The organism is Tabrizicola sp. (genome assembly GCF_041919135.1).
In the GTDB taxonomy this organism is placed as follows: Bacteria; Pseudomonadota; Alphaproteobacteria; order Rhodobacterales; family Rhodobacteraceae; genus Tabrizicola.
Genome location: NZ_JAYRUJ010000009.1, coordinates 108,385 through 157,817, shown reverse-complemented (window position 1 = coordinate 157,817; position 49,433 = coordinate 108,385). Strand labels below are relative to the sequence as shown.

Genomic DNA, 49,433 nt, shown 5'->3' with positions numbered 1-49,433 from the left:
AGTTGTAGTTGAACATGGCCGCCCCGGAGAGGATGCAGGAAGGCGTGATGCGGGGGCTGCCCCCGCATCACGTCACGTCCGTATCAACGGTAGACGCCGTCGATCGTCAGCTTGGCCGGCTCGCCCTCGCCGACCCATTTCTTGTACAGCTCGGCATAACGGCCGGTGCGGACCTGCTGGTTGATGAACAGGTTCATGTAGTTGATCAGGCCGTATTCCTCGCGCAGGGTGATCAGCGCGACATAGTCGGGCACCATCGGGGCCTTGTCGACGATCTTGATGCCGGGGAAGTTGCCCGATTTCACGTTGGCCTCGGCCACCTCGACGGTGGAGACGGTGGCGTCGAGCTGGCCCTGGCTGAGGGCGAGGAAGACGTCGGCCTGGTTCTGGTAGGGCCGGAACTCGCCCTCGCCCCATTCCTTGACCTTGCCTTCCAGCCAGATCGCCTCGTAGGTGCCGGCGGTGGCGCCTACGACCTTGCCCTTCATGCCCTCCCAGTTCGCCATCTCGACGCCCTCGCTGGCGACGACGGCGTTCTCGAAGGCGTAGTAGGGGATGGTGAAGCCCACGGTCTTGGCCCGCTCCAGCGTGTCGGAGGTCGAGGCCACGGCCACGTCGACCGAACCGGACATCAGGGCCGGGATCCGCTCGGGGAAGGTGGTCTCCACGACTTCGGCGGTCACGCCAAGGGCGGCGGCCAGGTCGTTGCAGTAATCGACGTCAAAGCCGATCGGGTTGTTGTCGGCATCGCGCGAGCCCATCGGCGGGAAGTCCAGCACGACCGCGCAGCGCAGCGTTCCGGCGGCGATGATATCGTCCAGCTTGTCCGCCTGTGCGGGCAAGGCCAGCGCGGCGGCCGCCAAGAGACCAGTCGTGAAGAGTGCCGGTTTCATGTTCTTCCTCCCATGGGTGACGTTCTGATTCCAGTTGTTGCAACAATCGGGTCGCGACGCAAACAAATCAATCACAAAATACAGGCAATATACAAGACTTATTCAAGATTCGGGTGGCCGGCCCCCGGATCGGGCCGAAGGGGCTGGACCTCGTCGCCGATTTGCATTCTTGCTGTATGCACATGGTCGGCCGCATGCCAGACACATGCCAGACACATGCCAGACAGGAGGCAGCGCCATGACACTCTCCGTCGCAACCCTTCAGGCCCGCGTCGAGGCCATCTTCCGCCGGGCCGGACTGAACCAGGTTCAGGCCGCGGCGCTGTCGCGGGTGATCGTCGCGGGCGAGCGCGACGCCTGCACCTCGCACGGGATCTATCGCATCGAGGGCGTCCTGCGGACGGTCAAGGCCGGCAAGGTCAAGGCGGATGCGCTGCCGGTGCTGGACCGGGGCGAGGGGGCCATCGTGCGGGTGGACGCGGGCGGCGGCTTCTCGAACCCGGCCTTCGAGCTTGGCCTGCCGGCGCTGGCCGAGCGGGCGCGCGAACTGGGGCTTGCGGCGCTGGTGGTGAACGATTGCACGCATTTCGCCGCCCTCTGGCCCGAGGTCGAGGCGATCACGGAACAGGGCCTGGCCGCGCTGGTCATGTGCCCGAGCTATGCCACGGTGGCCCCGGCGGGGGGCACGCGGCCGCTGCTGGGGACGAACCCGCTGGCCTTCGGCTGGCCCCGGCCGGGACGCGATCCCTATGTCTTCGACTTTGCCACCTCGGTGGCGGCGCGCGGCGAGATCGAACTGCACCGGCGGGCGGGCAAGCCCCTGCCCGAGGGCTGGGCCATCGACGCCGAGGGGGAGCCGACCACCGATCCGGTGGCGGCGCTTGGCGGGGCGATGCTGACCTTCGGCGGGCACAAGGGCTCGGCGATCAGCACGATGGTCGAGCTTCTGGCGGGGGTGATGATCGGCGACCTGACCAGTCCCGAGGCGCTGGAGGCGCTGGGGACCACGGCCCTTGCCCCCCGGCATGGCGAGCTGATCCTGGCGCTGTCGCCGGAGAAATTCGCCGCAGGCCGTCCGGGAGACCCCTTCGCGCGGGCCGAGGGGCTGTTGCAGGCGATCACGGGACAGGGCGCGCGCCTGCCCTCGGCGCGGCGCTATGCCGCACGGGCGAAGTCGGTGGCCGAAGGCATCGCGCTGACGGCGGCGGAGGTCGAACTGCTGGACCGGCTGCTGGAGCTGGGCCTGGACGGGGTGGCCTGACGGCGGAGGGAAAGGCCCTCCGGGGCGGTGCAATGTGGCAGGCTTGCCTTTCAGCGGCAGGGGCGTATATACGTTCATGTATCCATGAGGCCGCGTCATGTTTGAAACCAAGATCCGGAAAGTCGGCAATTCCGCCGTGATGACCCTGACGACCGAAATGCTCGCCCTCCTCGACGTGAGGGAAGGGGACACGCTCTTTGTCTTGCGCGGCGACGACGGCAGTCTGAAGATCACGCCGCACGATCCGGCGGTTGCGGCCGCGCTGGCCGCGGCGGAGATCGTGATGGACGAGAACCGCGACCTGCTTCAGGCGCTGGCATGAGGGAACCCGTCTGGGTTCCGCTTGCCGCCGTCCTTGCCATCCATGATCGGCAGATCGCCCGGCATGGCGGGGCGTCCGGCCTGCGCGACCAGGCCCTTCTGGAGATGGGCTGCGCCCGCGCGATGAACCTTGCCGCCTATGCCGACCCGGGGCTTGCGGGGATCGCCGCGGCCTATGCCTTCGGCATCGCCAAGGCGCATGCCTTCGTGGACGGCAACAAGCGCACGGCTTTCGTGACGGCGCTGACGTTTCTGCGGCTGAATGGCTACTCGTTCCGCCCCGATGCCATCGAAGGCGTCAGGATGATGGAGAACCTGGCGACCGGGGATGTCAGCGAGGCAGACTTTGCCGGCTGGCTGGCGGCCGGCATGAGCGCGATCTGATTTCCGCGAAGCGGAGATCGGGGCCCCGCCGGATCGCCAGCGGGGCCTTTCGCCAGAGGCTCAGACCTTGCAGGCCTGGACGGCGCCGGGCAGCTTGCTCCATTCCGCATACCAGGTCTTGAACTGCGCCAGTTGCGCCTCGGCCCAGCCGCGCTGGCTGGGGGTCAGGGCATCCGTCGGGTTCAGGTGCAGCGCGTATTCGGCATCGCCCTGCAGGACCATCATGTGCTTGTAGTAAAGCACGAGGTCGCCGCCCTCGTCCCAGGTGGACAGGACCTCCAGCGCCTCGCCCAGCTCCTGCGCGCGCTGGCGGGCATCGACGTCGCCCGCCGCGGCCGCCTTGGCCAGCGCCACGAAATGCAGGATCTCCTTCGGGATCACGTTGCCGATCCCGGTGATCGTGCCGGTCGCCCCGCATTTGACATAGCCGTGGTAGACGCCGGTATCGACGCCGGCCATCAGGATCACGTCGTCATCGGCGCTGGTGATATGCTCGGCCGCATAGCTCATCGCCTTGGCGCCGCCGAATTCCTTGAAGCCGAGGAGGTTCGGATGCTCGGCCCGCAGCGCGAAGAACAGGTCGGCGCGGGTCTCGAAGCCGTAGTGCGGGCTGTTGTAGATCACCGCCGGAAGCTCGGGCGCGGCCGCGAGCAGGGCCTTGAAATGGTTGCGCTGCGCCACGGGCGAGGAGCCGCGCGACAACACGCGGGGGATCAGCATCAGCCCGGCCGCGCCGACCTTCTGGGCATGGGCGGCATGGGCCACGGCGGTGGCCGAGTTCACCGCGCCCGTGCCCACGATCACCGGGACGCCGGCCTTGACCAGGCGCTCCACGCCCTCCATCCGCTGGGCGTCGGTCAGGAGGGGCCAGTCCCCCATCGAGCCGCAATAGACCACGCCGGTCATGCCGGCGGCCATCAGCTCCTGCCCCTTGCGCACCAGCGCGTCGAAATCGGGGGTGCGGTCCGCCTTGCAGGGCGTCATCAGCGCGGGGATCACGCCCCGGAAAATCGCCGTATCCATATCGGAACTCCTTGTCATGCGCGTTGGCCATGCGTCGGCCGGGGCCGAATCTCTCCGCCATGATAGCTTTTGCATTTTTCTTGTCGACAAGAATCCGCGCTAGAGCGGAACCTTCTGGCGTTCGTCGCGGGCGAAGAGCTTCTGGATCTGGCGCACGATCTGATCGGCATGGGCGCTGGCGATCTTGTCGCAAAGCGCCACGTCCCGCGCGGCGATGGCGGCGATCATCGCCTCGTGCTCGTCGACATATTCCCGGGGCAGCCGGTCGTCGAAGGACTGGTAATAAAGCCGCAGGATCCGCCGCCCCTCGTTCAACAGCCGCAGAGTGAGGGTGGTGAAATAGGGATTGCGCCCCGCCTCGGCGATGGCGGCGTGAAGCTCGCGGTTGATGGCGATCATCGCCAGCGCGTCCTGCGCGGCGACGGCGGCGGCATAGTCGGCCTGGTGGGCGCGGATCGTCACGAGGTCTTCGGGCCGGTGATACTGGGCCGCGAGACGGGTGGTGACGCGATACATCAGCGTGATCGCGTCATAGAAGGTGTGCAGGTTCAGCACGTCGATGGTCGCCACCATGGCCGAGCGGTTGGGCAGCGTCTCGACCAGCCCCTCTCCCGCCAGGCGGACCAGCGCCTCGCGGATCGGGGTGCGCGACATGCCGAAACGCTCGGCCAGCTGGACCTCGTCGATATGGGTGCCGGGCGCGAGCTTCAGGTCCAGGATCTCGTCGCGCAGCATCTCGTAGACGACTTTCACCCCCGAGCCGCGCTTGCGCTCGGGCAGGCCGCCCTCACCACCGTCAGTCGTCATGCGAACACCCAAGGCCCGGAAACATTTTGTCGACGCAGAAAATACAACTTTGCCGGGTGGGTGGCAACCGCCGCCCCGCAGGCGGCGGACAGGTCTTGCGGCGGGCTAGAGCAGCTCTGCCGCGAGCGTGATCTTGATGGCGGCCAGTGCGCGCGAGACGGGGCAGGCGTCCTTTGCCTTCTCGGCCAGTTCCTTGAAGCGCCCCTCGGCGATGCCGGGCACCTTTGCCCGGAGCGTGAGGGCGCTGCCGGTGATCCCGGTGCCGGGCACCAGCTCGACCTCGGCCTTGACCTCAAGGTTCTCGGCCGGCGTGCCGTTCTCGGCCAGGAAATGTGCAAGCTGCATCGCAAAGCAGCCGGAATGCGCCGCGGCGATCAGTTCTTCCGGGTTCGTTCCGGACTGGCCAGCCTCGTCCACGAAGCGGCCCTTGTGGGTATAGGGCTGCTTGCGGAAAACGCCGCTCAGCATGTCGAGCGTACCTTGTCCGTCGACCAGCGAGCCCTGCCAAAGGGCGGTTGCCGAACGCTTCATGTGATGCTCCTTCGCAGTTGATGATGCTGTCCCGTGGGATGATGTAGCCCGGCGCCCTGCTGTCCGGCGCCTGATCGACCAGAGGCACGGCGGGCCGCTGATGCCGGGATCATCGCGCATCGGGGCGGTGGTTTCCAGTAACATGTGGCGGGCGCGGCGGCGGAGGGCAGCCTTCGGCCGTTCACATCCGTCCGGCAGGCCAAGATCAGCCTTGACATCCGGGGGCGCCAGTGGTCGATATAGGATGTATGATATATCAAACCAACGGGGACGGGCCGATGGTCACGATCAACTGCGACATGGGCGAAGCCTTTGGCATCTACCGCTTCGGCGATGACACGGCCTGCATGCCCTTTGTCACCCATGCGAACGTCGCCTGCGGGTTCCATGCCTCGGACCCGAACGTGATGTGGAGCACGGTCCGCGCGGCGAAGGCGGCGGGGATCAGGGTCGGCTCGCATCCCGGCCTGCCGGATCGCGAGGGTTTCGGCCGGCGGCCGATGCGGATGTCGCGGGCGGAAGTGGCCGCGCTGACCATCTACCAGACCGGCGCGCTGGCCGGTTTCCTGAAGGCCGAGGGGATGGACCTGTCCCATATCAAGCCGCATGGCGCGCTGTTCGGCATGGCCCAGAACGACCCGGAGGTCGCCGAAGGAATCGCGGATGCGGCCGAGATCTTCGGCGTTCCGGTCATCGCATTCTCGGATTGCTGCATGTCCGAGGTCTTTGCCCGGCGCGGCATTCCGTTCAGCTGCGAGTTCTATGTCGATCTGGACTATGGCGACGATGGCCGCCAGGTCATCTCGCGCGAGCATCCGCCGATCGCGGCCGAGGCGGTGGCCGAGAAGGTCCGCCGCGCGGTCGAGGAGGGCGTGACCCGCGCGATGAGCGGCAAGGATGTCCGCGTGGTGGCCGAGTCGATCTGCGTCCATTCCGATACGCCCAACGCCATCGTCGTCGCCCGCGCCGTGCATGAAGAACTGGGCCGGCGCGGCCTTCTGCCCTTGGGCTGACGATGTTCCGCGCGATCGGGGGCCATGCATTGCAGGAGGATCTGGCTGGGGCGCTTGTCCCGGCCTTTCGCGCGATTGGCGCCTCGATCGGGCCGGATGGCCGGCATGTGGTCTATTCGACCGGCAACCGGGTGGCGACCGCCGCCTCGGGCAGCGAGATCGCGCGGCGGGTCTGCTCGGACCATTTCGCGGCGCGGCTGCTGAAGGAGACGCTGCTCGAGGCCGAGCGCGACCTGGGCGACGGGACGGCGCGGCTTGCGGTGATGGCCGGGGCGGCGCTGGCGGCGGCGCGGCGCGGGATCGCGGCGGGCGCGGTGCCGGAACGGGTGATCGCGGCGCTGCTGGCGCTGCGCCCCGCGCTGGACGAGGCCTTTGCCGCCGAGCGCGCCGAGGCGGTCGATCCGGTCGCGGTCGCGCTGGCCGCCGGGGCCGAGGCAGAGCTGGCGCGGCGGCTGGCCGAGGCCTGCGCCGCAGTGGGAACGGCGGGCCTGGTCGAGGTGGCGGAAGGCCAGGAGCCGGGGCTGAGGCTGGACATCCGGCAGGGCTTCGGCTTCGACGCCAGGCCGGTGGGCGGCGCCGGGCTGGATGCGATGGGGCCGGTCCATCTGATCGTCGCCAACGAGGTGATCCGGGATTTCCGCAGCCTTGCCCCGGTGATCGAGGGCTTTGCCCGCAGCGACAAGTCGCTGGTGATCGCCGCGCGCGGGCTGGAGGATCAGGCGCTGCATCTGATCGAGCGCAACCGGCAGGCCGGGGTGCTGAAGGTCGCGGCGCTGCTGCCGCGCGATGCGGGGCCGCGCGCGGCCGAGATCCTGGAGGACCTGGCCATCGCGACCGGCGCGGTGCTGGTCTCGGATCACGCGGGGGTCTCGCTTGACGCGCTGAGGCCCGCGATGCTGGGCCGGGCGGAAAGCTACCGGCGCGAGGGATCGCTGGTCACCCTGACCGGGGTCGCGGGCGAGCCGGAGCGGATCGCCCCCCGGCTGCGGGTGATCGAGGCCGAGATTGCCGCCAAACGCTATCTGCCGCTGGACCGGGAACATGCCCGGCAGCGCCATGCCCGGCTGTCCGGGCACTGGGCGGAACTGCGGATCGGCGCGCGCGGCGGGGCGGGCGATGCGGTGGCCCAGGCCCGGCGGGCGCTGGCCTCGATGCGCTCGGCCCGCGATGGCGGCGTGATCGACGGCGGCGGGCGCGGGCTGGACCGGATCGCGGCCCGGCTGGAGGCCCGATCCGCCGGAACGGGACCGGACGCCACGGCGCGGGCGATGCTTCTGGCCGCCCTGCGCGCGCCGGGGATCTGCCTGCGGCGGAACTCTGGCGCGGCCGAACCCGTCAGGACCGCCCCGGTCACCGATCCGGCCGGGCTGTCCCGCAGCCTTCTGGATGTCGCGCTTTCGCTGGCCGGCCGTCTTGCCGGTCTTGAAGGCGCGGTCATCCGCCACTGAGACACCGACAGAAAGAAGCGAAAGCCCGATGAAAGACAGCAGCAGGGAGCCGATGCTCGAGGTGGAGGATGTCGTGCACCGCTACGGCATGGTGACGGCGCTTTCGCATGTCTCGCTTTCGGCGGGACGCGGCGAGTTCCTGACCATCCTCGGCTCCAGCGGCTCGGGCAAGACGACGATGCTGCGGGTGATCTCGGGGCTGGAGATGCCGACCTCGGTCAAGGTGCTGCGCATCGGCGGGGCCGATGTGGCGAACCTGCCGGCGGCCAAGCGCAACTGCACGACCGTGTTCCAGAACTATGCGCTGTTCCCGCATATGAGCGTGGTGGAAAACGTGGCCTACGGGCTGCGCATCCGCAAGGTGAACGCGACGGACGCCCTGCGCGAGGCGCGCCGCGCGCTGGCGATGGTGCAACTCGAGGCGAAGGCCGACCGCCGGATCAGCCAGCTTTCGGGCGGCGAGAAGCAGCGCGTGGCGCTGGCCCGCGCGGTCGTGACCCAGCCGGCGATCCTGCTCTTGGACGAACCCCTGGGCGCGCTGGACGAAAAGCTGCGCCAGGACATGCAGATCGAGCTGATGGAGCTGCAACGCTCGCTGGGGATGACCTTCGTCTACATCACCCACAGCCAGGAAGAGGCCCTGACGATGAGCGACCGCGTGGTGCTGATGAGCCACGGCCGCATCGTGCAGAGCGGCGGGCCGCTGGATCTGTTCGACCGCCCGGAAAGCCGTTTCGCGGCCGAGTTCATGGGCTATGAGAACATCCTTCCCGCCCGCCTGATCGGCCGCGAGGGGACGACGGGGATCGTGGAGTTCCCCGGCGGCGCGCGCACCAGGGGCGTGGTCACGGTGGAGGGGCTGAAGGCGGGCGATGCCGTCTGCGTGGCCCTGCGCGCCGAGCGGATCGCCCCGGCGGCGGAAGGCGCGACCGACGCGCTGAAGGCCCAGGTCACGAACCGGGTCTACCGGGGCAAGTACATCGACATCGCGCTGGCGACCGATGCGGGGCCGCTGCGCCTGCGCAGCTGGCACGGCTCGCATGTCGAAAGCGAGGATATCCGGCGGATTGGCTGGAACACGAACGACGCGGTGATCTTCGCCGCCGAGTAGGAACCGGGACGCAACACGGAACCAACAGGAGAGAAGCAATGAAGGACAAATTCTCGACCTACAGCCAGGCGCAGCTGACCCGGCGCAGCCTGATGCAGGGAATGAGCGCCATCGCGGGCCTTGCCGCCCTTGGCGCGGCGGGGCGGGCGGCGGCGCAGGACATGCCGCTGGTCAAGGCCTATGGCGTGCCGACCGCGGCGCTGAAGGACTGGGCGCCCATGGAGAAATCCATCGGCGTCCGCTGCGAGCTGAGCGGCGCCAGCAACGACGTCGGCGTCTTCATGCGCGACGTCATGGGCGCGAACATGGGCGACAGCGTCGACCTGTTCATCTTCGAGTCGGGCACCGAGGACATCCTGGGGCCGCAGGGTCTCTATGCCCCGCTGGACGAGAAGCACCCCGAGCTGACCCTGTGGGAGCGGACCTCGGACGACTGGAAACGCTCGGCCGTGGTGCAGGACACCGAGGGCAACCAGTGGGGCGTTCCGGTCATCGGCAACGCCGACAGCTTCGGCTACTTCCCCGAGAAGCTGGGCCTTGCGCCCGACAGCGAGGAAGAGCTGTCCTGGTCGCTGATGTTCGAGGACGAGGCCACCCGCGGCCGCGTGGCCTATGGCAATGCCTATACCTATTCGATGGGTCCGGCGGCGCTGTATCTGCAGGCCAAGGGCGCGGCGCAGATCGGCAATGTCGCCGACATGACGCCGGAAGAGGCGAAGGTCGTCGCCGACTTCCTGATCGAGCGCAAGAAGGCGGGCCAGTTCCGCACCCTCTACGGCGCCTTCGAGGAGCAGATCCAGTTGCTGACCAACAAGGAAGTCGACGTGATCAACTGCTGGGAACCGGCCGTGCGCGAGGCGAATCTTGTCCTGGGCCCGGACGCGACCCGCTATGCCTATACCAAGGAAGGCTATTTCAAGTGGGGCCACGGCGCCTATATCGCCGCGCAGGCGGTCGATCGCGGCAATCTGGACGCCATCTACAAGGTGCTGAACTACTTCCTCAGCGGCGAATACCGCGCGCTTCAGGCCCGCGACCGCGGCTATGCCGGCCCGAACATGGACCTGGGCGTGGAATATGCCGAGACGAACGGCTGGACCGCCGAGGAGGTCGCCGCGCTGAAGGCGACCGAGGCCAAGGTCAACAAGAAGTTCGCCAAGCCCTATGTCTCGACCACCACGCCGAACAACGCGAGCGCGATGGAAGAGGAATGGCAGCGTTTCCTCAACGCCTGAGCCAATGACAGTTCCGGGCGCGCGCCTGGCGCGCCCGGCTTTGCGCGGAACGGATCACGAATATGCAGCAAATCGCTGGCACCGCCGGCCGGGCGGGAGTCTTCTCGGGCATTCTCCGAAGGCTGGCGACCATGAATGTCGCGGTCTGGCTGATCGTGCTGGCCTGGTTCGTCCTGGTGATCGTGCCGATCATCGTGCTTTTTGCCTTCAGCTTCTTCACGACCGAGCAGTTCCGCACCGTCTATACGCCCACGACGACGACCTGGGTGGAGCTGTTCTCCTCGGGCCGGTGGGAGGTGACGCTGCGCACCCTGCGCATCGCGATGACCGTGACGCTGATCGAACTGGCCGTGGGCTTTCCCTTTGCGCTGTGGCTGGCCAAGGGCCGGGTCGGCAAGGTCGGGCGCGCGGTCTGCCTGGCGATGCTGACGATCCCGTTCTTTCTTGACGTCTCGTCGCGCACCATCGTCTGGCGGGCGATCCTGGGGCAGTCGGGGCTGGTCAATACCGTGCTGATCGGGCTGGGCCTGACCGACGCACCGCTGGACTGGCTGCTTTATTCCGAGGTCGCGGTGCTGTTCGGGATGGTGGTGACGCTGTTCCCGCCCATGGTGATGCCGATCTACCTGGCGATCAGCCTGATCGACGACACGCTGCTCGAGGCGAGCAACGACCTTGGCGCCTCGCCCTGGCAGACGCTGTCCCGCGTCATCATCCCCCTGTCGCTGCCCGGCGTGATGACCGGCATCGTCTTCAGCCTGGGGCCGGCGCTGGCCGCCTGGGTCGAGCCGGGGATGCTGGGCGGCGGCTTCGTCAACCTGATCTCGAACTCGATCGAAAGCGCCTATTCGGCGCTGCGCTATCCGGTCGTCGCGGCGCTGTCGGCCTTCGTGATCCTGCTGCTGCTTCTCATGCTGGGGGCCATGTACCTGATCGCGCGCCGGTTCGGCGATCCGGCCTCCTCGTTCCGCGTCCTGAGGGGGTGACCATGGAAAACCGCATCGCCTTCGCCAGGCTCGCCCCGATCTCGCCAAAGCTTGAAATCAGCCATGCGCCGGTCTGGAAGCGGCTGGGCAAATGGGGCGGCTTCGCGATGCTGGGGCTGATCTATTTCCCGCTTCTGTGGCTGATCCTGCTGTCGATCAGCCGCAATCCGCTGGGCGGGATCCCCGGTGACTTCTCGCTGGAGCATTACCGCGCGCTGTTCGCCAATTCCGAATGGCACATGCCGATGCTGGCCAGCCTGGTGATCGGCGTGATCGTCGGGCTGATCTGCGCGGTGGCCGCCACGATCATCGGCCGGGCGCTGCCCGGGCTGAACAGCCCCGGCAAGGTGCTGTTCCTGTTCGTGATCCCGCTGTTCGTGCCGGGCATGTCGATGGGGGCGGCGCTGCTGATCTTCACCCGCGCGGTGCTGGGGCTGAAGCTGGGGTTCTGGTCGGTGGCCCTGGGGCATTTCGTCTGGGCCTTCCCCTTCGCGCTGCTGATCATCCTGGTCGTGACCACCCGCTTCGACCACCGCCTGGTCGAGGCCGGCCGCGATCTGGGCGCCAGCAACTGGCGGGTATTCTGGGACATCGAATTCCCGATCCTGATGCCGGGCATCGTCAGTTCGGCGCTGTTCGGGTTCCTGATGTCCTTCAACGAGGTGATGCGCTCGATCTTCCTGCGCGGCACGACCGAGACCATGCCGGTCTGGAGCTGGGTCCAGGCCGCGGCCCAGCAAAGCCAGGTGCCGATCATCTTCTCGCTGGCGTCGATCGTGCTTCTGGTCACCCTGCCGCTGCTTTGTGCGGCCTTCTGGCTGCTGTTCGTCAAGCTTGACAAATCGTGAGCCCGGAGATGGATCCCTCAGGGCGCGGCCGAGGCCAGGCGCGGCATCAGCGACCTGGCCGCGAGGGTCAGGTCGCGCTCCATGCAGGCGCGCGCGGCCGCCGCGTCGCCACGCTCCAGCGCAGCGACGATGTGGACATGCTCGTCGTTGGCGTGCTGGCGGAAATGGTCGCTGTCGAAAAGCCCGGTGAAGACCGGCCCGACCTTCAGCCACAGGCCCTGGATCACATGCAGCAGTTCCTCGTTCCCGGACTTCTCGTAGATGCGGAAATGGAATTCCCGGTTCAGCTGCAGATAGGCCCGCGCGTCGAAGGTCTTGGCCGTGGCGGCGATCCGGTCAAGGATCCCGCGCAGCTGGGCGATGTCCTCGGGCACAAGGCGCGGCACGGCCAGTTCGGTCGCCATCCCCTCCAGCGCCACGCGCACCGGCAGAAGCTGCGCGAATTTCTCGCGCGTCATCTGCGGCACCACGATCGAGCGGTTCGGCAGCACCACCAGCAGGCGTTCGGCCACCAGCCGTTGCAGCGCCTCGCGGATCGGCGTGGCCGAGATGCCGTAGGTTTCCGCAAGCGTGCGGATCACCAGCGGCTGCATCGGTGCGAAGATGCCGTTGGTCAGGCCCGTCAGGATCTCCTGGTAGGCGCGGTCGTTCAGCGGCTGATACTCGATCTTGGTCATGCCCATCTTCCTGCATTCATGACGCTTTTAAGACCATGCGCCAGATTTTGCACTTCTTATCACGTTGACGCTGTATTGTATATGATATATCAAATAGCAGGCGCGGGACGGCTCGGGGGGAGGGCGACATGCTGCACGATGAGCTGAGATTCTATCCCGGCGGGGATCGTGCCATCGAGGTCGAGCTGGGCGACGGCATGGACTTCACGCTGAACTTCACGGTTCACCGGCTGGTCGCCGCCGTGCGCGAGGCCCGGATCGCCGCGATCGAGGATCTGATCCCGGAACTGGCCTCGTTCCAGGTGAACTACGACCCGGACCGGATCTCGTATGAGGATCTGACGGCCGAGATTGCCCGGATCTACGCCCGCATCGGCGCCGGCGCCTCGGGGTCGCTGCCCAGCCGGCTGATCACCATGCCGGTCTGGTATTCCGACGACCAGACCACCGCATGCATCGAGGATTACCGCAAGACCTATCCCGACAAGCGCACCGACCCGGACCTGGTGTGCGAGATGAACGGCCTTGCGGACCGTGCGGCGCTGGCGCGGCTGCATTCGGGGACGGAATACTGGGTGGCGGCGCTGGGGTTCTGGCCGGGACTCTGCTCGCTGTTGCCGCTGCGGCCCGGGGCGCGGATCTTCGCGCCGAAATACAACCCGCCGCGCACCTGGACGCCGAAGGGCGCCATCGGGATCGGCGGGGCGCTGACCTGCATCTATCCCGATCGCACGCCCGGCGGCTATCAGCTGATCGGCCGCAGCCCGGCGCCGATCTACGACGGCGCGCAGCGCCTGCCCGCTTTCCGCGACAGCCTGGCCCTGTTCCGCGCCGGAGACCGCGTGCGCTTTCGCCCGGTCACGCAAGAGGAATGTGCCCAGATCGAGGCCGAGGTCGCCGCCGGCCGCTACGAACATGACATCGTCGAATACCAGGTCTTCTCGGTCGATCGGTATCTTGACTGGGCCAAGGGGCAAGGGGGCCGGGAATGAGCCAGCGCAGCATCAGTGTCGTCAAGCCGGGGCTTGAGACCACCGTCCAGGAACTGCCCGGCCGCATCGGCTTTCTCGAACAGGGGTTTCCGGTCTCGGGCCCGTTCGACGCCTGGTCCTTCCGGCAGGCCAACCTTCTGGTCGGCAACGACCGCGACGCCGCCGCGCTGGAGTGCCAGTTCCTGGGGCCGACCCTGCGGTTCGACAGCAATGCCGTCGTCGCGGTGACGGGCGCGGACATGCGGCCGACCCTGGACGGCGTGCCGGTGGCGATGTGGTCCAGCCATGTGGTGCGCGCCGGGCAGGTCCTGGCGCTGGGACCGGCCTATAGCGGGGCGCGCGCCTATGTGGCGATCTCGGGCGGGGTGGATAGCCCTGTCGTCCTGGGCTCGCGCGCGGTGTTCCACATGGCCGGGGTGGGCGGCCGGGCGCTGCTGGCGGAGCAGGTGCTGCCGCTGGGCGCGGCCGACCCGGCCAGGCTGGACGCGCCCGCACTGACGATCCCTCCGGCCCTGCGCCCCGGCTTTGCCACCGACCGCCGCTGGGACATCGAGGCCCTTGCCGGGCCGAACGACGACTGGCTCTCTCCCGAGGCGGTGGAGATGTTCTTCTCCTCCGACTGGGCGGTGCAGGCCAAGAGCAACCGCACCGGCATCCGCCTGACCGGCCCCGAGTTCAGCTTTGCCCATCGCGCGATCCACAAGAACAGCGACCACGGGCAAGAGCCGTCGAACATCATCGACCACGGCTATCCGCTTGGCGCGGTGAACCTGGCGGGGCAGACGCCGATCATCCTTGTCAACGACGCCCCCAGCACGGGCGGCTTCATCAACCCGTTCACGGTGGCCAGCGCCGCATTCTGGAAGCTGGCCCAGGCCAAGCCCGGCGACATCCTGCGCTTTCGCCGGATCGACCGGGCCGAGGCCGGACGCCTGCGCGCCGAACTGGGCCGTGTCACCAGCCCCGGAGTGACCGCACTTGCCTGAATCCATCGCCGAAGCCGCCAGCGCCACCCTGGGAGAGACGCTGGAAAGCCCGCCGCCGCTGATCGACGAGACCGCCGCCGCCGACCTGGTGCGCCGTCACTATGGCCTTGCGGCCGAGGCCCGGACCATCGCCTGCGAGCGCGACGCGAATTTCCAGATCACCGCCGAGGACGGCCGGAACTTTACCCTGAAGGTGTCCAATCCGGGCGAGCCGGCGGTCAACACCAACTTCCAGACCGAGGCGATCCTGTGGCTGGAGCGCGCCGATCCCGGCCTGCCGGTGCCCAAGGTGGTGCGGGCGCTGGACGGGCAGAGCGAGTTTCCCCTGCGGATGGCCGACGGGCGGACCAGCATCGTGCGGATGCTGACCTGGCTGGATGGCGTCCCGGTGGTCAGGGTCGGCGTCTCGGCCGCGCTGCGCCGCGACATGGGGCGGACCCTGGCGCGGCTGGGGGCGGCGCTGCGCGACTTCGACCATCCGGGCGCGTCGCATGACATCCAGTGGGACATCAAGCATGCCGGGCGCCTGCGCCCGCTGGTCGTCTCGCTGCCCGACAATGCGCTGCGCCGGCAGTTGCTGGCCGAACTGGACCATTTCGATGCGGTCGTGCAGCCCGCGCTGGCGGGATTGCGGCAGCAGGTGGTGCACAACGACCTGAATCACCACAACGTCCTGCTGGATCCGCGCGAACCCGACCGGGTCTCGGGCGTGCTGGACTTCGGGGACATGGTGAAGACGCCGCTGGTCGCGGATCTGGGCGTCGCCGCCTCGTACATGACGCATCAGGAGGACGGCGCGCTGCGCTGCGTGTCCGAGATGGTGGCGGCCTATCATGCGGTCGTGCCGCTGACCCGTCAGGAGATCGGGCTATTGCGCGACCTGACGGTGGCCCGGCTGGTGACCTCGATCGCCATCACCGAATGGCGCGCGGCCCGCTATCCGCAGAACGCCGATTACATCCTGCGCAACAACGGACCGGCGCGGACCGGGATGGACCGCTTTGCGACCCTGCCGCGCGAGGATGTCACTGCCGCGCTCTTGCGCGCCTGCAACATGGAGTGAAAGCGATGGTAACCGACACCGGCATGGTCAATGCCTTCGTCGAAGGCGCGGCCGAACTGGACGCGGCGACGGCGGCGATGATCGCGGACCGCAAGAAGCTGCTGGGGCCGGCCTATCGGCTGTTCTACCAGCGGCCTGTGCATTTCGTCCGGGGCGAGGGCGCCTGGCTGTACGATCCCGAGGGGAACGCCTATCTGGACGCCTACAACAACGTCACCTCGATCGGCCATTGCCACCCCAAGGTGGTCGAGGCCGTCAGCCGCCAGATGGCGACGCTGACCACCAACACGCGCTACCTGCACGAGTCGGTCCTGCGCTATGCCGATCGGCTGCTGGCGACCATGCCGGACGGGATCGGGCATTTCATGTTCACCTGCACCGGCTCGGATGCCAACGACCTCGCGGTGCGGATCGCGCAGTCCTATACCGGCGGGCAGGGCATCATCGTGACCGAGACCGCCTATCACGGCATCACGCAGACGGTGGCGGCCTTCTCGCCCTCGCTGGGCGAGAACGTGCCGCTGGGGATGCATGTGCGGACGGTCCGGGCGCCGGATTCCTATCGCAGCGCGACGGGCGATGTCGGGGCCGAGTTCGCGGCCGGCGTCCAGGCGGCGATCCGCGACCTGCAGCGCCACGGGATCAAGCCCGCGCTGTTCATCTGCGACGGCATCTTCTCCAGCGACGGGGTCTTCGACGGCCCGGCCGGGTTCCTGCAAGGCGCGGTCGAGGCGATCCGCGCGGCGGGCGGGGTCTATGTGGCGGACGAGGTGCAGTCGGGCTTTGGCCGCACCGGCGAGGCGATGTGGGGCTTCCAGCGGCACGGCGTGGTGCCGGACCTGGTGACGATGGGCAAGCCGATGGGCAACGGCTATCCGGTGGCCGGTGTCGCCGGGCGGCCCGAGGTTCTGGCGGAATTCGGCCAGAAGGCGAGGTATTTCAACACCTTCGGCGGCAATGCGGTGGCGGCCGAGGCGGCGATGGCGGTGCTTGAGGCGATCCAGTCCGAGGGGCTGGTCGAGAATGCCCGCAAGACCGGCCGCTATCTGAAGGACGGCATCAAGGCGCTGGCCTCGCTGCATCCCTGCATCGGCGACCTGCGCGGCGCGGGGTTGTTTCTGGGGGTGGAGATCGTCTCGGACCGCGTCGCCAAGACGCCGGACGCGGCCATGACCACCCGCATCGTCAACGGCCTGCGCGACCAGCGGGTGCTGATCTCGGCCTGCGCCAAGGCGGCGAACGTGCTGAAGATCCGGCCGCCGCTGATCTTTACCCGCGAACAGGCCGACATTCTGGTCGAACGGCTTGACCGCGTGCTGTCGCGCTGCGCCTGAGCCATGCCAACCCGTCACATGATCCGAGGATAACCAATGGCCATCAAACGCATCGAGTCGCCGCTTCCCGGCGTGGTCTATCTCTCGCCCGCCCCGGGCGAGCCCGTGTTCAAGGCCCCGGGCGACAGCGTCGCGGTGGGCGACACCCTGGCGCTGGTCGAGGTGATGAAGTCCTACATGCCGGTCGAGGCCGACGAGGCCGGCACCTTCATGGGCTACCTTGTCGAAAGCGAAACCGTGCTGGAGCCCGGCGAGCCGCTTTGCGAGCTTGAGGTCTGAGCATGGCCCCGATCCGCAAGCTGCTGATCGCCAACCGGGGCGAGATCGCGGTGCGCATCCAGCGCGCGGCGCGCGACCTCGGGATCCGCACGGTGCAGGTGGCCAGCGAGGCCGACCGCGACATGCTGGCCGCCCGCATGGCCGACGAGGTCATCGTGCTTGGCCCGCCCGCCGCGTCGAAGTCCTATCTCGCGGTCGACCGCCTGCTGGATGCCCTGCGCGACAGCGGGGCGGATGCGGTGCATCCCGGCTATGGCTTCCTGTCCGAGAACGCGGATTTCGCCCGCGCCGTCACCGCGATGGGCCGGATCTTCGTCGGCCCCGACGCGGACACGATCGAGCGCATGGGCGACAAGGTGAATGCCCGGCAGGCCGCGATCGCGGCGGGCGTGCCCGTCGTGCCCGGCAGCGACGGGCGGATCGAGGGCCTGGAACAGGCGCTCTCCCTGGCCGCGGAGATCGGCTATCCGGTCATGGTGAAAGCCGCCGCCGGCGGGGGCGGGCGCGGCATCCGCGTCTCGCATACGGCCGAGGAACTGGCCGCCGCCATTCCCACCGCCATGGCCGAGGCGAAGGCGGGTTTCGGCGATCCCGGCCTGTATCTGGAGGCCTATATCGAGAAGGCCCGCCATATCGAGGTGCAGGTCCTGGGCGATGGCGAGGACGTCATCCACCTGCACGAGCGCGAATGTTCCCTGCAACGCCGCCGCCAGAAGGTCTGGGAGGAAGCCCCGGCCGCGATGCTGGACCCCGGCCTGCGGGCGGAACTCTGCGCCTCGGCGGTGCGGCTGTCCAGGGCGGTCCGCTATCGCGGCGCGGGCACGATGGAATACCTTTACGACCCCGGCCGGCGAGCGTTCTATTTCATCGAGATGAACACCCGCATCCAGGTCGAACATCCCGTGACCGAGATGATCACCGGGATCGACCTGGTGCGCGAGATGCTGCTGATCGCCGGGGGCGGCAGGCTGCGGATGACGCAAGAGGAGGTCCGCTGCACCGGACATGCCATCGAGGTCAGGATCAACGCCGAGGACCCGGCCCGCAACTTCATGCCGAATCCGGGCCATGTCGAGACCCTGCGCCTTCCCGAAGGCCCCGGAATCCGCTTCGACGAGGGGATCTATGCCGGCTACCGGGTTCCGCCCTTCTACGACTCGCTTCTGGGCAAGCTGATCGTGGCGGGCGCGTCGCGGGACGAGGCGCTGGACCGGATGGCGGCGGCGCTGGACGGGCTGGAAATCGGCCCGATCGCGACGACGACCGCCTTGCACCGCGCCCTGGTGCGGGACCCGGCCCTGCGCGCCGGCGAGGTTTCGACCCGCTGGCTGGAGAGCTGGCTGGAAGGACCGGGAGTTGCGGCCATCAAGGCCGGGAGCGGAAGCTGACCGGGCGCGTCAGCTCAGGTAATGATTCACCGGCCGCAGGGGTTCGGGCGGGTCCTCGCCCAGATGCGGGGCCAGGCTGATCTCGGCGGCGCGGCAGATCGCATCCAGGGCGATGCCGTTCAGGCTGGTGGCGAAGGGGTGGCTCAGCTCCTCGGTCACCTCGGCCAGGCCAAGGAACATATAGGCCACCACCGCGACGAAGACGGGCGTCATCCAGCCCGTCGTCCCGATCAGCGCCAGCGGCAGGAGCAGGCAGTAGAGATAGGTCGTGCGGTAGATCAGCAGGGAATAGACGAAGGGCAGCGGGCTGTTGGCGATCCTTTCGCAGCCCGCCTGCTGCAGCGCCATGCTGGCCAGGCGGGCGGACAGCGCCCTTGCGCCGAAACCGTCCAGCCGCCCGTCGCGATGCGCTGCCGCAAGGGTGGCGTTCACCAGGTCGAGGGCGGCGTCCGGCGGGTGGGCGGCGGTTGCCACCTCCTCTTGCCCCGACGCGCGGGGCGACAGGCGGCGCAGGTTCAGCCGGTGGGCATGGAGGAAGACCAGCGCCTCGCGCAGGACCCGGTCGCGCGTGGGCCTGTCCGCCAGGAACACCTCGACCTCGCGCGCGAGGCTGCGCATGTCGGCCAGCAGCCCGCCCCAGAGCCGCCGCGCCTCCCACCAGCGGTCGTAGGCGGCGTTGTTGCGAAAGCCCAGGAAGAGCGACAGGCCGATGCCGAAGACGGCGAAGCTGGACCCGTCCAGATGCGGGGCAAGTCCGGTCATCCGGTCCAGGAACACGACCAGCGCCGCGACGATGCCGAGGATGAGGACCGGCCCGACGACGCGCGGCACGATCGAGCCGCGCAGGGCGGTCAAGAGGTCCCAGAGGCCCGGTTTTTCCCTGACGATCATGCGTGCCTCTTGCCTGCCCTTGCGCCCATGGTGTCCTGCCCGGCCCGAACAGTCAAATGCCGGGCAGGTCAGGGAAGTCGCGACGGCCCTGGCTCCAGCCTCGCCACTTCCCGGCGGAAGCGGGGGGTGTCGCCGCGGTCGTCTGGCATGTCCAGCTCCTCGGCAAAGCGGCGGCCGGCGTAGGTGGCCCAGGCGATGGGGCCGGGTGCGGCGGCATCGCCGATCAGCCTGACCGAACGCAGGCCGGCGCCCTCCCATTCGCCCTGCCGCGCGGCGAGGTCGTGGTAAAGGGCATCGTGCGGAATGCGCGAGGTGACCATGACCACGGCATCGGCGGGCAGGGTGGACGGCGCGCCGGTCCAGCAGCAGGCCAGGGTGACCTCGGCCGCGCCGATCGCCTCGGGCGCTTTCGACAGGTGGATGCGGACGCCGAGGTCCATCAGGCGGCGCATGATGATCGCCTGCTCCAGCGTGTTTTCCGCCCATTCGGCGACCTTGGCGGCGGGCGTCACGAAATCCACCGTGCAGCCGCGCGCGGCCAGGACCTCGGCCGTCAGCGAGCCCATGTAGAAATGGTCGTCGTCATAGACCGTGACGCGCCCGCCCGAGGGCCCCTGCCCCGCCATCAGGTCGTCGGGCGAAAAGACCGGCATGGCGGGATCGGTCGGGATCGGCAGCAGGTGCAGCCGGGCGACCGCATCGCGCCGCCAGCTGGAGCCGGTGGCGATGGCGACATGCTCGGCCCCCATCGCCAGCACGTCATCGGCGCTCAGACGGCTGTCGCGGTAGATCTCGGCGTTGGTCAGGGGCGCAAGCTGGCCGATCCGGTAATCCGCGACCCGTCCCCAGGCCGAGAGGCCCGGCAGGCCGCGTTCGCGGGCGACCCGGCCGCCCAGCACGGTCGTCGCCTCGGCCAGGGTGACCTGATAGCCCCGCCGCGCCGATTGCAGCGCCGCCTCCAGCCCCGTCGGACCGGCGCCGACCACCAGCACGCTGGACGAAGGCCCCTTGGGCCGCGCCCGTTCGGGATGCCAGCCCTTGCGCCATTCCTCCATGAAGGCGGTGTTCTGGGTGCAGCGGCTGATCCCGCCGGTCATGTCGCCCGAGACGCAGATGTTGCAGCCGATGCATTCGCGGATGTCCTCGAAGCGGCCCTCCTCGATCTTCCTCGGCAGGAAAGGGTCGGCGATCGAGGGCCGGGCCGCGCCGATGAAATCCAGGATGCCGGACCGGATCTGCCGCACCATCGCATCGGCGCTGGTAAAGCGCCCCACGCCGACGACGGGGCGCGAGGTCAGCGCCTTGATCCCGCGCACCAGATCCTCTTGCGCGCCCTCGGGCCGGAAGCGCGAGGTGCCCGAGCAGGCCTCCCAGGTGCCGTGGGCCAGATCCCAGAGGTCGGGCAGGTCGCCGTGCATCTCGATGAAATCGCGCACCTCGGCGTTGGAGAAACCGTGGGTCCCGGCCTCGTGCAGCGACATGCGGTAGGTGATCCCAAGCTCTCCCTTCGTCGCTTCCCGCGCCTCCTCGATCACCTCGCGCAGGAAGCGGCCGCGGTTTTCAAGGCTGCCGCCATATTCGTCGCTGCGGTGGTTGGTGGCGCGCGAGAGGAAGTGCTGGAAGATGCCGAAGCCATGCGCGCCATAGAGGCAGATCAGGTCGAAGCCCGCCTGCTGGCTGCGGCGGACGGCGTTGCGGAACCAGCGGCGCAGGTCGCGGATATCCTCGCGGTCCAGGGTGCGGGCCTGCACCGGATCGGAGGTGAAGGTCAGGATCGGCCCGCCCGTCACCGCCAGCGGCACGTCGCGGGAATAGAGGTTCGGCCCGTTGATCCCGGAATAGGCCAGCTGGATCCCCGCCAGCGCGCCATGGCTTTTCATCGCCTCGGCCATGGCGGCAAGCGCGGGGATATCCTTGTCCTCCCACAGGTGCTGCTCGATGAAGGGGGTGATCTCGGACGAGGGGTGGATCTCGGTCTGCTCGGTGAAGATCACGCCCCAGCCGCCCTCGGCCTTGGTGCGGCGCATCTCGGCGGCGGCGGAAGGGTCGCGGTAGCCGCCGCCGTTGCAATGCGGGACCTGGTAGAAGCGGTTCTTCGCCAGTTTCGGCCCGATCCGCAGCGGTTCGAAGAGGATGTCATAGCGGCTGTCGCGGGGCATGGCGTCAGACTTTCCGGAAATCAGTGATCTGGGTGGAGACGCGGGCCGGATCGACGGCGGGCACGTCGGCGATCAGCAGCGCCGGATGCTCGCCCGCCTGGGCCAGCACCTCGCCATGGGGGCCGGCGATCAGGCTGCCGCCGGCATAGGTCAGGTCGCCCTCGCTGCCGCAGTAATTGGCATAGGCGATGGCCAGCCCGTGATTGGCCGCCATCGCGGGCACGGTATGGCGCGCGACATGGGTGAAGGGCATCATGTTGGCGGTGGGGACCAGGATCGCCTCTACCCCCTGCCCGGCCAACGCCGCGACATGGGGGGCGAATTCGATGTCGTAGCAGATCAGCAGCGCCAGCCTGCGCCCGGCGAGGTCGAAGGTGACGTAGGCATCGCCGGGGGTGAAGATCGCCTTCTCGCGCGGGCCGTAAGGCTGGATCTTGCGGTAATGCGCCAGCACCCCGCCGTCCGGGCCAAGGCAGAGCGCCGCGTTCCAGACGCGCCCCGCCGCCGCCTCGGCATAGCCGAAGACCAGCGCGGTTCCCGCATTGCGCGCCGCGTCGGAGAGACGGGCCAGCGGCGCGGACCCCTTGCCAAGGGCGCGTTCGGCGATGCGGGGATGGTTGTAGCCCGGAAGAAAGACCTCGGGCGCGACCAGCACCCCGGCGCCGGCGGCCGAAGCCGCCCGCAGGGCGGTCGCAAGCACGGCGCAGGCCGCGTCGATGTCGCCCGCGGGCGAGGGGGTTTGCAGGACGGAAAGGCGCATGGGAGTACCGGGGCTTCAGGCCCCGCGCCAGGGCGGCGCGGGGCGGGTTGTCGTCATTTCTTCAGGTTGATCCAGATCGCATCGTAAAGCTTCTGGGTCGCCTCGTCGCAGACCAGGACGAAGCTGCCGGTCGGGGCCGAGGCCGGGGGGTTGGTCTCGGGGCTGGACTTGATCGCCTCGTCCAGGAAAGGCTCCACCCCCATGACGCCCGAGGTATAGGCGGCATAGTTGGTGACGGCGGCGGCATTCTCGGGTTGCAGCAGGAAATCCATGAACTTCAGCGCGTTTTCCCGGTTCGGCGCGTCCTTCAAGAGCACCATGTTGTCCATCCAGACCACCATGCCCTCCTTCGGATAGGCATATTCGACATTCGCCCCCTCGGCCCGGGCCTTGGCGGAAAAGCCGTTGTAGATCATCCCCGCCGCCGCATCGCCGGAGACCAGCACGTCCTTGGCCGTGTCCGAGCCGAAGCTGGCCCAGTTCGCCTTGGCCGCCACCAGCATGTCGGACAGGGCCTTGAGCTGCGTCTTGTCGGTCGAGCATTGCGGGATGCCCATGTAGATCGAGGCCAGCGCCAGAACCTCGCCCTGGCTGTCCAGCACGTTGATCTTGCCCTTCAGCTCTTCCGGCGGGTCGAAGATGATGGAAAGGCTGCCGATGTCGCCCTGATAGACGTCGCGGTTCACGCTGAAGGCGGTCGTGCCCCATTGATAGGGGATCGAGGACTGGCGGCCCGGGTCGAAGGGCACGTCGATCCATTTCGGGTCGATATTGGCGAAGTTCGGCAGCTCCTCGCGGGTGAAGCTGTCCAGAAGTCCCTCGCTTCCCATGATCTGCACCATGTAGTCGCCCGGGACGGCCACGTCATACTGGCCCAGTTTCCCGGCCTTGAGCGAGGCGAGCATCGCCTCGTTGCTGTCATAGGTGTCGATCGTGACCTTGATCCCGGTCTCGGCGGTGAACTTGTCCACCAGTTCCTGCGGGATGTATTCGAACCAGTGGTAGACCTTCAGTTCGCCCTCGGCGAAGGCGGGGCCGGCCAGCAGCAGGGCCAGGGTGGTCAGGCGGATTCTCATCAATGCGTCTCCTTGTCGGTTACGGGCTTCTGCGGCCCTTGCGGTTGATCAGGTAGGACAGGGTCACGAACAGGATCGAGACGGCCAGCATCAGGGTGGAGATCGCCATGATGTTCGGCTTGATCCCCTGCTTGACCGAGCCGAAGATCGCGGTCGGCAGCGTCTCCATTCCCGCGCCCTTGACGAAGTTGGTGATGATGAAATCGTCCAGCGAGATGATGAAGGCCAAGAGGAAGCCCGACACCACCCCCGGCGCCAGGAGCGGCAGGAGGATCAGGCGGAAGGCCTGCCAGCGGCTGGCGTAAAGGTCGCGGGCGGCCTGCTCGTAATGGCCCTCGATCCCTTGCAGGCGCGCGGCGATGGGCAGGTAGGCGAAGGGGATGCAGAAGGTGACATGGGCGATCAGAACGGTCAGATAGCCCGTGGTCAGGCCGATCATGGCGAAGAAGATCAGCGTGGCGACGGCGGTCACGATCTCGGGCACCATCAGCGGCATGTTGATCAGCGCGAAGGTCGCCCGCTTGCCCCGGAACGCCCCGCCCCGGATCATCGCCACCGCCGCCGAAGTGGCGATCATGGTGGAAAGGCTGGCCGCGATCGCGGCGATGCTCAGCGAATTCCACGCCGCCTGACCAAAGCGCGCCGACTCGGGCCCGGTGAAGACATCGGCATACCAGCGCAGCGAAAAGCCGCCCCAGCTGGTGATCGAGGTCGAGCCGTTGAAGGAATAGGCCATGATCACCAGGAGCGGCGCATACAGCACCACGAGGCACAGGACGGTGATGGCCAAAAAGCCGGGGTAATGCCGCACGCCCCTCATGCCGCGCCGCCTTTCGCGGCCGAGCGCGCATAGAGCAGAAGCGCGACCATCACCAGCGTCATCAGGATCATCGACACCGCCGCCCCGAAGGGCCAGTTGCCCAGGCTGCCCTTGAACTGCTCGTCGATCAGCGAGCCGATCATGAAATTCTTCGCCCCGCCCAGCAGGTCGGGCGCGAGGAAGGCGCCAAGCGAGGGGATGAAGACCAAGAGGCAGCCGGCGACGATGCCCGGCTTGACGATGGGCAGGACGATCTCGCGCAGGGTGACCCAGCGGCTGGCGTAAAGGTCCGCCGCCGCCTCGGACAGGGCAAAGTTGTAGCGTTCGACCGCCGCATAGATCGGCAGCACCATGAAGGGCAGGTAGCTGTAGAACAGGCCCAGCTGCACCGCGAGGTTGGTGTTGACCAGCGGCAGCGGCCCGTCGATCAGGCCAAGGCCCATCAGCGCCTCGTTCAGGGGGCCGTTGTCGCGGATCAGGAACTTCAGGCTGACCGTGCGGATCAGAAGGTTGACCCAGTAGGGTATGGTGATCAGGAATAGCCAGACGCCCCGGCTGTGCGGGGGCCGCGTGGCGATGAACCAGGCGGCCGGAAAGCCGATCGCCAGGCAAAGCAGCGTCGCCACCACCGCCTGCCAGATCGAGCGCCAGAAGATCGTGACATAGGTCCATTCCAGGACCGGCGGTTCATCCCCGAACAGGCCGCGGTACAGGAAGAACTGGTCGTAGGCGGCCAGCGAGAACTGCCAGTCGACGCCGCCGCGGAACTCCTTGGTCAGGAAGGAATAGACCGCCATCAGCCCGACCGGCAGGACCAGGAAGATCCCGATCATCGCCCAGGTCGGCACAAGCAGCGGCGCGACGATGCGGCGATAGCTGTCGTCGCCGGTGGCCGGGGTCTGGTCCGCGATCCCCGCCATCAGTCGGCCAGAAGGCGCGCCGCGCCCTCCTCGATCCGCAGGCCCAGCGGGTCGCCGGGCTGCGGCACCTGTGTCCGGGCCGAGTTCTGGATGCGGACCTGAATCTCTGCCCCGCCCCCTAGCCGGGTCAGCAGTTGCAGGTCGGTGCCAAGATAGACCACCCGCTCGACCGTCACGTCGAGATCCCCGCCCGTGGCCACCGGCGTCAGCCGCTCGGGCCGGATCGACAGGGCGTGCCGGCCGAGGGTATCGCCGGCCGAGGGGCAGGTCAGCGCCTGCCCGCCCGGCAACACCACCCGCGCCTGCCCGCCCGCGACCGAGGCGACCTCGACCTCCAGCAGGTTGGTCTCGCCGATGAAATCGGCCACGAAGCGGTTGACCGGGGCCTCGTAGATCTCGCGCGCGGTGCCGATCTGCTGGACATGGCCCGCGCTCATCACCGCGATGCGGTCGGACATGGTCAGGGCTTCTTCCTGGTCATGGGTCACGAAGATGAAGGTGATGCCGGTCTCCTCCTGCAGCTGCTTCAGCTCTACCCGCATCGCCTGCCGCAGCTTCAGGTCCAGCGCCGACAGCGGCTCGTCCAGGAGCAGCACCCGAGGCTCGGGCGCCAGGGCGCGGGCCAGCGCCACCCGCTGTTGCTGGCCGCCGGACAGCTGCGAGGGCAGGCGGTCGGCAAAGGCCGACAGATGCACCATCTCCAGCATCCGGCCCGCCCGTTCGCGCCGGGCCCCGGCCGCCACGCCCTTCATCTTCAGCCCGAAGGCCACGTTGTCGAGGACCGACATATGCGGAAACAGGGCATAGTTCTGGAACACCGTGTTGACCGGCCGCCGGTCCGGCTCCAGCCCCGCGATGTTCTGGCCGAACAGCAGGATCTCGCCCTGGGTCACATTCTCGAACCCGGCGATCATCCGCAGAAGCGTGGTCTTGCCGCAGCCCGAGGGGCCAAGCAGGGTGAAGAACTCGTTGTCCCGGATCGCCAGCGAGACGCCGTGCAGGGCGGTGAAGGTGCCATAGCGCTTGACCACGCGGCGGATCTCGATGGCATCGCTCATTTGGCTGGATCATACCCCCGGATTCTGTACATTCAGCATGGTCGCCGAAAATGCAGGGGTATATACCCCCAGAGAGGTATCGCCATGCCGCCGCTGCCGAACCTGGCCGAGGTGCGGATTGCCACGGTGATCCGCGCCCTGCACCAGCCGGAATTCGAGGCGGCGCTGGCCCTGCTGTTCCAGACCCTCGCCGCGCCGGACAACCTGATCTGCCTGGCCTATCGCGACGCCGGGCCGCCGCAGGTGCTGCACCGCGAGACCAGGGATCCGACCGTCTTTACCCAGCTGGAAAGCACCTACCTGCCGGGGGCCTATCGCCTGGACCCTTTCTTCGAGCTGCATCTGAACCGGGTCGCCGCCGGGGCCTATCGGCTGACCGACATCGCCCCCGACGCTTTTCACCGCAGCCGCTATTTCAGCGAATATTACGAGCAGACCACGCTGGTGGACGAGATCACCTTCGTCGCCTATCCCGCCCCCGGCGTCACGCTGAACCTCTGCCTCGGCCGCGACATCTCGTCCCGCCGCCTGTTCTCGAGCCGCGAGGTCGAGACCTGCCAGCGCCTTGCCCCGGTGATCGCCGCCCTGTCCGAGGCGCATTGGGCCGACCTCTCCCGCGCCTCCGGCCCGGCCGAGGATACCGCCGCCCTCCTGGCCCTGGCCGCGCGGCGCCAGCGCGGCATCCAGCTTTCCGCCCGCCAGGCCGAGGTGGCGCTGCTGATCCTGCGCGGCCATTCCACGGTCTCGATCGGCCTCCGCCTTGGCCTGTCGCCGCAGACGGTGAAGGTGTTCCGCAAGCAGCTTTACAGCCGCTGTGCGATCAGCTCCCAGGCCGAGCTTTTCGCGCTGATGCTTCCGCTCTTGCGGGATCATGCGCCGCCGGCCTCTGGTCAGGGCTTTCAATCCGGGCTTGTCGATTGACAGGCTTTCTTGCCTGACCTTCCATCGGAAACCGGCTTAGATAAGGCGTTTTGGGAAAGGACGAGGCAATGAGCGACATCAAGCGCAATTTCATCGGTGGCGAATGGCAGGCGGCGGCGGATGCCAGCGAGAACCGCAGTCCCGCCAACCCGGAGGATCTGATCGGCCTCTATGCCCGGGGAACCGCGGCGGATGTCGCGGCGGCGGTGGCTGCGGCCCGGGCGGCGCAGCCCGGCTGGGGTCGCGGCTCGCCGCAGCTGCGGGCCGATGTGCTGCGGCGGGCGGGCGACCTTCTTCTGGCCCGGAACGACGAGCTTGGCCGGCTTCTGGCGCGCGAGGAGGGCAAGACCCTGGCCGAGGCGAAGGGCGAGGCCATGCGCGCGGCGCAGCTGTTCCATTTCTACGCCGGCGAGGCTGTCCGGCATCCGGGCGAGAAGCTGGACTCGATCCGCGAGGGCGTCGAGGTCGACGTGATGCGCGAGCCCCTGGGCGTGGTCGGCCTGATCACGCCCTGGAACTTTCCGATCGCCATCCCGGCCTGGAAATCCGCCCCGGCGCTGGCCGCCGGAAACGCCGTGGTGCTGAAGCCCGCCGACCTGACCCCGGCCTGCGCGCATCTTCTGGCCGAGGTGCTGCAGGACGCGGGTTGCCCGCCCGGTGTGTTCAACCTGGTCATGGGGCGCGGCTCCGAGATCGGGGCGGCGCTGGTGCAGAACCCGGATGTGGCGGCAATCTCGTTCACCGGGTCCGAGCGCGTGGGCCGTGGCATCGCGGCCGGCTGCGCGGCGGGGATGAAGAAGGTCCAGCTGGAAATGGGCGGCAAGAACCCGATGGTGGTCCTGGCCGACGCCGACCTGGACCTGGCGGTCAATGCCTGCCTGAACGGGGCCTTCTTCTCGACCGGGCAGCGGTGCACCGCCTCGTCGCGGCTGATCGTCGAGGATGCGATCCATGACGCCTTCGTCGAACGCCTGTCCGCCGCCATGGGCGCGCTGCGGGTGGGCGATCCGCTGGAGGCCGGGACGCAGATGGGGCCGGTGGTCTCGGAAGGCCAGCTGGCGGGCAACCTCGACTATGTGCGGCTGGCGGGCGAGGAAGGCTGCGAGGTTCTGGGCGGCCAGCGGCTGAACCGGCCGGGCAGCTTCCAGGCCCCTGCCCTGTTCCTGGGCGCCCGCAACGACATGCGCACCAGCCGCGAGGAGATCTTCGGCCCCTGCGCCAGCGTGATCCGCGTGGCCGATTTCGACGAGGCGCTGGCGGTGGCCAATGACACGCCCTTCGGGCTTTCGTCGGGCATCTGCACCGGATCGCTGAAACACGCCACCGCCTTCCGGCGCGGGTCGAAGGCGGGGATGGTCATGGTCAATCTGCCGACGGCGGGGGTGGATTACCACGTCCCCTTCGGCGGGCGCGGCGGCTCCAGCCTTGGCGGGAGGGAGCAGGGGCGGATGGCGATGGAGTTCTACACCAGCGTCAAGACCGCCTATACTTTCGCGGGGTGAGCATGGACCTTGCCTCGGAGCTTGCGCTGATCCTGGGGCCGGGAGGCTGGGTGCCGGGGGCCGAGGCCCGGCCCTGGTCGCGCGACTGGCTGGACCGGCATGGCGAGGCCCCGCTGGGCGTCGCCCGGCCCGGGACGACCGAGGCGGTCTCGCGCGTGCTGGCGGCCTGCCATGCGGCGGGCGTCCCGGTGGTGCCGCAGGGCGGCAATACCGGCCTGTGCAGCGCGGCGGTGGCGGGCAGGCCGGGGGCGGTGATCCTGTCGCTGTCCCGGATGGCAGGGATCGCGGCCCCGGACCTTGCCAGCGGCAGCGTGACGGTCGAGGCGGGGGTGATCCTCGCCACCCTTCACGCCGCGCTGGAGGGGACGGAGATGATCTTCCCCCTCCACCTCGGCGCGGAAGGCAGCGCGCAGATCGGCGGGCTGATCGGCACCAATGCGGGGGGCAGCCATGCCTTTCGCCATGGGATGATGTCCGACCTGGTGCTGGGGCTGGAGGTCGTCCTGCCCGATGGCCGCGTCTGGAACGGGTTGCGCTCGGTGCAGAAGGACAATGCGGGCTATGCGCTGCGCAAGCTCTTTTGCGGGGCCGAGGGGACGCTGGGCGTGGTGACGCGGGCGGTCCTGCGCCTGGCCCCCCGGCCCCGCGCAAGGGCGACGGCGCTGCTCGCCCTGCTCGACATCGGCGCGGCGGTGGCCTTCGGAGGCCGGCTTCGCGCCGATCTGGGCGATGTGCTGACGGGGATCGAATTCTTCTCGGACCTCGGCCTGGACCTTGCGCTGCGGCATGTGCCGGGGCTGGCCTGGCCCCTGGACAGCCGCGCCGGGGCCTATCTTCTGGTCGAGGTCGCCAGCACCTCGCCGCTTGTGCCGCTGGACGGGATGCTGTCCGACAGCCTGGAATGGGGCATGGCCGCAGGGCTGGTGACCGATGGCGCCCTTGCCGCGAACGAGGCGCAACGCGCGGCCTTCTGGCGGCTGCGCGAGGAGCAGCCCGAGGGGCAGCGGCTGGAAGGGGTGCAGCTGAAGCACGACATCTCGGTCCCGCCGGGCCGGATCGCCGAGTTCGTGGCACGGGGGGCCGGGCTTTGCGAAAGCCTGCTGCCGGGGGTGCGGATCAACCCCTTCGGCCATCTGGGCGACGGCAACATCCACTACAACCTCTCGCCCCCGGCCGGGCAGGCGGATTTCGCGGGGCTTGGCCCCGGGATCGGGATCGAACTCGCCCGGCTGGCCGACGGCATGGGCGGCAGTTTCGCGGCCGAGCATGGGCTGGGCCGGACCAAGGTCGCGCTGGCCGACGCGCTGCGCGGGCCGGCGGAGCGCGGGCTGATGGCAAGCCTGAAACGGGCGCTGGACCCGGCCGGAGGGATGAATCCGGGCGTGATCCTGCGCGGGGATCGGCAAGAATAACTTGCCGATTGCCCGTCCTTCTTGCTTCCGCCTCGGCGCGGAAGGGCGCAGGATGAACGTCAAGGCAGATTGGAAAGACGCATGATGCGAAACGGCGGTCGGCTATTGGTGGAAAGCCTTGCGGCGCTTGGCGCGACCAGGGCCTTCGGGGTTCCGGGCGAAAGCTATCTGGCGGTGCTGGATGCGCTGCACGACACGGGCGGGCGGCTGGACTTTGTCCTTTGCCGGAACGAGGGCGGGGCCGCCTTCATGGCCGCCGCCTGGGGCAAGCTGACGGGCAGTCCCGGCATCTGCATGGTGACGCGGGGGCCGGGGGTGACGAATGCCTCGATCGGCATCCATACCGCGATGCAGGATTCGGCGCCGATGCTGTGCTTCGTGGGCCAGGTCGGCACCGACATGAAGGGCCGCGAGGCATTCCAGGAGATCGACTATCGCGCCGTCTTCGGGACGATGGCGAAATGGGCGGTCGAGATCGACCAGGTTCAGCGCATCCCGGAAATCCTTGCCCGCGCCTGGGTCACGGCGACCACCGGCCGCCCCGGCCCCGTGGTCATCGCCCTGCCCGAGGACATGCTGACCGCACTCACCGCTGCCGCGCCCCTGGCTGGCCCGGCCCGGATCGCCGAAGCCGCGCCCGCCCCCGCCGCGATGGAGGAGGCGCTGGCGCTGCTGGCCGGGGCCTCGCGACCCCTCATCCTGATCGGCGGCTGCAACTGGACCGGACAGGGCCGCGCCGATCTGCAAGCCTTTGCCGAGGCCTCGGACATCCCGGTCATCGCCGCCTTCCGCTATCAGGACCAGTTCGACAACCACTCCCCGGTCTATGCCGGCGAGGCGGGCGTCGGCATGCCCGCGAACGTCAAGCGGCTGGTCCGCGAGGCGGATGTGATCCTGGCGATCAACACCCGCTTCGGCGAGATGACGACGGATGGCTACACGCTGCTGTCGGTGCCGGTGCCGTCGCAAACCCTGATCCATGTGCATGGGTCCGACCGCGAGATCGGCAAGGTCTATCAACCTGCGCTTGGGCTTCCGGCCGGGCCGAACGCCTTTGCCGCCGCGCTGCGGCCGGTCAGGGGCGGCTGGTCCGGCTGGCGCAAGCAGGCGCGGGCCGAGTGGGAGGCGGGGTTCGAGCTTGGGCCCCAGCCCTCGCCCGTGGACATGGGGCTGGTGACGGCGCATCTGCGCGAGGTCCTGCCCGAGGACGCGATCCTGACCAACGGGGCGGGCAATTTCACGGTCTGGCCGAACAAGTTCTTCAAGTTCGGCCCGAAGGCGCGGCTGCTGGCGCCGCAGTCGGGGGCGATGGGCTATGGCCTGCCCGCCGCCGTGGCCGCCAAGATCGCCCATCCCGACCGCACGGTCGTCTGCTTTGCGGGCGACGGCGATTTCCAGATGAACTGCCAGGAGCTGGGCACGGCGATGCAGGCCGGGGCGCAGCCGATCGTGCTGATCCTGAACAACGGCATCTACGGCACGATCCGCGCGCATCAGGAGCGGACCTATCCCGCCCGCGTCTCGGGCACCTCGCTGGAGAACCCGGATTTCACCATGCTCGCCCGCGCCTATGGCTTCCATGCCGAGCGGGTGGAGCGGACCGAGGATTTTCCCGCCGCCTTCGCCCGGGCTTTGGCCTCGCGCACGGGGGCGGTGCTGGACCTGAACATCAGCCCCGAGGCGCTGACCCCGCGCCAGACGCTTTCGCAGATGCGCGCGGCGGGGCTGGCGGCAAGGGGCAGGAAATGACCCCGCAGATCCGATTGGGCGCCGACATCGGCGGCACCTTCACCGACATCGCGCTGGATGTGCGGGGGCAGATGCACTCGACCAAGGTGCTGACCAATTACGCCGCGCCCGAACAGGCGATCCTGGACGGGATCGACCTGGTGCTGGCCGAGGCGGGGCTTGCGTATTCCGACCTCGACATCGTGATCCACGGCACGACGCTGGCCACCAATGCGCTGATCGAACGGCGCGGCGCGCGGACGGCCTTCGTGACGACCGAGGGCTTCCGCGACGTGATCGAGATGCGGACCGAAAGCCGGTTCGAGCAATATGACCTGAACCTGCGCCTCCCCACCCCCTTGGTCCCGCGCGAGGACCGCTTTCCCGTCGCCGGCCGGATCGGCGCGCAGGGGCAGGAGTTGCAGCCCCTGGACGAGGCCGCGCTGACGGCCCTCGCCGGGCGGATCGCGGCGGGGGGCTACGGCGCGGTCGCCATCGGCTTTATCCATTCCTACATGAACCCCGCGCATGAGGAACGCGCCCGCGCGATCATCGCGGCCCGGGTGGACCTGCCGATCTCGATCTCGTCCGAAGTCTCGCCGCAGATGCGCGAGTTCGAGAGGTTCAACACCGTCTGCGCCAATGCCTATGTCCGGCCGCAGATGGCCGATTACCTGGGCCGGCTTCAGATGCGGCTGGCCGAAAAGGGCGCGGCTTGCCCGGTCTACATGATCCATTCCGGCGGCGGCCTGATCAGCGTCGAGACGGCGGCGGAGTTCCCGGTGCGGCTGGTGGAATCCGGCCCGGCCGGCGGCGCGATCTTCGCCGCCGACGTGGCCCGCCGCTTCGGGCTGGAGAAGGTGGTCAGCTATGACATGGGCGGCACCACGGCCAAGATCTGTCTGATCGAGGATTTCGCCCCCAAGACCGCCCGCAGCTTCGAGGTGGCGCGGACCTATCGTTTCGCCAAGGGCTCGGGGATGCCGGTTTCCATCCCGGTGATCGAGATGATCGAGATCGGCGCCGGCGGCGGGTCGATCGCCTGGGTCGATGCGATGGGCCGGATCCAGACCGGCCCGGAGAGCGCGGCCTCGGAACCCGGTCCGGCCTGCTATCAGCGCGGCGGCCAGCGCCCGGCGATCACCGATGCCGACCTGGTGCTGGGCAAGATCGACCCCGAGAACTTCGCGGGCGGGGCGATCCGGCTGTCGGTGGAACAGGCAAGGGTCGCGATTTCCCGCGAGGTGGGCGACCGGCTGGGACTGGCGCCGGAAGCCGCCGCCTTCGGCATCTGCGAGGTGGTGGACGAGAACATGGCCAATGCCGCCCGCGTCCATGCGGTCGAGAACGGCAAGGACATCTCGGACAACCTGATGATCGCCTTTGGCGGGGCCGCGCCTTTGCATGCCGCGCGGCTGTGCGAGAAGCTGGGGATCGACCGCTGCCTGATCCCGCCGGGCGCGGGCGTGGGATCGGCCATCGGCTTCCTGAAGGCGCCCTTCGGCTATGAGGCGCTGGCCTCCAGGATCGTCCGGCTTGCGGATTTCGATGCGACTGCGGTGAACGCGCTGCTCGACGGGCTGAAATCCACCGCCGAGGGTTTCGTCCGCGCCGGTGCCGAAGGCCCGATCCGGCGCGAGATCACCGCCTTCATGCGCTATGTCGGCCAGGGCTGGGAGATCCCGGTCCCCCTGCCCGACCGCCCCTTCGCCGCCGGGGACGGCCGGCTTCTGCGCGACGGCTTCCGCCAGAATTATGCCCGCTTCTTCGGCCGCGCCATCGACGGGCTGGATGGTCTGGAGATCGAGATCGTCACCTTCTCGGTCAGGGCCGAGGACATCCGTCCCGCCCCCGACCGGCACGAGCTTGCCCTGGGCCGGGAGGGGGCGGGTGCCCCGCTCTCGCGCCCGGTCTTCGACCCGGCCCGGGGCGAGGCCCTGGCCTCTGCCATCGTGGCCCGCGACAGCCTGCGGGCCGGGCAGCGCGTCTCTGGCCCCGCCGTGGTGGTCGAACGCGAGACCGCGACCGTGGTGACCTCGCCCTTCGATGTGGTGATGCAGTCCGACGGCTCGCTGCTGCTGCTGCGCAAGGAGGCCGCGCCATGAGTGACGCAACCCTGGAAATCCGCATGCAGGTGATGTGGAACCGCCTGATCTCGGTGGTCGAGGAACAGGCGATGACGCTGCTGCGCACCGCCTTTTCCACCAGCGTGCGCGAGGCGGGCGACCTGTCGGCGGGCGTCTTCGATCCCCAGGGGCGGATGCTGGCGCAGGCCGTCACCGGCACGCCGGGCCATGTCAACACCATGGCCGAGGCGGTGCTGCATTTCATCGCGGAAATCGGCCGCGAGAACATGTTCCCCGGCGACACCTATGTCACCAACGACCCGTGGATGGGCACCGGGCACCTGCACGACATCACCATGGTCTCGCCCAGCTTCCGGGGCGAGCGGCTGGTCGGCTTCTTCGCCTGCACCGCGCATGTGGTCGACGTGGGCGGGCGCGGGTTCGGGGCGGATGGCAAGTCGGTCTACGAGGAAGGGATCCAGATCCCGATCATGAAGTTCGCCGAGCGCGGCCGGGTGAATGCCGACCTGATCCGCATCCTGCGCGCCAACGTGCGCGAGCCCAACCAGGTGGTGGGCGACTTCTACTCGCTTGCCGCCTGCAACGACGTGGGCCACCAGCGCCTGATCGCGATGATGCAGGAGATCGGGCTGGAAAGCCTGGATGCGCTTGGCGACTTCATCTTCTCCCGCACCCGCGCGGCGATGCTGGAGCGGATCCGCGCCCTGCCCAGGGGGCGGTGGGAGAATGACCTGCTGACCGACGGCTACGACCGCCCGGTGCGGCTGGCCTGTTCGGTCGAGATCGGGGACGAGGTGGTGAACGTCGATTTCACCGGGACGGACCCGATCAGCCCGCAGGGCATCAACGTGCCGATCATCTATACCAAGGCCTATGCCTCCTACGCGCTGAAATGCGTGGTGGCGCCGGACATTCCGAACAACTGGGCCTCGCTGGCGGCTTTCACCATCTCCTCGCCCGAGAACATCCTGAATGCCCCCCGCCCGGCGCCGGTCTCGGTGCGGCATGTGATCGGGCATCTGGTGCCGGACCTGGTGCTGGGGGCGCTGGCCAGGGCGCTGCCGGGACAGGTCCTGGCCGAGGGCGCGGCGGCCTTGTGGAACATCCACATGTCGGTGCGCCCGGTCGCCGGGCAGGCGGGACGGCGGGCCGAGATCCTGATGTTCAACTCGGGCGGCATGGGCGCGCGGCCGGGGCTGGACGGGCTGTCGGCGACCGCCTTCCCCTCGGGCGTGATGACCATGCCGATCGAGGCGACCGAGCATACCGGCCCGGTCGTGGTCTGGCGCAAGGAACTGCGCCCGGATTCCGGCGGCGACGGCCAGTATCGCGGCGGCCTTGGCCAGGTGATCGAGATCGAGGCCCTGCCGGGGCATGAGTTCGACTTCTCGGCCATGTTCGACCGGATGAACCATCCGGCACGGGGGCGCGAGGGGGGCGCTCCGGGTGCTGCGGGCCGGGCCGCGCTGGACGACGGCACGGTGTTTAGGCCGAAGGGCTGGCAGCATGTCCCGGCCGGGCGGCGGCTGGTGCTGCACCTGCCGGGCGGCGGCGGATTCGGCGATCCGGCCCGGCGCGACCCCGCCGCGCGGGCGGCTGACATCTCGAAAGGCTATGTGGGCAGATGAGCTATCTCGCAACGCGCCTGGCGGCGGTGAAACCCTCGGCCTCGATGGCCGCGTCCATGGCGGCCAAGGCCCTGCGGGCCAGGGGCCTTGACGTGATCGACCTTGGCCTGGGGGAACCGGACTTTCCCACCCCGCCGCATGTGGCCGATGCGGCGCACAGGGCCGCATTGGCGGGAGAGACGCTGTATACCCCCGCCGCCGGAACCCCTGCCCTGCGTGCCGCCGTGGCCGAAAAGTTCCGGCGCGAGAACGGTCTGGACCTTTCGCCCGACGAGATCGTGGTGGCGAACGGGGCGAAGCAGATCATTTTCAACGCCCTGATGGCGACCCTGAACGAGGGCGACGAGGCGATCCTGCCCGCGCCCTGTTTCGTCAGCTATCCCGAGATGGTGAAGCTTCTCGGCGGTGTCCCGGTCACTCCGGTCTGCGGGGCGGACACCGGCTTTCGCCTGACGCCCGAGGCGCTGGAGGCCGCGATAACGCCCCGCACCAGATGGCTGTTCCTGAACACCCCCGGCAACCCCTCGGGCGCGGTCTATTCCGGGGCCGACCTCAAGGCACTTGGCGCGGTGCTGGCCCGTCATCCGCAGGTGCTGGTCCTGTCGGACGAGATCTATGAGCATATCCTGTTCGACGACCGCGAATTCGTCTCTTTCGGCAGGGCCTGCCCAGAGTTGCGCGACCGCATGCTGATCGTGAACGGCGTGGCCAAGGCCTATGCGATGACCGGCTGGCGGGTGGGCTATGCCGCCGGGCCCGCACCGCTGCTGAAGGCGATGAACACCGTGCAAAGCCAGTCCGTCACCTCGGTCGCGGCCCCGATGCAGGCGGCGGCGCTGGCCGCGCTGACCGGGCCGCAGGATTGCATCGCGCGGTTCCGCGCGGCCTTCCAGCGCCGCCGCGATCTGGTCGTCGCAGGGATTGCGGAAATTCCCGGCCTGACGCTTTCCCCGCCCGAAGGGGCCTTTTACGCCTATATCGGCTGCCAGGGCCTGATCGGCCGCAGCACGCCCGCGGGCAAGGTGCTGGCCGACGATGCCGCCGTCACCGATTACCTGCTGAACCACGCCCATGTCGGCGCGGTGCCGGGCGCGGCCTATGGCCTGTCGCCCTTCTTTCGCATCTCGACCGCCACCTCGGACGCGATCCTGACCGAGGCCATCGCCCGCATCGCCCGCGCGGTGGCCGCCCTTTCCCCCGCAAAGGCCGCATGATGAGCAATCCGCGTTTCGACCGCATCCTGCTGACCGGGGCCGCCGGTCGCCTGGGCACGGAACTCCGCCGGGGTCTCGCGCCGCTGTGCCGCCAGCTGCGCCTGGCGGACGTGGTGGGGATCACCGACCTCGCCCCTCACGAGGAGGCCCTGCGCTTCGACCTTGCCGACATGGGGGCGACCATCGCCGCCTGCGAAGGGGTGGACGCCATCGTCCATTTCGGCGGCGTCCCGCTGGAGCGGCCATGGGACCAGATCCTGGATGCCAACATCCGGGGCAGCTATCACATCTACGAAGGCGCGCGGAAACATGGCGCCCGCCGGGTGGTCTATGCCAGTTCGGTCCACGCGATCGGCTATCACCGGCTGGAGGACCAGATCGACGCCGACGCGCCCCACCGCCCCGACGGGCTTTACGGCCTGTCGAAATGCTTCGTCGAGGACCTTGGGCGTCTCTACTGGGACAAGTTCGGGATCGAGACCGCCGCCTTGCGCATCTTCTCCAGCTTCCCCGAGCCCGCCGACCGCCGGATGCTCTGGTCCTGGCTGTCGTTTCAGGACTGCAACCGCCTGGTCACCGCCGCCCTGACCGCCCCGCGCGTGGGTTTCACCCTGTCGTTCGGCCTGTCGGACAATGCGGTCAAGCCGGTGGACAACCGGCTGGCCGGTCATCTCGGCTATGTGCCGCAGGACGACACCGAAGCCTTCCGCGCCGCGGTCGAGGCGAAGCACCCGGTCCCCGATCCGAAAGCCCCCGCCGTCCGGCATCTGGGCGGCTGGTTCGTCGATCTCGGCCATCCCGACGACGAGGGCGCGAAATGAGGTCCGGCTATGACGTCGTGATCGTGGGCGGCGCGGTGATCGGATCGGCCGTCGCCTATTTCCTGAAGGCCAACCCGGATTTCGCCGGCAGTGTGTTGGTGGTCGAACGCGACCCGACCTATCGCTTCGCCTCGACCTCGCTGTCCTCCTCCTCGATCCGGGTCCAGTTCTCGAATCCGATCAACGTGCGGATCAGCCAGTTCGGCTCGGCCTTCATCAGGGACTTCGCCCGCACGATGCAATGCGCCGGAGAGGCCCCGCCCGACCTGAACTTCCACCAGGGCGGCTACCTCTTCCTCGCCAACAGCGAGGACGGCGCCCGCACCCTGCGCGAGAACCACGAGGTCCAGCGCGCCTGCGGGGCGGATGTCGTGCTTTGGGGGCAGGAAGACCTGGCCCGCGCCTTTCCGCATCTGCGGGCAGAGGACATCCTGCTGGCCAGCTATGGCCGGTCGGGCGAGGGCTGGTTCTCGAACACCGGGCTGATGAACGGCTTCAAGGCCAAGGCGCGTGAGCTGGGGGCGGAGTACGCGGCCGACGAAGTGGTGGCGATCGGCCGCGACGGCGCGCGCGTCGCCTCGGTGACGCTGCGATCCGGCGCGGTGATCCGGGCCGGAACCATCGTCAATGCCTCGGGCCCCCGCGCCGCGCTGACCGCCCGGATGGCCGGGCTGGACGTGCCGGTCGAGCCCCGCAAGCGCACGCTCTTCGTCTTCGACTGCGCCGCGACGCCGGAAGGCTCGGCCCGCGTCAACCGGGGCCGCCTGCCGCTGATGATCGACCCCTCGGGCGTCTTCTGCCGCCCCGAGGGCCGCTTCTTCCTGTCCGGCGCGCCGCCGGTCGAGGATCCGGCGGCGGACTGGGATGATTTCGAGCCCCGCTGGGAGGAATTCGAGGATCTGATCTGGCCCGCCCTTGCCGCGCGCTCGCCCGCCTTCGAGGCGATCAAGGTGGTGAACCAATGGGCCGGGCATTACGACTTCAACACGCTGGACCACAACCTGATCGTGGGCGCGCATCCCGAGGTGGGAAATTTCATCTATGCCAATGGCTTCTCGGGCCACGGGTTGCAGCAGGGGCCGGCGGCGGGGCGGGGCGTGTCCGAGCTGATCACCTATGGCGGCTTCCGCACGCTGGACCTGTCCGAGGTGGGCTACGAGCGCGTCGTCGAGAACCGCCCCTTCCTGGAAAAGGCGGTGATCTGAGGCCATGGCGCGGGGTCCGACATGAGCAACGCCCCTGCCCGGCTGCCGCCGCTGAACGCGCTGCGCGTGTTCCATACCGTCGTGCGGCATCGGTCGTTCCGGGCGGCGGCGGACGAACTCGGCGTCACGCCCCAGGCCGTGAGCCAGCAGATCAAGCTTCTGGAAGACACGCTGGGGGCCGGGCTGTTCGAGCGCCGGGGCCGCGCGATCGAGCCCAACGAGAAGGCGATCCTGCTGGCGCATTTCGTGCAGGCGGCCTTTGACGAGCTGGCCGAAGGCGTGCGCCGGGTGGCGAAGTCCGACAGCCGCAACCGGATCAACGTGAACGCCAGCCCCTATTTCGCGACGCGCTACCTCCTTGACCGGATCACCCGCTTTCGCGAGACCTGCGCGGATGCCGACCTGCGCCTGACCACGATGGTGGAACTGCCGGATTTCGTCGCCGATGACGTGGATGTGGCGATCCAGTGGGGCTATGGCGGCTGGAAGGGCTGCGAGGCGACGCTTCTCTTGCGCGACTACAAGGTGATCTGCTGCACGCCGGGGCTGGCCCGCCAGATCGCCGGCCCGGAAAGCCTGCGCGACATGCCGCTGCTGCACCCGGTCCTTTCGCCCGAGCTGTGGCCGAACGTCCTGCGGCACCTTGGCATTGCCGGGCGGACCGGCAAGGCGGACATGCAGTTGCAGGACGCGGCCACCATGCGGCGGGCGACGCTGGCGGGGCTTGGGATCGGCCTGATCTCGACCATCGACGCGGCCGAGGACCTGAAGCTGGGCAAGCTGGTCGCGCCCTTCGGGGCCGAGGCGATGCACCGGATGCCCGAGGAGCAGATCCCCGGCTTCTACCTTGTCCTGCCCAAGGCGCACCGGCGGGTGAAGACCATCGCCGCCTTCTGCCGCTGGACCCTTGCCGAAAGCTGGGACAGCCCGGACGAGGACGAGATCCGCCGGCTGGCCGGGGGAAGGGATGGCAAGTAATTCTTGTTCTACGGACGTTTTTCCTGATTTGGTCCGGCGCCGTTCTGGTGCAGCTTTCTTCAGAGGCAGGGGGATGACATGCCACGGGCTTTGGTAACAGGGGCAACAAGCGGGATCGGGCGGGCCATCGCCCTGGCGCTGCATGCGGCGGGCCACCGGGTCATCGCGACCGGCCGCAACCCGGCGGCGCTGGAGGAGCTTGCGGCGCAGGGCCTGAGGACGCTGGCGCTCGACCTCTCCGATCCGGGCGGCCTTCCCTCTGCCCTGGCGAAGGCCCTTGCCGGGGAGGAGGTGGAGATCCTCGTGAACAATGCCGGGATGGTGACCGCCCCCGGCAATTTCTGCACCATGGCCGAGGCGGACATTCACCGCATGGTCGCCACCAACCTGACCCAGGCGCTGCTGGTGACCCATGCCGTCGCGCCGGGAATGCAGGCGCGCGGCCGGGGGCATGTCTTCTTCACCGGCTCGGTCGCGGCGCATACGCCCTATCCCAACATGGCGGTCTATGCCGCGACCAAGGCCGCGCTTGGCGCCTTCGCGCAAAGCCTGCGGCTGGACCTCTCGGCCTCGGGCGTGCGCGTGACCGAGATCGTCGCGGGCCGTGTCGAAAGCCCGCTTTACAAGGACGTGCTGACGGCCGGGGCGCGGGCAGCGATGTATGCCGGCCAGACCGCCGTCCAGCCCGAGGACGTGGCCGCCATGGTGCTGGCCGTCCTGAACCTGCCCGCGCATGTGGATGTCGCACGCTTCGACATCCTGCCCACGCGCCAGCCCGTCACCCCCCAGGTTCCCGCAGCGGAGAAATCGAAATGAAGGGCTTGTCCGTCGTGATCGTCGGCGGGGGCGCCGGTCTCGGGGCGCTTCTGGCCCGGATGGCCGTGGCCCGGGGCGCCTCGGCCCTTGGCATCATCGACCTGAACCCAGAGGGGGCCGAAGCCGCGCTGGAACCCGCCCGCGCCGCCGGCATCCCCGCGGCATCCGCCGCCTGCGACATCCGCACCGCCCCCGCCGCGCATGAGGCCTTCGACCGCATCGCCGCCGCGCTTGGCCGGGTGGACACGCTGGTGAACTCGGCCGCGATCTATCCAAGGAAGCCGATCCTCGAGATCACCGATGCCGACTGGGACGCCTCGAACGCGATCAACGTCAAAGGCACCTATCACATGATGGTCGCCGCCATCCGCCACATGCAGGCGCAAGAGGTGAAGGACCGGGTTCGGGGCCGGATCGTCAACATCACCTCGGTCGATGCGTTCAAGGCCCATCCGCAGAACGCGCATTACGCCGCGACCAAGGCCGCCGTGGTCAGCCTCACGAAAAGCATGGCCCATGCGGTCGCGCCGGACGGGATCCTGGTGAACTCGGTCGCGCCCGCCGGGATGGCGACGGAAAAGGCCCGCGAACTGGGCTTCCTCGGCGAACTGGCCAAGGCCAGCCCCCTCGGCCGCGGCGGCGAGCCCGAGGAAATGGCCGAATGGGTGCTGATGGCCGGGGGCCCGCGCAACACCTACATGACCGGCGAGAACATCATCGTTTCGGGCGGCTACATCTACGCCTGACGGAAAGACCCCGACATTCCAGCGACCCCGACCGGCGGACACCGCAACGCGGCTGTTTCTGGCGCTGGCGCATTGGCGGCGGCGGCCGGCGAAATGATTGCACTTGTCCACTAAAATTAGTTGTAATTGTCCATCATCCGGACGAGCCTGAGACAAGCGAATCGAAGGCGGGATGGGGCACTGCGCATGAACGGTCCTGACGTCAGCACGGCCACGCGGGTCGATCATGTCGACCTGGACGTGCTGGAAAACGTCCTCAGCTTCTATATCCGCGTGATCGACACCAAGGTCTCGCGCGACCTGGACCAGCGCCTGGCCAATCTCGAGGTGGCCAAGGGCAAGGGCAAGATCACCGCGCTGCTGCTGATCGACAGCCATCCGGGCATCCGGCCCTCGGTGGTGGCGGATCTGGCGGCGCGGGATCGTTCGGCGATGGGACGCATCCTGGACACGCTGGAGCAGCAGGGGCTGATCACCCGCCAGACCAATGCCGGGGACAGCCGGGCGCAGGAGTTGTACATCACCCCCAAGGGCGCGGCGCTGGCGGTCAAGGTGCGCGAGATCGTGGTCCAGCAGTCCGAGGATTTCTTCGACCGCATCATCCCGCAAGACGAGCAGAAGGTCCTGATCGACATCCTGAAACGCGCCTACCGGCGGCTGCAGGAGGCCGGGAAATGACCCGGGTCGCGATGATCTCCGGCGCCAGCCGCGGGATCGGGGCGGCCCTTGGCCGGCGGCTGGTGCAGGACGGCTGGGCGGTCTCGCTGGGGATGCGGCAGCCGGCGCTGCCGGACTGGGCGACGGATGCGGTGCATGTGCAGGCGCACGACGCCTCGGATCCCGCGTCGGATGCGGCATGGGTCGGGGCGGTGGCGGACCGTTTCGGGCGGATCGACGCGGTGGTGGCCAATGCGGGGGTGATGACCCCGAAATCGGTGATCGAGGCCAGCGACGACGACATCCGCGCGATGATGGACGTGCATGTCATGTCGCCCCGGCGGCTGGCGCAGGCGGCCTGGCCCCTGCTGCGGGCCAGCGGGCGCGGGCGGGTGGTCATCCTGGCCTCGCTGTCGGGCAAGCGGGTCAAGTCGGCCAAGGCCGGCAGCTATTCGCTGTCGAAATTCGCCGCCGTGGCCCTGGCCCACGGCCTGCGGCACGAGGGCTTTGCCGACGGCATCCGCGCCACCGCCGTCTGTCCCGGTTTCGTGGCCACCGACATGGCGCGGTCGATCACCGATTTCCCGGTCGACCGGATGACCGACCCGCAGGACCTGGCCCGGATCATCGCCCTGCTTCTCGACCTGCCGAACGAGGCCAGCGTCGCCGAATTCGCCGTGAACTGCCAGTTGGAGGAAAGTTTCTGATGCCCGGCCCCCATGTCGTTCCCGTCCACGGCGATCCCGACCTTCCGCGCGAGGTGGATGTGGTCGTCATCGGCGGCGGCATCATCGGCGCTTCGACCGCGCTGGAACTGGCCGAGGGCGGGCTGCGGGTGGCGCTTTGCGAAAAGGGCGGCATCGGCAAAGAGCAGTCCAGCCGCAACTGGGGCTGGGTGCGCATCTCGCGCCGCGACCCGCGCGAGGTGCCGCTGATGGCCGAGGCGCTGCGTATCTGGTCGGGTCTCGACCAGCGCATCGGCCGCGACACCGGCTATCGCCGGGCGGGCATCCTGTTCACCTGCGCGACCGACCTGCAATATGCCCAGCACGAGCAGTGGAACCGCAATCTGGAAGGCTACCAGCTGGACAGCCGGATGCTGTCCCAGCGCGAGTTCAAGGACATGTTCCCCGGCGCGGACATGCCGCTGAAGGGCGCCCTCTACACCGCCGCCGACGGTCGGGCCGAGCCGCAGAAGGCCGCCCCCGCCATCGCCGAGGCCGCGCGCGACCGCGGCGCGCATGTGCTGACCGAATGCGCCGTGCGCGGGATCGAGACCTCGGGCGGGGCGGTCAGCGGCGTCGTCACCGAACGCGGCCCGATCGCCTGCAAGGCGGTGGTGCTGGCGGGCGGGGCCTGGTCCAGCCTGTTCGCGGGCAACCTGGGAATCGACTTTCCGCAGCTCAAGGTGATGAACTCGGTCCTGCGCACCAAGCCGCTGGAGGGCGGGCCGGAGCAGGCGATCTGGCACGGCGACTTTGCCGTGCGGCGGCGGCAGGACGGCGGCTATACCATCGCCTCGGGGCACGAGAACATCGTCGACATCGTGCCGAAATCCTTCCGCTACGCCTGGAACTTCCTGCCCGCCTTCCGCAAGGAATGGCGCTCGCTCAGCTTCCGTTTCGGCTGGCGCTACTTCGACGAGGCGCGGATCCCGAACCGCTGGGCGATGGATGAGCCGAGCCCCTTCGAATACAACCGCGTGCTTGACCCGGTGCCGAACCGCAAGCTTTCCGACCGCGCGCTGGCCGCCGCCCGCCGCGCCTTCCCGGTCTTCGCCAGGGCCGAGATCGCGCAACGCTGGGCCGGCTATATCGACGTGACGCCGGATGCGGTGCCGGTGATCTCGGCCATCGACCGGGTGCCGGGGTTCTTCATGGCCTCGGGCTTTTCCGGCCACGGCTTCGGCATCGGCCCGGCCGCCGGTCGCCTGATGGCCGATCTCGTCACCGGGCGGACGCCGCTGGTCGATCCCGCCGCCTTCCGCTTCAACCGTTTCAGCGACGGCTCGAAGATCGAACTGATCAGCGGGTTCTGACCCGTGCTTCACCCCGCCCCCGGCCACGGCCCGGGCGGTTCCCCCCTCGGACAGCGGCCGGAAGAGCCGCGCCGGCCCACACCCAACAGGGACCAAGCAGATGACCGAAGACAACCGCCTTACCACCACGCGCCGGCAAGCCTTGCTGCTGATGGGGGCCGCCGGCGTGACGACGCTGGTGCCGTCGCTTTCCGGCCTTGGCGCCGCCCATGCGCAGGAAGCGCCCAAGGGCCAGATCGTCCTGGGCTTCTCGCAGGAACCGACGGTGTTCAACCCGCACCTGCCGCATATCGAGGTGGACGAGGGCATCCACTATGCCGTCTTCGACCCGCTGTTCGACGTGGCCCCCGACGGCAGCTTCTTCCCGCTGCTCGCGACCGAGGTTCCGACCGTCGAGAACGGCGGCATTTCGGCCGACGGCCTGAACTGGAAGATCACCCTGCGCGATGACGTGAAATGGCACGACGGCACGCCCTTCACCGCCGAGGACGTCAAGTTCACGCTCGAGCTTCTGCTGGACCCGAACTTCCGCAGCTGGCGCAAGACCGGGCACGAGCATGTGCGCAACCTGACCGTGGTCTCGCCGACCGAGATCACCTGGACGATGGACAAGCCCTTCGCCCCCTATGCCGCGATCCTGGCCTCGACCTTCATCGTGCCGAAACATGCCTTCGAGGGCGTGGCCGACAAGAACGAGGCCCCGTTCAACAATACCCCGATCGGCACCGGCGCCTTCAAGTGGAAGGAACGGGTGGCGGGCGACCATATCGAGCTTGAGGCCAACGCCGACTACTTCGGCGACGGCCCCTACCTGGAGCGGCTGGTGGTCAAGTACATCCCCGACCTGACCGTCCTCTATACCCAGTTCAAGACCGGCGACATCGACGTGGTGGGCCTGCAATGGATCACCCCGGATCACTACGAAGAGGCCAAGACGCTTCCCGACCGGGTGGTCGAGGTCGTCGGCACCGCGACCTTCGAATCGCTGACCTTCAACATGCAGCGGCCGCAGTTCCAGGACCTGAAGGTCCGCCAGGCGCTGTATCACGCGCTGGACAAGCAGGCGATCATCGACGCGCTCTACTACGGCGTGCCGACGCCCACCGAAACCTACATGCCGAAGGAATCCTTCTACTTCAACGCCGACCTGCCGAAGCACGAATATGACCCGGAAAAGGCCAAGGCCCTGCTGGACGAGGCGGGCTGGGTGCCGGGCGACGATGGCATCCGCGCGAAGGATGGGGTGCGGCTGGCCTTCACCAACTCCACCACCGCCGGCAACCACCTGCGCGAACAGGCGCAGCAGTTCTTCCAGCAGTCCTTCAAGGACATCGGGGTCGAGATGACGATCTCGAACCTGCCGCCCGCCGTGATGTGGGGCGACTACTGGATGCTGTCGCAGTTCGACTCGGTCGTCGTCGGCCTGAACACGCTGACCGGGCCGGACCCGGATACCTCGGACTTCTTCCTGTCCACCTCCTCGCCCGCGACGGGCGGCTCGGGGCAGAATACCTGGGTCTACAACAACCCCGAGGTGGACGCCCTTCTGAAACAGGGCGGCGAACTGGTGGCCCCCGAGGAACGCCGGCCGGTCTACCTGAAGATCCAGGAGATCATGCGCGCCGACCTGCCGTTCCTGCCGATCTTCCAGTATGCCACCATCCCCGGCTGGAAGGTGGGGGTCGAGGGCAAGACGCCCAACATCAACAACCGCATCGACACCTGGAACGTGCGCAGCTGGCGCTGGGTCTGACGCGCCGCCGCGCCATCCTCCGCAGCCCCCGACCGGGGCTGCGGATCCTGCCCCTGTGACGGAGGTGCCCCGTGTTACGCTATCTGCTGCTGCGTTTCTGGCAGAGCATCGTGCTTCTGTTCCTGGTTTCGCTGATCGGCTTCATGGTGCTGAACCTGGCGCCCGGCGGCCCCTTGTCGCAATACGCGCTGACGCCGGGGATGACGAAAGAGGCGCTGGACCGCATCGCCGAGCAGATGGGCCTGAACCGGCCCTTGCCGATCCAGTATCTCGACTGGTTCTGGAACCTGTTGCAGGGCGACTGGGGCAAGTCCTACCGCGACGGCCGCCCGGTGCTGGAGATCATCGGCGGCCACCTCTTCGCCACGCTCTTGCTCATGGGCTCCTCGACGCTGGTCGCCGTGCTGATCGGCACCTGGATCGGGATTCACAGCGCGGTGCGGCAGGGTTCGGCCTTCGACTATGTGACGACCGTCGGCGCCATGGTGGCGCTGTCGATCCCGACCTTCTGGTTCGGTCTGATCGCGATCTTCGTCTTCTCGCTCTGGCTGGGCTGGCTGCCCGCCGGCAACATGTATACGGTCGGCGACGGCTCGGCCGCCGATTATGCCATCCACCTGATCATGCCCAGCCTGGTCCTCGCGCTGGTCAACGTGGCGACCTGGAGCCGCTACATGCGCTCGGCCACGCTGGACGTGATGAGCCAGGATTTCGTCCGCACCGCCCGCGCCAAGGGGCTGACGCCGCGCCGGGTGCTGATGAAGCATGTCGTGGGCAACGCGCTGGTGCCGATGATCACGCTGGCCGGGCTGCAACTGCCCACCCTGCTGGGCGGCGCGCTGGTGACCGAGACGGTCTTCACCTGGCCCGGCATGGGGCGGCTGTTCCTGGATAGCCTGGGCTACAACGACTATCCGGTGGTGATGGGCCTCTTGATGTTCTCGGCCGTGCTGGTGCTGATCGGCAACCTGGCGGCCGACCTGCTGGTAGCGCTGGTCGACCCGCGCATCCGGCTGGAATGAGGGGGGAGAGCGCATGACCCTGCTGACCGAGACCCCCATGCCCCCGCCCGAAAGCTGGTGGCGCAGCCGCACCATGCGCCGCTTCCGCCGCAACCGGCTGGCCATGGTCGGCGTCGCCCTGATCGTCGGGCTGACGCTGGCCTGTTTCGTCGGGCCGTATCTTCTGCCCTTCGACGACCTCTACATCGACCTGCGCGCCCGCTTTGCGCCCCCCGGCACCGGGGCGCATGTCTTCGGCACCGATCCCCTGGGCCGCGACATCGCCGCGCGGCTGTTCCAGGCCGGGCAGATCTCGCTTCTGGTCGGGTTCTTCGCCATGCTGATGTCCACCGTGGTGGGGACGGCGGTCGGCGTGGTCGCGGGCTTTCGCGGCGGCTGGATCGGCGCGGTCCTGATGCGGGTGGTCGACGCCTTCCTGTCCTTCCCGTCGATCTTCCTCCTTCTCGCGCTGGCGGCCTTCATCGAGCCCAGCCCGATCATGATCACCATCATCATCGCCGTCACCAGCTGGATGGAGGTGGCCCGGATCGTCGAGGCCGAGGTGAAATCCCTGCGCGACCGCGATTTCGTCATGGCGGCGCGGATGCTGGGCCTGCCCGCCTGGCAGATCATGTTCCGCGAACTGCTGCCCAATGTCATCGGCCCGATCATCGTGGCCGCGACCCTGACGGTGGCCCGCGCCATCCTGCTCGAGGCCTATGTCAGCTTCCTGGGCTATGGCATCCAGCCGCCGCTGCCCAGCTGGGGCAACATGCTGAACGGGGCGCAGCAATACCTGGACAAGGCCCCCTGGCTGGCGATCGTGCCGGGCCTTGCGATCACCGCCGCCGTGGCCGGGTTCAACTTCATCGGCGACGGCCTGCGCGACGCGCTGGATGCCCGTTCGGACCAGAGGTAGTGCGATGATCCGCTTCTCGCCCTTCGACGCCTCGCTCTGGTCGGTCACCGCCGCGCCGCCGCCCGAAACCCAGCCGCTGGCCGGAGAGGTCCGGGCCGATGTCTGCATCGTCGGCGGCGGCTATACCGGGCTGACCACCGCGCTGGAACTGGCCCGCGCCGGGGTCCGCGTGGTGCTTCTGGAGCGTGAGGAGATCGGCTTCGGCGGCTCGGGCCGCAATGCCGGGCATTGCACGCCGACCTTCACCCATTACAGCCTGGCCGAGCTGCGCCGGATGCTGGGCGAGCCCTGGGCCGAGCGGCTGATCCGCCGCCAGACCCGCGCCAACGACCGCGCCGCGCAGATGATCCGCGACTACCGGATCGACTGCGAATGGGTGCAGCACGGCTATGTCATGGGCGCGCTGCGGCCCGGCCAGCGGGCGGCGCTGGCGGAGAAGGCCGAAAGCTACAACGCCGTCGGCGCGCGGACCCGGCTTCTGGACCGGGACGAGGCGCGGGCCGTCACCGGCAGCCCGCGCTTCTTCGGCGGCTGGCTGCACGAGGAGGCCGCCCATCTGAACCCGCTCGGCTATGCCAGGGGCCTCGCCCGCGCGGTAATGCAGGAGGGCGGCGCGATCCACACCGGATCGGCCGTCATCGGCTGCGAGCGGCAGGGCGGCGGCTGGCGGGTGAAGACCGGGGCGGGCAAGGTGCTGGCCGACAAGGTGATCTTCGCCACCGGCGCCTATACCGTGGGCGGCTGGCCGCAACTGGACCGCAGCTTCCGCATCCAGCGCGTCTTCGTCGCCGCGACCGAGCCGCTGGACGCCGCGACCCGCGCCACCATCCTGCCGCGCAACACCACGCTGCACGACGGGCGGGGCGACATCTTCGTCTGCAAGTTCGACGCGGCCGGGCGGATCGTCGCCTCGATGTTCCCGATGGGCCGGCGGGGCCGCGACCTGGACTATACGCGGCAGGTGCTGACCGACCGGCTCTGCTGGCTTTACCCGCAGCTTGCCCGGCCGGTCCGCTGGGCCCATCTCTGGTTCGGCGAGCTGGACATGCAAAGCCGCACCGTGCCCCGGCTTTACGGCCTGGCGCCGGGCGTCGTCGCGCTGACCGGACTGTCGGGGCGCGGCGTGCCCACCGGCAGCATGCTGGGCGGCATCCTGTCGGACTGGGCGCTGGGGGTGGCGGAGCAGGACCTCGACCTCCGCGTCGAACCGCTGCGCCCCGCGCCGCTGTGGATGGCCGCCGCCCCGGCGCTCAAGCTGCGCCAGATGCGGCTGGCCGACAACCTTGCCACCAGGCGCGACCGCGCCCCCCTTCCCCCCCATGCCTGAACCGGAGACCCCATGACCCTGATCACCCACATCACCGCCGATACCGGCCTTACCCCCGGCCTTGCCGCCGAGGATGGCGCGAAATCCTTCCGCCGGATGATCTGGGAGGATGACGGCGCGCCCGAGACCGCGACCAAGGTCGCCGTCTGGATCGCCGAGCCCGGCATCTATCCCTACCCGCCCCGCGACCTGGAGGAGACGTTCGTCGTCCTGGAAGGCGAGGCGATGTGCAGCCTTGGCGGCGCGGCGCCGCAGAAGATCGGCCCCGGCTCGATCGTGCGCGTGCCCAAGGGCGTGGCGCCCTGGCTGCATGTGCTGACCCCGTTCCGCAAGCTGGCCACCGTCGTGCCCAAGCCCTGACCGCCGGAGTGCCCCATGACCGACGCCCAGCCCGTCCTCTCTGTCCGCGACCTGAC

At 68.7% G+C, this 49,433-nt stretch carries 48 protein-coding genes (1 of these 48 running past the window's edge); 36 read left to right on the top strand and 12 right to left on the bottom strand.

Translation table 11 applies throughout. The features are described 5' to 3' along the window. Nucleotides 1-83 precede the first annotated feature (83 nt). Nucleotides 84-893, bottom strand: a complete 810-nt coding sequence (locus ACE3UA_RS09415) for a transporter substrate-binding domain-containing protein (protein WP_374644407.1) — start codon at nucleotides 891-893, stop codon at nucleotides 84-86. Nucleotides 894-1,131: 238 nt separating this feature from the next. Between ACE3UA_RS09415 and ACE3UA_RS09410 the strand changes: the two genes are divergently transcribed. From ACE3UA_RS09410 to ACE3UA_RS09400, 3 genes are all read left to right on the top strand, one after another. Further along, complete coding sequence (locus ACE3UA_RS09410; protein WP_374644405.1) at nucleotides 1,132-2,154, top strand: Ldh family oxidoreductase; 1,023 nt, start codon at nucleotides 1,132-1,134, stop codon at nucleotides 2,152-2,154. Between the two features lie 97 nt (nucleotides 2,155-2,251). Further along, nucleotides 2,252-2,476, top strand: coding sequence for an AbrB/MazE/SpoVT family DNA-binding domain-containing protein (locus ACE3UA_RS09405; protein WP_374644403.1), 225 nt, complete (start codon nucleotides 2,252-2,254; stop codon nucleotides 2,474-2,476). Further along, complete coding sequence (locus ACE3UA_RS09400) at nucleotides 2,473-2,859, top strand: type II toxin-antitoxin system death-on-curing family toxin (RefSeq protein WP_374644401.1); 387 nt, start codon at nucleotides 2,473-2,475, stop codon at nucleotides 2,857-2,859. The genes ACE3UA_RS09405 and ACE3UA_RS09400 overlap by 4 nt, the downstream gene beginning before the upstream one ends. 60 nt (nucleotides 2,860-2,919) lie before the next feature. Here the strand turns inward: ACE3UA_RS09400 and ACE3UA_RS09395 are convergent, their stop codons facing one another. From ACE3UA_RS09395 to ACE3UA_RS09385, 3 genes are all read right to left on the bottom strand, one after another. Further along, nucleotides 2,920-3,882: a dihydrodipicolinate synthase family protein gene (locus ACE3UA_RS09395; protein WP_197643793.1), complete on the bottom strand. Its 963-nt coding sequence runs from the start codon at nucleotides 3,880-3,882 to the stop codon at nucleotides 2,920-2,922. A 99-nt stretch (nucleotides 3,883-3,981) separates the two neighbouring features. Beyond that, nucleotides 3,982-4,689 carry a GntR family transcriptional regulator gene (locus tag ACE3UA_RS09390; protein ID WP_374644399.1) on the bottom strand — a complete coding sequence of 236 codons (708 nt, stop codon included), beginning with the start codon at nucleotides 4,687-4,689 and terminating at the stop codon, nucleotides 3,982-3,984. Nucleotides 4,690-4,794: 105 nt separating this feature from the next. Beyond that, complete coding sequence (locus ACE3UA_RS09385; RefSeq protein ID WP_374644397.1) at nucleotides 4,795-5,220, bottom strand: OsmC family protein; 426 nt, start codon at nucleotides 5,218-5,220, stop codon at nucleotides 4,795-4,797. A 278-nt stretch (nucleotides 5,221-5,498) separates the two neighbouring features. Between ACE3UA_RS09385 and pxpA the strand changes: the two genes are divergently transcribed. The 6 genes from pxpA to ACE3UA_RS09355 all read left to right on the top strand — a co-directional run bounded on the left by pxpA (nucleotide 5,499) and on the right by ACE3UA_RS09355 (nucleotide 11,861). Next, nucleotides 5,499-6,233 (top strand): 5-oxoprolinase subunit PxpA, encoded by a 735-nt coding sequence (pxpA, locus tag ACE3UA_RS09380; protein WP_374644395.1) that lies wholly within the window; start codon nucleotides 5,499-5,501, stop codon nucleotides 6,231-6,233. Nucleotides 6,234-6,235: 2 nt separating this feature from the next. After that, complete coding sequence (locus ACE3UA_RS09375; protein ID WP_374644393.1) at nucleotides 6,236-7,681, top strand: hypothetical protein; 1,446 nt, start codon at nucleotides 6,236-6,238, stop codon at nucleotides 7,679-7,681. Between the two features lie 28 nt (nucleotides 7,682-7,709). Continuing rightward, on the top strand, nucleotides 7,710-8,792 hold the full coding sequence (locus tag ACE3UA_RS09370) for an ABC transporter ATP-binding protein (RefSeq protein WP_374644391.1): 1,083 nt from the start codon (nucleotides 7,710-7,712) through the stop codon (nucleotides 8,790-8,792). A 38-nt stretch (nucleotides 8,793-8,830) separates the two neighbouring features. Continuing rightward, nucleotides 8,831-10,027 carry a hypothetical protein gene (locus ACE3UA_RS09365; protein ID WP_374644389.1) on the top strand — a complete coding sequence of 399 codons (1,197 nt, stop codon included), beginning with the start codon at nucleotides 8,831-8,833 and terminating at the stop codon, nucleotides 10,025-10,027. A gap of 62 nt (nucleotides 10,028-10,089) precedes the next feature. Further along, nucleotides 10,090-11,013: an ABC transporter permease gene (locus tag ACE3UA_RS09360; RefSeq protein WP_374644387.1), complete on the top strand. Its 924-nt coding sequence runs from the start codon at nucleotides 10,090-10,092 to the stop codon at nucleotides 11,011-11,013. A 2-nt stretch (nucleotides 11,014-11,015) separates the two neighbouring features. Continuing rightward, nucleotides 11,016-11,861, top strand: coding sequence for an ABC transporter permease (locus tag ACE3UA_RS09355; protein ID WP_374644385.1), 846 nt, complete (start codon nucleotides 11,016-11,018; stop codon nucleotides 11,859-11,861). 17 nt (nucleotides 11,862-11,878) lie between these two features. On the opposite strand, the gene ACE3UA_RS09350 is transcribed toward ACE3UA_RS09355, so the two are convergent. After that, entirely contained in the window at nucleotides 11,879-12,538 is a 660-nt protein-coding gene (locus ACE3UA_RS09350; RefSeq protein WP_374644383.1) for a GntR family transcriptional regulator, read from the bottom strand. 128 nt (nucleotides 12,539-12,666) lie between these two features. On the opposite strand from ACE3UA_RS09350, the gene ACE3UA_RS09345 reads away from it, so the two are divergent. Genes ACE3UA_RS09345 through ACE3UA_RS09320 form a run of 6 tightly spaced genes read left to right on the top strand, consistent with a single transcriptional unit; the run spans nucleotide 12,667 to nucleotide 18,580 of the window. Further along, on the top strand, nucleotides 12,667-13,530 hold the full coding sequence (locus tag ACE3UA_RS09345) for an allophanate hydrolase subunit 1 (protein ID WP_374644381.1): 864 nt from the start codon (nucleotides 12,667-12,669) through the stop codon (nucleotides 13,528-13,530). Next, the gene (locus tag ACE3UA_RS09340; RefSeq protein WP_374644379.1) at nucleotides 13,527-14,516 is read left to right on the top strand and encodes a biotin-dependent carboxyltransferase family protein; all 990 of its coding nucleotides are present in this window, start codon (nucleotides 13,527-13,529) and stop codon (nucleotides 14,514-14,516) included. The genes ACE3UA_RS09345 and ACE3UA_RS09340 overlap by 4 nt, the downstream gene beginning before the upstream one ends. Next, a complete protein-coding gene (locus ACE3UA_RS09335) occupies nucleotides 14,509-15,579 on the top strand; it encodes a phosphotransferase (RefSeq protein ID WP_374644377.1) in 1,071 nt (356 codons plus the stop codon). Before ACE3UA_RS09340 ends, ACE3UA_RS09335 begins: the two co-directional genes overlap by 8 nt. A gap of 5 nt (nucleotides 15,580-15,584) precedes the next feature. Next, nucleotides 15,585-16,913 carry an aspartate aminotransferase family protein gene (locus ACE3UA_RS09330; RefSeq protein ID WP_374644375.1) on the top strand — a complete coding sequence of 443 codons (1,329 nt, stop codon included), beginning with the start codon at nucleotides 15,585-15,587 and terminating at the stop codon, nucleotides 16,911-16,913. Nucleotides 16,914-16,949: 36 nt separating this feature from the next. Next, nucleotides 16,950-17,192 (top strand): biotin/lipoyl-containing protein, encoded by a 243-nt coding sequence (locus ACE3UA_RS09325; protein WP_374644373.1) that lies wholly within the window; start codon nucleotides 16,950-16,952, stop codon nucleotides 17,190-17,192. 2 nt (nucleotides 17,193-17,194) lie between these two features. Then, entirely contained in the window at nucleotides 17,195-18,580 is a 1,386-nt protein-coding gene (locus tag ACE3UA_RS09320; protein ID WP_374644371.1) for an acetyl-CoA carboxylase biotin carboxylase subunit, read from the top strand. Between the two features lie 9 nt (nucleotides 18,581-18,589). Here the strand turns inward: ACE3UA_RS09320 and ACE3UA_RS09315 are convergent, their stop codons facing one another. The 7 genes from ACE3UA_RS09315 to ACE3UA_RS09285 form a co-directional block, all read right to left on the bottom strand. Further along, complete coding sequence (locus ACE3UA_RS09315) at nucleotides 18,590-19,471, bottom strand: bestrophin family protein (protein WP_374644369.1); 882 nt, start codon at nucleotides 19,469-19,471, stop codon at nucleotides 18,590-18,592. 68 nt (nucleotides 19,472-19,539) lie between these two features. After that, entirely contained in the window at nucleotides 19,540-21,630 is a 2,091-nt protein-coding gene (locus ACE3UA_RS09310) for an FAD-dependent oxidoreductase (RefSeq protein ID WP_374644367.1), read from the bottom strand. 4 nt (nucleotides 21,631-21,634) lie between these two features. After that, complete coding sequence (locus ACE3UA_RS09305; protein WP_374644365.1) at nucleotides 21,635-22,390, bottom strand: nitrilase-related carbon-nitrogen hydrolase; 756 nt, start codon at nucleotides 22,388-22,390, stop codon at nucleotides 21,635-21,637. A 53-nt stretch (nucleotides 22,391-22,443) separates the two neighbouring features. After that, complete coding sequence (locus ACE3UA_RS09300) at nucleotides 22,444-23,466, bottom strand: extracellular solute-binding protein (protein WP_374644363.1); 1,023 nt, start codon at nucleotides 23,464-23,466, stop codon at nucleotides 22,444-22,446. A 19-nt stretch (nucleotides 23,467-23,485) separates the two neighbouring features. After that, a complete protein-coding gene (locus tag ACE3UA_RS09295) occupies nucleotides 23,486-24,286 on the bottom strand; it encodes an ABC transporter permease (RefSeq protein WP_374644361.1) in 801 nt (266 codons plus the stop codon). Then, complete coding sequence (locus ACE3UA_RS09290; RefSeq protein WP_374644359.1) at nucleotides 24,283-25,206, bottom strand: ABC transporter permease; 924 nt, start codon at nucleotides 25,204-25,206, stop codon at nucleotides 24,283-24,285. The genes ACE3UA_RS09295 and ACE3UA_RS09290 overlap by 4 nt, the downstream gene beginning before the upstream one ends. Beyond that, the gene (locus tag ACE3UA_RS09285) at nucleotides 25,206-26,264 is read right to left on the bottom strand and encodes an ABC transporter ATP-binding protein (RefSeq protein WP_374644357.1); all 1,059 of its coding nucleotides are present in this window, start codon (nucleotides 26,262-26,264) and stop codon (nucleotides 25,206-25,208) included. Before ACE3UA_RS09285 ends, ACE3UA_RS09290 begins: the two co-directional genes overlap by 1 nt. Before the next feature lie 84 nt (nucleotides 26,265-26,348). Between ACE3UA_RS09285 and ACE3UA_RS09280 the strand changes: the two genes are divergently transcribed. The 21 genes from ACE3UA_RS09280 to ACE3UA_RS09180 form a co-directional block, all read left to right on the top strand. Then, nucleotides 26,349-27,185: a LuxR C-terminal-related transcriptional regulator gene (locus tag ACE3UA_RS09280; protein ID WP_374644355.1), complete on the top strand. Its 837-nt coding sequence runs from the start codon at nucleotides 26,349-26,351 to the stop codon at nucleotides 27,183-27,185. A 68-nt stretch (nucleotides 27,186-27,253) separates the two neighbouring features. Beyond that, the gene (locus ACE3UA_RS09275) at nucleotides 27,254-28,687 is read left to right on the top strand and encodes an aldehyde dehydrogenase family protein (RefSeq protein WP_374644353.1); all 1,434 of its coding nucleotides are present in this window, start codon (nucleotides 27,254-27,256) and stop codon (nucleotides 28,685-28,687) included. A gap of 2 nt (nucleotides 28,688-28,689) precedes the next feature. Further along, nucleotides 28,690-30,099 (top strand): FAD-binding oxidoreductase, encoded by a 1,410-nt coding sequence (locus ACE3UA_RS09270; protein WP_374644351.1) that lies wholly within the window; start codon nucleotides 28,690-28,692, stop codon nucleotides 30,097-30,099. A gap of 81 nt (nucleotides 30,100-30,180) precedes the next feature. Then, nucleotides 30,181-31,848 carry a thiamine pyrophosphate-dependent enzyme gene (locus tag ACE3UA_RS09265; RefSeq protein ID WP_374644349.1) on the top strand — a complete coding sequence of 556 codons (1,668 nt, stop codon included), beginning with the start codon at nucleotides 30,181-30,183 and terminating at the stop codon, nucleotides 31,846-31,848. Continuing rightward, complete coding sequence (locus ACE3UA_RS09260) at nucleotides 31,845-33,932, top strand: hydantoinase/oxoprolinase family protein (RefSeq protein ID WP_374644347.1); 2,088 nt, start codon at nucleotides 31,845-31,847, stop codon at nucleotides 33,930-33,932. Before ACE3UA_RS09265 ends, ACE3UA_RS09260 begins: the two co-directional genes overlap by 4 nt. Further along, nucleotides 33,929-35,542, top strand: a complete 1,614-nt coding sequence (locus ACE3UA_RS09255; RefSeq protein ID WP_374644345.1) for a hydantoinase B/oxoprolinase family protein — start codon at nucleotides 33,929-33,931, stop codon at nucleotides 35,540-35,542. The genes ACE3UA_RS09260 and ACE3UA_RS09255 overlap by 4 nt, the downstream gene beginning before the upstream one ends. Next, the gene (locus tag ACE3UA_RS09250) at nucleotides 35,539-36,756 is read left to right on the top strand and encodes a pyridoxal phosphate-dependent aminotransferase (protein WP_374644343.1); all 1,218 of its coding nucleotides are present in this window, start codon (nucleotides 35,539-35,541) and stop codon (nucleotides 36,754-36,756) included. The genes ACE3UA_RS09255 and ACE3UA_RS09250 overlap by 4 nt, the downstream gene beginning before the upstream one ends. After that, on the top strand, nucleotides 36,756-37,577 hold the full coding sequence (locus tag ACE3UA_RS09245; protein ID WP_374644341.1) for an NAD-dependent epimerase/dehydratase family protein: 822 nt from the start codon (nucleotides 36,756-36,758) through the stop codon (nucleotides 37,575-37,577). The genes ACE3UA_RS09250 and ACE3UA_RS09245 overlap by 1 nt, the downstream gene beginning before the upstream one ends. Then, entirely contained in the window at nucleotides 37,574-38,782 is a 1,209-nt protein-coding gene (locus tag ACE3UA_RS09240; protein ID WP_374644339.1) for an NAD(P)/FAD-dependent oxidoreductase, read from the top strand. Before ACE3UA_RS09245 ends, ACE3UA_RS09240 begins: the two co-directional genes overlap by 4 nt. Before the next feature lie 21 nt (nucleotides 38,783-38,803). Beyond that, nucleotides 38,804-39,760: a LysR substrate-binding domain-containing protein gene (locus ACE3UA_RS09235; RefSeq protein WP_374644337.1), complete on the top strand. Its 957-nt coding sequence runs from the start codon at nucleotides 38,804-38,806 to the stop codon at nucleotides 39,758-39,760. A gap of 78 nt (nucleotides 39,761-39,838) precedes the next feature. Beyond that, nucleotides 39,839-40,576 carry an SDR family oxidoreductase gene (locus ACE3UA_RS09230; RefSeq protein ID WP_374644335.1) on the top strand — a complete coding sequence of 246 codons (738 nt, stop codon included), beginning with the start codon at nucleotides 39,839-39,841 and terminating at the stop codon, nucleotides 40,574-40,576. Then, on the top strand, nucleotides 40,573-41,322 hold the full coding sequence (locus ACE3UA_RS09225; protein WP_374644333.1) for an SDR family NAD(P)-dependent oxidoreductase: 750 nt from the start codon (nucleotides 40,573-40,575) through the stop codon (nucleotides 41,320-41,322). Before ACE3UA_RS09230 ends, ACE3UA_RS09225 begins: the two co-directional genes overlap by 4 nt. Before the next feature lie 186 nt (nucleotides 41,323-41,508). Beyond that, nucleotides 41,509-42,000, top strand: coding sequence for a MarR family winged helix-turn-helix transcriptional regulator (locus ACE3UA_RS09220; RefSeq protein ID WP_374644331.1), 492 nt, complete (start codon nucleotides 41,509-41,511; stop codon nucleotides 41,998-42,000). After that, on the top strand, nucleotides 41,997-42,686 hold the full coding sequence (locus tag ACE3UA_RS09215) for an SDR family NAD(P)-dependent oxidoreductase (RefSeq protein ID WP_374644329.1): 690 nt from the start codon (nucleotides 41,997-41,999) through the stop codon (nucleotides 42,684-42,686). The genes ACE3UA_RS09220 and ACE3UA_RS09215 overlap by 4 nt, the downstream gene beginning before the upstream one ends. Continuing rightward, nucleotides 42,686-44,017, top strand: coding sequence for an NAD(P)/FAD-dependent oxidoreductase (locus ACE3UA_RS09210; protein WP_374644327.1), 1,332 nt, complete (start codon nucleotides 42,686-42,688; stop codon nucleotides 44,015-44,017). The genes ACE3UA_RS09215 and ACE3UA_RS09210 overlap by 1 nt, the downstream gene beginning before the upstream one ends. A gap of 100 nt (nucleotides 44,018-44,117) precedes the next feature. Then, nucleotides 44,118-45,770: a peptide ABC transporter substrate-binding protein gene (locus tag ACE3UA_RS09205; RefSeq protein WP_374644325.1), complete on the top strand. Its 1,653-nt coding sequence runs from the start codon at nucleotides 44,118-44,120 to the stop codon at nucleotides 45,768-45,770. 71 nt (nucleotides 45,771-45,841) lie between these two features. Then, on the top strand, nucleotides 45,842-46,792 hold the full coding sequence (locus ACE3UA_RS09200) for an ABC transporter permease (RefSeq protein ID WP_374644323.1): 951 nt from the start codon (nucleotides 45,842-45,844) through the stop codon (nucleotides 46,790-46,792). 13 nt (nucleotides 46,793-46,805) lie between these two features. Then, nucleotides 46,806-47,690, top strand: coding sequence for an ABC transporter permease (locus ACE3UA_RS09195; RefSeq protein WP_374644321.1), 885 nt, complete (start codon nucleotides 46,806-46,808; stop codon nucleotides 47,688-47,690). 4 nt (nucleotides 47,691-47,694) lie between these two features. Beyond that, nucleotides 47,695-49,017 (top strand): NAD(P)/FAD-dependent oxidoreductase, encoded by a 1,323-nt coding sequence (locus ACE3UA_RS09190; protein WP_374644319.1) that lies wholly within the window; start codon nucleotides 47,695-47,697, stop codon nucleotides 49,015-49,017. Nucleotides 49,018-49,029: 12 nt separating this feature from the next. Beyond that, on the top strand, nucleotides 49,030-49,377 hold the full coding sequence (locus tag ACE3UA_RS09185) for a cupin domain-containing protein (protein WP_374644317.1): 348 nt from the start codon (nucleotides 49,030-49,032) through the stop codon (nucleotides 49,375-49,377). Between the two features lie 15 nt (nucleotides 49,378-49,392). Continuing rightward, nucleotides 49,393-49,433, top strand: the 5' portion of a protein-coding gene (locus ACE3UA_RS09180) for an ABC transporter ATP-binding protein (protein ID WP_374644315.1). Its footprint extends 1,585 nt past the window's final position; the window shows 41 of its 1,626 coding nt (coding positions 1-41); the start codon lies at nucleotides 49,393-49,395; its stop codon lies off the right edge, out of view.

What these genes read in the sequence shown, in the direction of transcription:
- ACE3UA_RS09360 (WP_374644387.1), top strand. Translation starts at nt 10,090, where the DNA reads ATGCAGCAAATCGCTGGCACCGCCGGCCGGGCGGGAGTCTTCTCGGGC.
- ACE3UA_RS09265 (WP_374644349.1), top strand. Translation starts at nt 30,181, where the DNA reads ATGATGCGAAACGGCGGTCGGCTATTGGTGGAAAGCCTTGCGGCGCTT.
- ACE3UA_RS09195 (WP_374644321.1), top strand. Translation starts at nt 46,806, where the DNA reads ATGACCCTGCTGACCGAGACCCCCATGCCCCCGCCCGAAAGCTGGTGG.
- pxpA (WP_374644395.1), top strand. Translation starts at nt 5,499, where the DNA reads ATGGTCACGATCAACTGCGACATGGGCGAAGCCTTTGGCATCTACCGC.
- ACE3UA_RS09235 (WP_374644337.1), top strand. Translation starts at nt 38,804, where the DNA reads ATGAGCAACGCCCCTGCCCGGCTGCCGCCGCTGAACGCGCTGCGCGTG.
- ACE3UA_RS09250 (WP_374644343.1), top strand. Translation starts at nt 35,539, where the DNA reads ATGAGCTATCTCGCAACGCGCCTGGCGGCGGTGAAACCCTCGGCCTCG.
- ACE3UA_RS09365 (WP_374644389.1), top strand. Translation starts at nt 8,831, where the DNA reads ATGAAGGACAAATTCTCGACCTACAGCCAGGCGCAGCTGACCCGGCGC.
- ACE3UA_RS09225 (WP_374644333.1), top strand. Translation starts at nt 40,573, where the DNA reads ATGAAGGGCTTGTCCGTCGTGATCGTCGGCGGGGGCGCCGGTCTCGGG.
- ACE3UA_RS09270 (WP_374644351.1), top strand. Translation starts at nt 28,690, where the DNA reads ATGGACCTTGCCTCGGAGCTTGCGCTGATCCTGGGGCCGGGAGGCTGG.
- ACE3UA_RS09390 (WP_374644399.1), bottom strand. Translation starts at nt 4,689, where the DNA reads ATGACGACTGACGGTGGTGAGGGCGGCCTGCCCGAGCGCAAGCGCGGC.
- ACE3UA_RS09220 (WP_374644331.1), top strand. Translation starts at nt 41,509, where the DNA reads ATGAACGGTCCTGACGTCAGCACGGCCACGCGGGTCGATCATGTCGAC.
- ACE3UA_RS09375 (WP_374644393.1), top strand. Translation starts at nt 6,236, where the DNA reads ATGTTCCGCGCGATCGGGGGCCATGCATTGCAGGAGGATCTGGCTGGG.
- ACE3UA_RS09330 (WP_374644375.1), top strand. Translation starts at nt 15,585, where the DNA reads ATGGTAACCGACACCGGCATGGTCAATGCCTTCGTCGAAGGCGCGGCC.
- ACE3UA_RS09255 (WP_374644345.1), top strand. Translation starts at nt 33,929, where the DNA reads ATGAGTGACGCAACCCTGGAAATCCGCATGCAGGTGATGTGGAACCGC.
- ACE3UA_RS09190 (WP_374644319.1), top strand. Translation starts at nt 47,695, where the DNA reads ATGATCCGCTTCTCGCCCTTCGACGCCTCGCTCTGGTCGGTCACCGCC.
- ACE3UA_RS09310 (WP_374644367.1), bottom strand. Translation starts at nt 21,630, where the DNA reads ATGCCCCGCGACAGCCGCTATGACATCCTCTTCGAACCGCTGCGGATC.
- ACE3UA_RS09290 (WP_374644359.1), bottom strand. Translation starts at nt 25,206, where the DNA reads ATGGCGGGGATCGCGGACCAGACCCCGGCCACCGGCGACGACAGCTAT.
- ACE3UA_RS09325 (WP_374644373.1), top strand. Translation starts at nt 16,950, where the DNA reads ATGGCCATCAAACGCATCGAGTCGCCGCTTCCCGGCGTGGTCTATCTC.
- ACE3UA_RS09340 (WP_374644379.1), top strand. Translation starts at nt 13,527, where the DNA reads ATGAGCCAGCGCAGCATCAGTGTCGTCAAGCCGGGGCTTGAGACCACC.
- ACE3UA_RS09385 (WP_374644397.1), bottom strand. Translation starts at nt 5,220, where the DNA reads ATGAAGCGTTCGGCAACCGCCCTTTGGCAGGGCTCGCTGGTCGACGGA.
- ACE3UA_RS09280 (WP_374644355.1), top strand. Translation starts at nt 26,349, where the DNA reads ATGCCGCCGCTGCCGAACCTGGCCGAGGTGCGGATTGCCACGGTGATC.
- ACE3UA_RS09395 (WP_197643793.1), bottom strand. Translation starts at nt 3,882, where the DNA reads ATGGATACGGCGATTTTCCGGGGCGTGATCCCCGCGCTGATGACGCCC.
- ACE3UA_RS09230 (WP_374644335.1), top strand. Translation starts at nt 39,839, where the DNA reads ATGCCACGGGCTTTGGTAACAGGGGCAACAAGCGGGATCGGGCGGGCC.
- ACE3UA_RS09240 (WP_374644339.1), top strand. Translation starts at nt 37,574, where the DNA reads ATGAGGTCCGGCTATGACGTCGTGATCGTGGGCGGCGCGGTGATCGGA.
- ACE3UA_RS09245 (WP_374644341.1), top strand. Translation starts at nt 36,756, where the DNA reads ATGAGCAATCCGCGTTTCGACCGCATCCTGCTGACCGGGGCCGCCGGT.
- ACE3UA_RS09295 (WP_374644361.1), bottom strand. Translation starts at nt 24,286, where the DNA reads ATGAGGGGCGTGCGGCATTACCCCGGCTTTTTGGCCATCACCGTCCTG.
- ACE3UA_RS09275 (WP_374644353.1), top strand. Translation starts at nt 27,254, where the DNA reads ATGAGCGACATCAAGCGCAATTTCATCGGTGGCGAATGGCAGGCGGCG.
- ACE3UA_RS09315 (WP_374644369.1), bottom strand. Translation starts at nt 19,471, where the DNA reads ATGATCGTCAGGGAAAAACCGGGCCTCTGGGACCTCTTGACCGCCCTG.
- ACE3UA_RS09215 (WP_374644329.1), top strand. Translation starts at nt 41,997, where the DNA reads ATGACCCGGGTCGCGATGATCTCCGGCGCCAGCCGCGGGATCGGGGCG.
- ACE3UA_RS09305 (WP_374644365.1), bottom strand. Translation starts at nt 22,390, where the DNA reads ATGCGCCTTTCCGTCCTGCAAACCCCCTCGCCCGCGGGCGACATCGAC.
- ACE3UA_RS09285 (WP_374644357.1), bottom strand. Translation starts at nt 26,264, where the DNA reads ATGAGCGATGCCATCGAGATCCGCCGCGTGGTCAAGCGCTATGGCACC.
- ACE3UA_RS09370 (WP_374644391.1), top strand. Translation starts at nt 7,710, where the DNA reads ATGAAAGACAGCAGCAGGGAGCCGATGCTCGAGGTGGAGGATGTCGTG.
- ACE3UA_RS09185 (WP_374644317.1), top strand. Translation starts at nt 49,030, where the DNA reads ATGACCCTGATCACCCACATCACCGCCGATACCGGCCTTACCCCCGGC.
- ACE3UA_RS09205 (WP_374644325.1), top strand. Translation starts at nt 44,118, where the DNA reads ATGACCGAAGACAACCGCCTTACCACCACGCGCCGGCAAGCCTTGCTG.
- ACE3UA_RS09405 (WP_374644403.1), top strand. Translation starts at nt 2,252, where the DNA reads ATGTTTGAAACCAAGATCCGGAAAGTCGGCAATTCCGCCGTGATGACC.
- ACE3UA_RS09320 (WP_374644371.1), top strand. Translation starts at nt 17,195, where the DNA reads ATGGCCCCGATCCGCAAGCTGCTGATCGCCAACCGGGGCGAGATCGCG.
- ACE3UA_RS09300 (WP_374644363.1), bottom strand. Translation starts at nt 23,466, where the DNA reads ATGAGAATCCGCCTGACCACCCTGGCCCTGCTGCTGGCCGGCCCCGCC.
- ACE3UA_RS09350 (WP_374644383.1), bottom strand. Translation starts at nt 12,538, where the DNA reads ATGACCAAGATCGAGTATCAGCCGCTGAACGACCGCGCCTACCAGGAG.
- ACE3UA_RS09355 (WP_374644385.1), top strand. Translation starts at nt 11,016, where the DNA reads ATGGAAAACCGCATCGCCTTCGCCAGGCTCGCCCCGATCTCGCCAAAG.
- ACE3UA_RS09260 (WP_374644347.1), top strand. Translation starts at nt 31,845, where the DNA reads ATGACCCCGCAGATCCGATTGGGCGCCGACATCGGCGGCACCTTCACC.
- ACE3UA_RS09210 (WP_374644327.1), top strand. Translation starts at nt 42,686, where the DNA reads ATGCCCGGCCCCCATGTCGTTCCCGTCCACGGCGATCCCGACCTTCCG.
- ACE3UA_RS09345 (WP_374644381.1), top strand. Translation starts at nt 12,667, where the DNA reads ATGCTGCACGATGAGCTGAGATTCTATCCCGGCGGGGATCGTGCCATC.
- ACE3UA_RS09400 (WP_374644401.1), top strand. Translation starts at nt 2,473, where the DNA reads ATGAGGGAACCCGTCTGGGTTCCGCTTGCCGCCGTCCTTGCCATCCAT.
- ACE3UA_RS09415 (WP_374644407.1), bottom strand. Translation starts at nt 893, where the DNA reads ATGAAACCGGCACTCTTCACGACTGGTCTCTTGGCGGCCGCCGCGCTG.
- ACE3UA_RS09410 (WP_374644405.1), top strand. Translation starts at nt 1,132, where the DNA reads ATGACACTCTCCGTCGCAACCCTTCAGGCCCGCGTCGAGGCCATCTTC.